Here is a 57,521-nt window from a genome sequence, read left to right as displayed (position 1 = left end):
GACGTGATGACGCCGCCGGCGCGCATGGCTGCGATCCGCAAGCGGCTCGATGTGATGCTCGACGGCGTCAAGTCGGTGCGATCAGCGCTTGAGGATTTCTATGCGACGCTCAATGACGAGCAGAAGGCGCAATTCGAGGCGATCGGTCCGCGTCGGACGTCCTGAGCGCGTCGCAAGCCAAAGGCGTGGCGGGAAAAACCGTCTCGCCGAGCGCGGTCGAGTTCAATATGCTGGGGGGTGTCTGAAGGCCACGGGTAGGGCGATGAAGTGGTTAGCGCGACAAAAGCCCGGAGACATCTGGGACGAGCCGGTTTCGGGCCCGATCGGCGACATTGAGGCCGCCGACCGGATCCGGAATATTTGCCAGTCCGCGACTGCGAGCGCCGAGCTGATCGGCGACTTTGCCGCGCGCCCCGACAATCGTGAAAAATCGGTGCAGAAACAGAGGAAGCACGAGAGCGAACGCTATCAGCGTGCCGCAAGAGCCGCGATGGGAATCGCAATGAAGATGTCTGACGATCTCATGCGCGACGACGCCGTTCGGCGGATCGTGGAGCTCTGCATGAAGGCCAACGATGTCGAGACGGCTCAGATATTGAACCGCGCCGTGCAGACCGCCTGGGTCAGGGAAGCGATCCGCCGGGATTATCCGGCGCTGGGCTAGCGTGCCGAATTCATTGCTTTGCCAGCGCGTGGATGGCTTCGTCGACGCTGTGGAAGACATGCTGCCGTGGCAGGATGTCGAACAGCGCAAAACGCTCGAACGCGTTCTGCGCCCGCACCGATTCCAGCCGCGCCACTGCGACGCTGACGCCCTGTTCGCTGCACGCCCTGAAGATCTCCAGCAGAGCCTGCGCCGCGGTGAAGTCGATCTCGACCATGCCGCTTGCCTCCAGCACCAGGAGTTTTGGCGTCGAGGTCTTCAGCAGGTCCGCAACGTCGTTGCGGAAACCGGGCGCATTGAGGAACGACAGTGGCGCCTGCAATCCGATCACGGCGACGTCGGGAAGGCGTTCGCCCGGGATATGCGGGTGGGTCGGCCACCAGATCGTGGTGCCCGGCACGCGATCGAACTCGACGAGTTTGGCGCGCGTCGTGCTCCAGATGCCGTGCAGCAGCGAGAGCACGATGCCGAGGAACGCACCCTGCTGGATCGGCAGCACGATGATCAGCGCTGCGGTCGCAAGGATCAGCAGGAACTCGCTGAAGGACTGGCGATAGATGGTCGCGATCTGCTTCACGCGAATGATCCGCAGCGCCACGAACAGCAGGATGCCGCCGAGCGCTGCATCCGGCACGTGCTGCAACAGGCCGGTCCCGAACGCGAGCAGCGCCAGCACGATCAGCGCCGCGGCAAGCCCCGACAGTTGCGACCGCCCGCCGGTCTCGACCACGATGCCCGTGCGCGGCGGGCTGGCATTGACCGGAAACGCGCCGAACACGCCCGCAAGAAGGCTGCCGGCGCCGGCGCCGAGGAAATCGCGGTCGACGTCGGCGGGCTTGTCGGGATCGGAGGGAAACGATCGCGTCGTCGCTGCGGTTTGGACCATCACGACGACGGTGACCACGAAGGCCAGCGGAACGAGGCGCACCCACGCCTCGGGGGCAAGCTCCGGCAAGGTCGGCATCGGCAACGTGCCCGGGACTGTGCCGACCACCTTCACGCCTTTGGCTTCGAGCCCGGCCCCGATCACCGCGAGCGTTGCGCCGACGAGTCCGATCAGCGCTCCGGGAATCTTGGGGCTGATCGCCTCGGCGAGGAAGACGACGGCGAGCACGCCGAAGCCGATAAAGATCGTGTAGGGATTGGACCGGCCGAGCTCGCGCGCCAGCGTGCCGATGCGGTCGAGCGTCGGTCCGCCTGGCGCCTCCACGCCGAGCACGCCCGGCAGTTGCGAGACGATGATGTGGACGGAGATGCCGGCGAGGAAGCCCACCATCACCGGCACCGACAACAGATTGGCGATGCCGCCAAGCCGGAAGATACCGCTCGCGACCAGCATCGCGCCGACCATCAGCGCGAGCGCGATCGCAAGCGATTGATATTCCGGCGAGCCGGTCGCGGCGGCCGCGGCAAGGCCGCCGGCGAAGATCGGCGTGATCGTGGAATCGGCGCCGCAGGACAGGAAGCGGTTGCTGCCGAGCAGCGCAAAGCCGAGCGAGCCCGCCATGAAGGCGAAGAAGCCGATCTGCGGCGCGAAGCCGCCGAGCCGCGACGTTGCCATCTGCTCGGGGATGGCGATCGCCGCCAGCGTCAGGCCCGCCATCAGGTCTCCAGGGAGCAGGCCGACCTGGTAGGACGAGAGCGAGCGGAACAACGGCCAGGATGGCTTGGCGTCAGCGTCATGCGGCATCGATACGAATCCCCGGCGACAATGCGGGGAACAGACTAACAGGAATCTGGCGATGTCAGGCGCCCATGAAGATGCCCGCAGACGCTGTATGCATCTGCGGGCGCCTTTTCGATCTCGAGCTCTAATACCTGCGATAATCGCCGTGGTTCATCTCGCCGCCGCGGCCGCCGCCCATGCCCATGCCGAGGCCAATTCCGACGCCGATGCCGATGCCTTCCATGATGGCGCCGGGCGGTGGACCGCGGTCCGGCGGCGGCGGACGGCGATCGACCACGACCTCGTCCGGCGGCGGCTTGCGCTTGGGGGTGTCGACGACCTTCCTCTTCGGCGGCGCGTCGTCGACGCGTTTCTTGATGATCGGCGCGACGATCGGGTTGATCGGCGTCGCCGGTGTCGACGGCGTCGAGCACGGGCAGGTCGGCGCCATCGCGACGGCGACCGGTACTGCGGCGGCCGCAGCCGTCGGCCCGTAGTTGCGGTTCTGCACGCGCAGCAGCAGCCTGCGCGCGGTTGCCGCGAGGTCGCTGCTGCTCCAGTTCGTGAGATACGTCTCGTACGAGGCGCGGGTGTTGATCGCGACCGCCAGCTCCCAGGCCAGCATCTGGCGCCGTCGCTCCAGGATCGTGCGCAGGCGCGGAGTGGCAGGTGCCTGCGCGAACAGCTCGACATAGGCTTGGTACGCGGCGACGGTGTCGTCGGCGATCACGAGATCATAGGCGACCTTGGGCTCCTTGCCCCGCAACTCCTGACGCCAGTCCTCGACGGTGCGGCTCGCGCTGGCCAGTGTCGGCGAACCCGCACCGGGAACGGAAGGCGGCTGACCGCTGCCGTCGCCGAAGAACTTGAAGTCGGCCGTCAGCGACGAGCTTTCCCACGGGATCTGCCGGCCGTCCGTCGACTGGGCGACGGCGACGCGGATGCGCTTGAAGACTTCCTCGATCGGCAGGTTCGGCTGCTTGGTGATCGTCAGCGTCGCCGTGGTGTAGGGACTGTCGACGCCGGAGCCGTCCTCGGCTTCCGCGCCGGGTGAGGTCGAGTAGGAAATGAAGGTGCCTGGCGCGCCGGCCTTGGTGTCGACGATCGCAAGCCCGTGGCCGGCGCCGCTAAGTGCCGGGAAGGGATTGTTGCGACAGGCATCGAGCATGAAGATGCGCGCGCGCGTCGGCAGTGCGCCCAGTGTGTTGAGCAGGTCGTTCAGCCGCACGCCCTGCAAGGGAATGTCGGCCTCGCGCTTCGGATCGAGATCGACCGGCACCAGATAGTTCTCGCCGTCGATCTGCAGGCCGTGGCCGGCATAGAACACCAGCGCGACCGTTTCGGCGCCGCTGGCGCTGACCTTGCCGGCGAAATCGCTGATCGTCTGGCGCATCTCGTTCTGCGCCAGATTGGGCGCGGTGGTGACGTCGAACCCGGCGCTGCCGAGCAGCTCCGTCATGCCCTTGGCGTCGTTGGCGGCGTTGGGCAGTTCGGGCACTGCGCGATAGGCGGACTGACCGATCACGAGCGCGAGCCGCGTTTCGGCGGAGGCGTACGTCAGTGTGATGAGCTGGAAAAGAACGAGAAGGCTGGACGCAAGAAACAAATGGCAAAGGGCGGGACGGCGCATGAAGTCACCTCCATCGGCAATGCGCGCGAGGGTGACAGCTTGTCTAGCCGCGTACCAAGACTGAGTCTGTGCGCTAGCTCACTCTGGGATGTGCGGCAAATTGGGCAGTTCTCTTGCCCAGGGGCGCCCCTCACGTGGTGGCGTCGTCAGAACAGGCCACGATCCCAGGGCGGCTCCGGCGAAAAGCGCGCCGCCAGGAAATCGATGAAGGCGCGGACCTTCGCCGGCGGCCGCCGATCGGGCAGATAGACCGCATGCACCGCCGACGACTGGACCTCCGGCTGGTCGAGCGGCAGCGCCACCAGGGTTCCGGCGCGCAAATCATCGGCGACGATGAAGGTCGGCTGCCGCGCCAGGCCCAGGCCGGCGAGGCTCGCGGCGCGCAGCGCATCGCCATTGTTGGCGCGGAGGTTGCCGCTCACCTGGACGCGGATCTCGCCATCCGCGCCGAACAGCCACTCGGCGGCGCTCGCCTGCTGCGACAGCGTGTAGCCAAGGCAGTTATGGGCAGCGAGGTCGGCGACGGTACGCGGCGTGCCATGTTTGGCGAGGTAAGACGGCGCGGCGCACACGACGAGACGGTTCGGTGCCAAGCGCCGCGCCACCATGCTGGAGTCGCGTAGGCGCCCGATGCGGATCGCGAGGTCCCAGCCTTCCTCGGCGAGATCGACCAGCCGGTCGTTGAGCCCGAGCTCTGCCGTGACCTTGGGATAGCGCTCGGCAAAATCACCGAGCAGCGGCGCGATCTGCCGTGTGCCGAACACCACCGGCACGTTGACGCGGAGCAGGCCGCGCGGCTCGACCCGTTCGGCGGTGACCGCGGCGTCGGCAGTCTCCATGTCGGCCAGGATACGCTCGGAGGATTCGAGATAGCTGCGTCCGGCCTCGGTGATCGACAGTCGCCGCGTGGTGCGATGGAACAGCTTGATGCCGAGGCGGGCTTCAAGCGACGCAACGTGCTTGGTGACCATGGTCTGCGACAGGCCCATCGCGCGCGCGGCGCCGGTGAGGCTGCCGACCGCCGCCACCTTCGCGAAGACTTCCAGGCTGGTCAGGCGGTCAAGCAATGATCTCACTCTCTGGGTGTGAACTATTGTTCCAAAATAGCAGATTATCACCAAATTGAGAATAGATCATAAGGCGGGCCATCAAAGGAGACTGCTATGATCGATTCCCGTACCGCGCCCTATGCGGCGCTGGTGTTGCGCGTGACACTGGGGGCGCTGTTTCTCGCCCATGCCAGCTTGAAGTTTTTCGTCTTTACCCCGGCCGGGACAGCAAAGTTCTTCGGCAGCCTCGGCTTTCCGCCGGAACTCGCCTATCTCGTGATGACGGTTGAGGTGCTGAGCGGCATCGCCCTGATTCTCGGCGTCTGGACCCGCTACGCCGCGCTCGCCGGCATTCCGATCCTGCTCGGCGCCATCTTCACCGTTCACGGCGCCGCCGGCTTCTTCTTCACCAATCCGAAGGGCGGCTGGGAATTCCCGGCCTTCTGGGCCATCGCGCTGTTTGCGCAGGCGCTGCTCGGCGACGGCGCCTATGCGCTTCGCCCCTCGCGCCAGGACGCCGCGCTCGGCGAGTTGAGCGGCGCGCATTCGCGCTGACGCCGTTCGCCAGGACCTATTGCCAGGACTGATTGCCAGGACTGATTGCAAGTACTGATTGAGCGACAAAGGCTGCGGGATGACATCCCGCAGCCTTTTTCGCGTTTCGTTGCGCGAGCAGCGAGAGCCCGATCGCAACCAATATGACTTCTGCATCGATCCATACCCGAATTGGATCGATCGATTATGGGCCTGGCTGAACGCCGTACCGTTCATCGCGCGGCCCGCTGGAAACGGCTGCAAACATAGGCCAATCGCGCGTCGTTCTACCGACGTGCTCACGATTGCCGCGACCCCCGCCGATGGTCCGCTACCCTTGCCTGCTTTGTCGCTTTGGTCCTACAGTCCGACAGACGGCTGCGGCAACGACCGTGGCACGAATAAAAAAGACTTGGGGAGAGAGAGCACCATGACAATTGTGCCAGTGAGCCGTCGCGCGTTCATCAAGTCCTCGACGGCGATAACCGCCGGCCTCGTCTTCTCTCCCGCCATCATCGGCCGAGCCGAAGCCGCGACATTGAAGCTGAAATGCTCCTCGTCGCTGCCCAACGATCCCAAATTTGCCAACGGCCGTGTCTATTACGACAATCTGGTCAAGCAACTGAAGGCCAACGGCCTCGGTGAGCAGGTCGAGGTCGCCTTCTTCCCTGACAACCAGCTGGGCCAGGAAATCGACGTCATCAATTCGGTGAAGCTCGGCGTCATCGACCTGATGGTGTCAGGCTCGTCGATCTCGGCCAATCTGGTGCCGCTCGTCGGCACCTTCGACCTCGGCTATCTCTTTGCGAGCTTCCCGCAGCAGACCAAGGCGTTCGATGCCGGCGCCGCCAAGCCGATCGAGGATGCGCTGCTCAAGGGCGCCAACATCCGCATCATCGCCTGGGCGTATAATTTCGGCTCGCGCAGCGTGCTCGCGAAGAAGCCGGTGAAGACGCCCGAGGATCTCGCGGGCCTGAAGATCAGGACACTGCCCAATCCCGTCATCACGGAATGCCTGCGATTGATGGGCGCAGCGGCGACGCCGCTGGCGTTTGGCGAAATCTACACGGCGCTACAGGCCGGCGTGCTCGACGGGCTCGAGCACGACCCACCGACCATCCTCGCCAGCAAGTTCTTCGAAACGGCAAAGTTTTATGCGTTGACGCAGCACAACTTCTCGCCGCTCGCGATCTACTTCAGTGACATGACCTACAACCGCATGGATCCGAAGCTGCGCGACGGCTTTCTCGATGCTGCGAAGAAGGCCGCGGCCGACACGCGTACGCACGGGCTTGCGGTCGAGAAGGAGGCGCTGGCGGCGCTGACCGAGAAGGGCGTGACGGTGGCCGAATGCGACCGCGAAGCGTTCAGGAAGCGCGTCATGCCGCAGACCGATAACTTCATCAAGGCGCGGCCTGAATCCAAGCCTGTCATCGACATGATCCGCGCGACCCAGGCCTGAGATGACGATGACCGCCGCCGCGTCCCTCTCAGGCGGCCGCCGCGGGAGCATCGCCCTTTTGCTGCGCGTGAGCGACGGGGTCGCGGCCATCCTGCTGGCCGCTGACCTCGTGGTGGTCTGCATCTCGGTGCTGCTGCGCTTCCTCTTCAATGCGCCGGTCGAATGGTCCGACGACGTCGCGCGCGGTCTGATGGTCGGATCGGCCTTCTTCGGCGCGGCGAGCGCGCTCGCGCGCGGTGAGAATGTCGGCGTGTCCTTTTTCCGCGACATGCTGGCTCCGCGGCTTCGGGCGCTGGTCGATGCCGCGAGTGCGCTGCTGATCGTGCTGATCTCGGCCTATGTCGCCTACAATGCGATCAAGCTGGGGACGCTGACCACGGGCCAGACCACGGGATCCGGGCTGCCGCTCGAGCTGACGTTCTATCCGATGGGCGTCGGCGCGCTTTTCATGACCGTGTTCGCGATCGACCAGCTTTGCGCAAGGCCGCTTTCCGAGATCGCCAAGGGTCTCTTTGCGATCGTCATCGTCACCGGCCTCTATCTCGCCTGGGACGCGCTGCTGCCCGCGTCGGTGCCGTCGTCGGGCACGCTGATGCTGATCGGCTTCTTCGTCACGCTGTTCGGCGGCCTGCCGATCGGCTTTGCGCTGGCACTGGCGGCGTTGCTCTTCATCTGGGTGGAGGGCGCGCTGCCCGGCGTCATCTTCGCCCAGCAGATGGCGCGCGGCATCGACAATTTCGTGCTGCTCGCGATCCCCTTCTTCATCCTGGTCGGCTACCTCATGGAAGCCAACGGCATGTCGGTACGCCTGATCGAGCTGTTGCAGCGCGCGGTCGGCCGCATGCGCGGCGGCCTCAACGTCGTGATGGTCACCTCGATGGTGCTGTTCTCCGGCATTTCCGGGTCGAAGATGGCCGATGTCGCCGCGGTCGGCTCGGTGCTGATCCCGGCGGCGCGCCGCTCGCGGCAGAATCCGGGCAGCGCAGTGGCACTGCTCGCGGCCTCCGCCGTGATGGCCGAAACCATTCCGCCCTGCATCAACCTGATCATCCTCGGCTTCGTCGCGAACCTCTCGATCGGCGGCCTGTTCATGGCGGGCCTGCTGCCGGCGGCCCTCATGGCGCTGGTGCTGATCGCCGTGTCCATCATTTTCGGCAAGCCGGCGGCGTCGACTGAGGCCGAGGATCTCGAGCCGCAGATTCCCGTCTCTGGCCTCTGGAGCGGTGCGATCGCATCCTTCGGCCTGATCTTCATGATCTTCACCGGTTTCAAGACCGGCTTTGCCACCGCAACCGAGATCTCCGCCTTCGCCGCGGTGTATGCCGTCCTGGTCGGCAGCCTCGTGTTCCGCGAGCTCACGCTGAAAGCCGCCGCGCACAGTTTCGTGCAGGCGGCGACACGCGCCGGGCTCGTGCTCTTCATCGTCGCTGCCGCTCAGTCGCTCGCCTTCACGCTGACCTTGCAGCAGGTCCCGCACGCGGTCGGCGATTTCATGCTGGGCCTGTCCAAGACCTCCGGCGTCTGGCTGTTCATGCTGCTCGCGATCCTCGTCCTGATCGTGATGGGCTCGGTGCTGGAGGGCGCGGCCGCGCTGATCATCTTCGGGCCGCTGCTCTTGCCGGTCGCGGTCCAGCTCGGCATCGATCCCCTGCATTTCGGCGTCGTGCTGGTGATCGCGATGGGCATCGGCCTGTTCGCGCCGCCGCTCGGGCTCGGTCTTTACGGTGCCTGCCTGATCGGCAATGTGCCGATCGAGCGGACGGTGAAGCCGATCATGGGGTATCTCGGGCTGTTGATGCTCTGCCTGCTCGTGATCGCCTTCGTGCCGTCGATCTCGACCGCGTTGCCGCGCGCATTCGGCTATTAGAGGGAGTTTTCGCAGTGAAGGTTCTGCTGGCTCATACGCCGGAGATGCGCAGGAATTACTACGGCGAGCGCAGCCTGAAAGGCTTGCTGGCGCTCGCCGAGGTGATCATGCACGAGGGCGAGCAGCCGCTCGATGCCGTCGGTCTCGTCCGCGCCGCGGCAGAAGCGGATATCATCGTCGCCGACCGCATGACCGAGGGGCGCGGCGAGATCTTTGCGCAATTGCCGCGCCTCTCCGCCTTCGTCCGCTGCGCCGTCGACATCCGCAATGTCAATGTCGAGGCCGCTTCTGAAGTTGGCGTGCTGGTGACGCGCGCCGGTCCCGGCTTCGTGCAGGCGGTGGCCGAGCTCGCGCTCGGCTTCATGGTTGATCTTTCCCGCGGCGTGTCGCGAACCACGGCGGACTACCAGGCGGGCCGCAAGCCCGAAGCGCGGATGGGGCGTCAGCTCGCCGGCAGCAAGCTCGGCATCATCGGCTTTGGCAGCATCGGGCGCTATCTTGCCGAGGTCGCAAAAGTGCTGCGCATGGAGGTGCTGGTCGCCGATCCCTTCGTGGCGATCGACGATAGCGCGATCAGGCATGTCCTGCTCGACGAACTCCTGGCGGCATCGGATTATGTCGTCTGCCTCGCCATCGCCAACGAACAGACGGAGAATCTGATCGGCGCGGCGGCGTTGGCGCGCATGCAGCAGCACGCCGTCTTCATCAATCTCTCACGGGGCAACCTCGTCGACGAGGCGGCGCTTGCGGCCGCGCTGCGCGAGAGGCGAATCGCCGGCGCCGCGATGGATGTCGGCCGCGCTCCGGACCAGATGCCGACGCCGGAGCTGGCACGGCTTCCCAACGTCATCGCCACACCGCATGTCGGCGGCCTGACGCCGCAGGCGATCGAATATCAGTCGCTGGAAACCGTGCGTCAGGTGGAGGCGATCATCAAGGGCAAGATCCCGCCGGGCGCCGTCAATGCCGAACGCTGGACGCGCCGTCCGTGAAGAGCACTTGAGTCCTGGCGTGTGCTCATAAAGAGGCGGACGCCAACTTCCTGGCGGCCAAGCGCAAATCCTTACGATCAGTCATGGCTTTTGCGCTCATGCCCTGTATTGGGCGCGACCGGCGCCGTGATCATTTCTGCAATTGAACCAACATCAAATCCGGCCACACCAAGACCAAGTAGCGCTCGTGGACGCACCTGGCTTTAACCCTGCCGATTGACGCGCAACACGGCCTGGTCATCAAACCGGTTACTTGATGAGCGGATGTTTGAATGCAGTTCTTTCTTTATGAAATCGTCGCACGCATCGTCGCAATCTATCTTTGCGTCGATTGCTTCCGCACCGTGCGATCTGGCCTTCTCGAGAGAAAGATCACGGCTTACCCGCATAGTACTGGTATTCTGGACTGGATTGTCGACAGTCTTGCAGGATTGTCGAAGCAGGTTGTTCATAGAGACACCGCTCCGGTTCGGTATTGGCTCGAAATGGGTCTGCAGACAGTCAGCCTGGTTGGATGCTCCGTCGTTGCGATATTCGGCTGGTTTCACCCAAACACCTGAGCATCCGCTGATGGCTGAAGAAACTGGGATGCCGCCCCGGACCGGCTGCTCGGGAATGGATCGGCCTGTCTCCCGTGAAGCTCGACGGGGCTCTTGATCGATAGCGGTCCAAGCGGCAAGTCGCCCGGTCTCTGACGTGTGAGTGGCCAACGGACCGTGCCGAAGATCACAATTTGCCTTTCGGCTCATATCATATTCTTATTGAAGCATTGTTCTCCGTAGGAGGCACGGGTGAAAATCCGGTCGTCCCTTTCAGCGCTTCTCTTAAGCCTGCTTCCACTCCTGTTTATGGCGATCACCGACCGGTGCCTTGCCGATACGAGGGTGGCCCTGGTCCTCGGAAACGGGGCCTATCGCAACGTACCGCGCCTGACCAATCCGGCGAACGACGCCGCCGATGTTGCCGCCGCGCTCAAGCTTCTCGGATTCGAAACCATCGTGGCAACAGATCTCGATCGGGCCGGCATGGACGAGGTTGCGATCCGCTTCGCGCGCGCGGCGCGCGGCGCCGATGTCGCACTGCTGTACTACAGTGGTCATGCGCTTCAGTTCGGCGGAGTCAATTATCTGGCGCCGATTGACACGCAACTGACGGATGTCGCGGACCTGCGGCGTCTGGTGCGCCTCGACGACATCATTGCCGACCTACAGCAAGCCAAGAACTTGCGCGTTCTGGTGCTCGATGCCTGTCGCGACAACCCGTTTGCCAACGAACTCCGGCGCTCGCTCGGCGCCAGCCGAGCCGTTCCGCTCCAGCGGGGATTGGCCAAGTTGGACAACGCGCAAGGCATGATCGTCGCCTACGCCACCCAGGCCGGGCAGACCGCGGAGGACGGCGATGGACGCAACAGCCCATACACCACGGCGTTTCTCGCGAACATCAAGGCACCGGAGGAGATTGGGACAATCTTCCGCAGGATCAGCTCGGACGTCTATGAGTCGACCAAGCACAGTCAATTGCCCGAACTTTCCCTGTCGATCATCGGGGAGTTCTACCTGCGTGGAAAGGTGGAGGTCTCGTCGGCGCCTGAGCAGTCCGGCTTGTCCCGAACGTTGCTTGGCACGCAGTTCAATGCCGACGAAGTCCCCTTCCTATGCGATCAATGCCGTGCGCAGATCAAGGCTGCCTTCGCGGGCAAGCCATTGCATTCCGCTCTGGTCGTGGCGATCGACGGGGGATATTACTGGTCGACGGCACGACGCACCGCTCTGGAGGCACGCGCCAACGCGCTGGCTCTATGTTTGAATGCCAACCGGCAAGGCTGCCTCGTCTATGCCATCGATGGCCGGATCAGCTGGGACGAACCGCCGCCGCCCCTTCCGATCGAGCCCTGGTTTTCATCGAGCTCCGGCGTAGCCCGGCCCTTGAACATCCAAGACATCGGCGCGATTCATGCGAGCGATCGGGACAAGGTCGCCCGGCTCTATCGGGAGTTTCACGGCAAGGCTCTCGCCGTCGGGCCGGACTGGCAATGGTCTCTAACTGGCCGGGCCGACTCCGATAACGAAGCTGCTCGTATCGCATTGCAGAGATGTGGCTACATCACCCATTCGCCGTGCCGTGTCGCCGCGATTGCCGATTCGTTAGTCGTCGACCGCAACCTCCTCGATTTTGTGCCCCGCTCGATACCCGCAAGACCCCTGACGCAAAACGTGACGGGACCCGACTACGCGCTGACGGGACCGCAATTCCGGTCAAGCGAAATTCCATTCGTCTGTGATCAGTGCCGCGAGCAGATCGAGCAGCAGTTGAGCGCCAAGCCGGGTCACACCGCGCTCGCCATTTCCTTGTCCGGAGGCTTCTGGCCGACATGGGGGCGGGGCAGCGCAGAGGAGGCTCGGACGCGCGTCCTGGGCGCATGCCTAGGGGCCAGCCAAACAATGTGTTTTGTCTATGCCGTCGACGGAAAGGTGGTGTGGAAGGAAGCTCCGCTGGACGTTCCGCCAGCCCCCTGGTTCAGTCACGCAGGCGAGACACCGCTGGCGGTCGCCGATCCCATCTTCTCGGAAAGGGCACGGACGTACGTCGAGAAGTTCTATTCTCCCGCTTCCGGCCCAAAGGCGATAGCCTACGGCGAAGGTGGCTTTTACGGCTACGGGTATGGCGCGCTACTGAGATCCGAGAACGAGGCAGCGCGCCTGGCGCTTGAACGTTGCGGATTCCTGGTCCAGGCCACATGCCGTGTCATTGCGATCAACGATAGCTTCGTCGTCGACACTGACGCGATTGCGCGCCAGCGCCATTGAACTCCAGCGGCACTGGGCGGCTGGACGGCATGAACGAGCACGGGCTCGCCATCGGCCTGCATCTCGTGAAGGCGCGACCGCGATCGCCCGGCCTCATTTCCAGACGTCGCAACTGAGGCGCCTGAACCGCCGCGTTGCGCACGCGATTGACCGGCTGCCGCCGCTCGAAGGCTGGGCCGCGCGGAAGCTCAGTGCCGAACAGACGTTCACGGCGCTGAACTTCTCCGCCTCACCGGCCTTCCACAACTACGGCAACGCCCAGACGCTGCACACCACCGTTGCCGAGCCGGTCAGGCGACAGCTCTTGATCGGCATCGGCGGCGATGCCGCCGCGCTCGATGAGGATATGCTGGACGTTGATTTCAAATTGTGGGTCGCCGGTGAAGATCTCCCGACAAAGCAGCTCAGGGGGCAGCTCGGCTTGGGTCGGCTATCGCCCGGCGAACGAGAGCGAGGCTATACCGCAAGGTCTGAGCCCCGAAGCGGATGGGTTTACGAGTGCACGCCCTAGTCGATCGACCTGAACATCCCGTTCCTCTGGATCATCGTCAGAAATACTCTTGGTGGCGCGTCGAGCATCCGCACGCCGACCGCGGGGTCGACGAACGGCTTACATTTTCCTTGCCGGCGGCCTATTCTTCTGGCGTCAGACGTCACCATAGCGGCCTCAAAGGGCAACGGGGGGAACGTCCCTTGCGCTATTTCTTCGAACACTACGCGTTCGACACTGACCGGCGCGAGCTGCTGCGCGGATCTGACGTGGTGCCTACGACGCCTCAGGTTTTCGACCTGCTCGATTACCTGATCCGGCACAGCGAGCGCGTCGTCAGCAAGGACGACCTCATCAACGCCATATGGAAAGGACGTGTCGTCTCGGACGCAGCGCTGACGACCCGCCTGAATGTTGCCCGGATCGCAATTGGCGATTCCGGCGGGGAACAGCGCCTCATCAAGACATTGCCGCGGAAGGGCTTCCGCTTCGTCGGACGAGTGCAGGTAGCGCAAGAAAGCAAGGGCGCTGCAGTCACCGACAACGGGATAGAACCGACAACGCCCACGCTCACTCTCCCGGATAAGCCCTCTATCGCCGTGCTGCCGTTCGAGAACCTGAGCGGCGATCCCGAGCAGGAGTATTTCGCGGACGGAATGGCGGAGGAAATTGTCACGGCCCTCTCTCGAAACAAGCAGCTATTCGTCATTGCCCGGAACTCTAGTTTTGCCTTCAAGGACAGATCTGTCGAGATCAAGCAAGTGGCTAGGGATTTGGGGGTTCGATATATTCTCGAAGGGAGCGTCCGGAAATCCGGTAGTCGCGTCAAGATAACCGGTCAGTTGATAGATGCAGCTTCCGGCACGCATCTCTGGGCTGACAGGTACGATGGAGCGCTCGAGGATATCTTTGAGCTGCAGGATCAAGTCGCCGCCAAGGTGGCTGGCGCAATTGCGCCAAGCGTGAACCAAGCTGAAATAGAACGTGCCAAACGAAAGCCCACCAGTAATCTTGATGCGTACGACTACTATCTGCGTGGGGAGGCGGCACATTTCGAATACACGAGGGACGCCACGGATCGAGCCATTGGTCTCTACGAGCGGGCGATTGCGCTGGATCCGCAGTTTGCACTGGCCAACGCTGCACTGGCAGCGACGTTGAGCACCCGCAAATCCTGGGGATGGAGTACCGATCCAGAATCCGACAAATCTCAGGCCATCGCGTACGCCAAGACCGCTTTGCGTCTGGAGAGGCAAGACGCTTTGGTGTTGGCGCGATCGGCACTGGTTCTGACATTCAACAGCAATGAAGTCGAACTGGCCGATAGTCTTCTGGATGAGGCAATTCACCTTGATCCAAACGGAATGTCGGGATGGATGTGGGGTGGATGGACCAAAACCATCTTGGGCGACTCGCGAACCGCGATTGACTACCATCAGCGCGCATTGAGACTAAGCCCGCTGGATGTGCGCATCATCTTCGCACACGAAGGATTAGCTTTCGCCCACTTCTTTCTCGGCAACTATAAGGAGGGGCTTGCGTTCGCAGCCAACATGTTGCGTCATCATTCGACCTACACGCAGGGCCTACGCATGGCAATGGCTTGTCATGCCATGTTGGGCAACATAGAAGCTGCACAAAAGCTCTGGCAGCAAGTTGCCCTTCTCTCTCCGTCTGATTGTTTGTCCGGGAGGCGAGAGCGCGCTCCATGGAGAGATCAGGACGTTGCGAGATTGGAGGAAGCCTATCGCCTTGCTGGAATGCCGGACTGAGCGACCGTTCGTCTGCTATTTGCCCGGCAGGGATCTTTCGTGAGGTCCGCCATAGCGCCGCCATAAGGGGTGCAGCGGACCTCGCACGCGCCCTGACTGCGGTGCGGGGTACAAGCTCTAGTCGATCGGCTTGAACGTCCCGTCCTTCTGGATCATCGTCAAGAACACTTTTGGTGGCGTGTCGATCATGCGGATGCCAACGGTGATGCTGCTTCCGCTGATCTCGAAGCGGCCGACGTCGTTGATGGCGCGCAACAGCCCCGCACGCGTCGGGTTCGGTCCGGCCTTCTCCAGCGCCGCGGCGGCAAGGCGCGCGGAGATATAACCTTCGAGCGACACGAAGTCCGGCGTCAGCGTCGGGTCGAGCGTCGTCTGCGCCGCCTGGTAGTCGGCAACGAGCTCTTGCGATGCGTCCCAGGGAAACGGCACGACCTGCGAGACGATGACGCCTTCGCCCTCGGGCCCGAGCTCCTTGGCCAGCGCGTTGGCGCCGACGAAGGAGATGTTGACGAAGGTCGGATTGAGACCGCTGCGGTGCACGAGCTTGATGAACTCCGCGCACGGGCCGTAGGTCCCGACCATGACGATGGCTTCCGGCTCGGCGCGCCTGAGCATCCGCCAGGCAGACGCAACGGCCTTGGTGTTACGCTCAAAGGTGCCTTCGGCCGCAAGCTCGAGGCCGCGCTTGGCGAGCGCGCGTTTCACGCCCAGGAGACCGTCGCGCCCGAAGGCGTCATCCTGGTAGAAGATGCCGATGCGGCTGAACTTGCGGTCTTCGGTGAGATGCTTGATCCAGGCCTCGGCCTCCGCGCCGTAGGAGGCGCGGATGTTGACGACGTTGCCGAGCTCCAGATCGCGCAGGAATTCCGCGCCGCTGAACGGGCCGATGAAGGGAATGTTCCTGAGGCTGGTGATCGGAATGGTCGCCATCGCGGTCGGCGTGCCCACCGCGCCGATCAGTGCGAACACCTTGTCCTCGTCGATCAGCCGCAGCGTCTGCGCCACCGACCGGTCGGGATCATAACCGTCATCGCGGCTGATGAGTTGCAGCTTGCGGCCATGGACGCCGCCCTTGGCATTGATCTCGGTGAAAGCGGCGACGATGCCTTGCCGCATGCGCAAGCCAAGCGCGGAGGAGGGCCCTTCAAGCGCCGCAGCCTGGCCGAACAGGATCGCGTCGGCGCTGACGCCGGCCTCCTCGCTTCGCGCCGTCGGCGCGGTGAGCGCGACCAGCGCGACGGCCAGAACGATGCATGTCGCGGAACGGACTCGTGTCATGACGAAGTTGATAGGGGATTTGCGGTAATTACGGGAAGACGATAGTTCCGCTGTTCTGAACAGCTCGCTAACCGCGAGGCTGACCGCACTCCGTATTACTCCGGTGAAATCCGTGCAGATTGTTTCCAAGATGCGGCGACTTGCGGGGTAACCGTTAACTAAGCCCCGCAGTCGCGTGTGGTCTCGCAGTGAAATTGTGCACTTCTTAACCGAGCTCCATGTCCCATCGGCGTCCCGACGGCTCAACCAGAAGTTCGATCCGTCACGCCAGAGGGACGGCTGAGAGAGATGGGCGATCGCGATCAGAATGATCAGGATCGGAAGCGCATGATCGGGCGATGGAGCCCTGCGAAGCTAGCCGGGATCTATCGTCCTGCGCTCGTCGCAGCAGGCCTAGGCGTCTTGTTCTCGGTGGTGGGCGCGGCCGCGGTCGGGCGCTGGGAGGACCGCGTCAACAAGGTCGAGTTCGAGAGCGCGGCCGAAACCGAAGCCATCGTCATGCAGAACGGCATGAACGAATATATCAGCCGGCTCGTGGCGCTGCGTACCCTGTTCGAGTCGGCCAACGAGGACGTCACCCGCAGCGAGTTCGAGACTTTCGCCGGCCGACTGTTCGAGCATCACCCCGGCATGCTCCGCGTCGCCTGGCTGCCGCGCATCAACCGCAAGGAGCGCGCCGAATACGAGGCCGCCGCGGTCGCGGACGGCGTGTCCGGCTATCGCATCAAATCGTTTCAGGGCCAAGGAAGCGATCAGGGCTTTGCGACCGCGCCGCAGGGCGAGGAGTATTTCCCGGTCTTCTATTCCACGCAGCCGAAGACCTCGCTCGTCTACGGGATGGACTATGCCAGCATTCCGGATCGCCATGCCGCGATCGAGCGCGCGCGCGACCATGACCGGATCGCAGCGCTGCGCACGCAACTCTACGAGCCGCGGGAAGGCGGCCAGTCGCCCAACGTCCTCGTCGTCGTTCCCGTCTACGCCAAGGGCACCTCGCGCGACACGGTTGCCGATCGCCGCCGCAACCAGGCGGGCGTCATCGTCGCCGTGTTCGATCTGCCGCTGCTGCTGCGCGCCATCCGGACCACGACGGCGGCGAGTCCCGCGATCAGCGTCAACGTCTATCCGCCCTTCACGGCGCAGATCGTCAGCCTCGAGCAGTCGCTGCCGGATTTCTCGTCCTCGGCAACCGCGCCGCAATCGATGAGCGACGTGTCGAAAAGCGTGCACTGGTCGGGTGGCTTGCGGATCGGCGACACCGATTGGCAGGTGCGTGCCGTGCCGACTGCTGGCGGTCCGCTGGAAACCGCCTATGATCGCGCGCTCACGGTGCTGGTTGTGGGCATGCTTCTGACGCTGTCGCTGGCGAGCTATCTCGTGCTCGCAAGCCGCAATTCGCGGCGGCTGTCGCTTGCCAACCGCCGGGTGCTCGAGCTCGCCCAGACCGACATCCTGACCGGCCTGCCGAACCGCGCCTTCTTCCTCGCGCGGCTGGACGAGATCAACCGTCAGATGCGCGAGGACGGGCTGACGTTCTCGATCCTGATGCTCGATCTCGACCGCTTCAAGAACGTCAACGACTCGCTTGGCCATGGCGCCGGCGACCTCTTGCTGCGCCAGGTGGCGCAGCGCCTGAAATCCGCGCTGCGGGCCAGCGACGTGCTGGCGCGGCTCGGCGGCGACGAGTTCGCGATCATCCAGGAAGGTTGCGACGATCAGCGGGTGTGCTCGACCGAGCTCGCAGGCCGGATCGCCAAGCTCGTCACCGAGCCGTTCTTCCTGCCCGGCCACCGCGTGGAGATCGGCACCAGCATCGGCATCGCGATCGCGCCGGAGCACGGCAGCAATCAGGAACAGCTGCTGAAGAAGGCCGATCTCGCGCTCTACCGCTCGAAAGGTGCAGGGCGCAACTGCTTCACGATCTATGATGAGGCGATGTCGGCCGATCTCGAGGCGCGCAACGTGCTCGAGGGCGACCTGCGCGACGCCATCGCGCGCTGTCAGTTCGAGCTGCACTACCAGCCCTTCGTCGACGTCGCCAACGCCGAGCGCCGCGGCTTCGAAGCGCTGGTGCGCTGGCGTCATCCGACGCGCGGGCTGATCCCGCCGGACCAGTTCATTCCGCTCGCGGAGGAGACCGGCCTGATCGTGGCGCTCGGCGAATGGGTGCTGCGGCGCGCCTGCGAGGACGCGGCGTCATGGCCTTCGGACACGCGAGTCGCCGTCAACCTGTCGCCGGTGCAGTTCAAGGAGGCCGAGCTGTTCGACGTGATCTGCGCGGCGCTGCAGGATTCCGGCCTGCCGCCGGAGCGCCTCGAGATCGAGATCACCGAGTCCGTCCTCTTGGAACGCGGTATCGAGAACCACGCCTTCATGGAGCGGCTCAAGAGCATCGGCATCGAGCTGGCGCTCGACGATTTTGGCACCGGCTATTCGTCGCTCAGCTACCTGACGGCGTTTCCGTTCGACAAGATCAAGATCGACAAGTCCTTCATCTGCAATCTCAGCCATCGGCCGCGCAGCTCGGCCATCATCTCCTCGATCGTGACGTTGGCGCGCGGCCTCGACATGTCGGTGACGGCAGAGGGCGTCGAGACCAGCGAACAGTTCGAGCGGCTGAAGGGGCTCGGCGTGAATTTCGCACAAGGCTATCTCCTGGGAAGGCCGCAGCCGATCGAACGGATGGCGCTTGAGGAGCGGGTCTCCGGCTCGCAGCTCGACGCGGCCTGAGACCGACCGCCGCGCAAAGGTCAGTCGTGCGCCACAGCATGATCCGGAAAAGTGTGGAGCGGTTTTCCGAAAAGATCATTGCTCAAACAACAGCCCAAAGCGGGATGACGATTCATCCTGATCTCATCGCGCTTTAGCGTGGGCCGGGCATGCGCGAAAAGCGCTTGACCCGGACATCCCCTTAATGGTCGGAAAGATCGTCCAGGGATGAAACCATCACAATGCGGCTTCCGTTCTTCTATGGCTGGGTCGTAGTCGCGGTGACCTTCGTCACCATGGCCATCGGCGTCAATGCGCGCACCGCCTTTTCACTGTTCTTTCCTCCCATTATCTCCGAGTTCGGCTGGGAGCGCGGCGTCACCGCGGGCGCCTTCTCGTTCGGCTTCGTGGTCTCGGGCGTGGTTAGTCCGCTGATCGGGCGGCTGATGGATCGCGCAGGCCCCCGCGCGGTGATGGAGGTCGGTGTCGCGCTGATGGCGGGCGGCCTCCTGCTCGCGCCGCTCACGAGCCAGCCTTGGCATCTCTATGTCACCATCGGCGTCATGGTCGGCGCCGGCAGCGTCTGCCTGGGCTATTCCGGCCAGTCGCTGTTCCTGCCGAACTGGTTTATCCGCAAGCGCGGCTTCGCCATCGGGATTGCCTTTGCCGGCGTCGGCATCGGTTCGGTGACCCTGCTGCCCTGGGCGCAGCACATGATCGAGCAGAGCGGCTGGCGCAGCGCCTGCACCGCGATGGGACTGTTGCTGTTGATCGCGCTGGCGCCGATCAACCTGCTGCTCCGCAAGCGGCCTGAGGATCTCGGTTTGCGGCCGGACGGCGACGCGGCGCTGTCGCCGAGCGCGGCACGGCCTGTTTCCAACATCGTCGATCCGGTCTGGGCCGGTACCGAATGGACGCTGAAGAGTGCGCTGCGCACGGCGCGGTTCTGGTGGATCGCGCTCGGCTATTTCTGCGGCCTGTACATCTGGTACGCGGTGCAGGTGCACCAGACCAAATTCCTGCTGGATATCGGCTTTAGCCCGAGCGTCGCAGTGTGGGCGCTCGGCGCCGTCAGCCTGCTCGGCATTCCCGGCCAGATCCTGCTCGGCCATGTCTCGGACCGGATCGGCCGGGAATGGGTCTGGGCGACAAGCTGCGCAGGCTTTGCGATCTGCTTTGCTGCGCTGATCGGCCTGAAATTCGAAGCCTCACTCTGGCTCGTCTACCTGATGGTGTTTACGCAAGGTGCGCTCGGCTACGGGCTGACCTCGATCATGGGCGCGGTGGTGTTCGAGATTTTCGGGGGTAGGAATCAGGGCAGCATCTTCGGCATGATCATGCTGGCCGCGCTTGCGGGCGGCGCGGCCGGGCCCTGGGTGACGGGCATCCTCTATGATCTTGCCGGCGACTACACGCTCGCCTTTGCCATCGCGATGGTCGTCAGCGGATTGTCGGCGCTGTCGATCTGGCAGGCGGCGCCGGGCAAGGTGAGGGCGGTCGCCGGCCGGCTGCACAAGCTTCAGCCCGGAACCGGCGCCCGATAAGTCGCCTCCCTTCGCAATTCCGCGGCTCGTCTTTGCGGAATCTTAAGCATGTCTCATCTTGACGAGCCTACGCCAGGTTGAGCCAACTACTTGGACACCATCGGACCGCTAGGCTCGCCGCCCTTGTCGCACCTTGCGACGCGCCCGAGTCCAACAATGTCGGCTGAGGATTGCCCTGCAATCGGAACTCCGGAAGTCCTGCTGGCTGCGCTTGAGCTGGCCGAGGACGGCGTTGTCATCGTCGATGCCGATCGCCGGATCACGCATTTCAACGCGGCTGCGCAGCAGCTCTGGAAGCTCCCGCGGGCGGACGCGCTCGGACGCGACGTCGGCGTCCTCTCGCTCAAATGCTTGCAGGCCGACCCGGTCACGGATGTCCGCGACGAGATCAGCCTCGTGCGTTGCGACGGCACGCGGCTCAGGGCGGCCATCTCGCTTTCGACCATCACTGCCGACGGCGCGACCCACCATGTCGTCTTCGTTCGCGACGTCACCGAGGAGGCCGAACGTCGCGTGCGGATCGGGCTGCTCAACGCGGTCTCCGACCAGACCAATCGCGCGGTGATCATCACCGATACCGAGCTGAATATCCGCTACACCAACGCGGCCTTCGCCGCTGTGTTCGGCTATGCCTCCGACGAGGCCAATGGGCGGCGCGTGAGCGAGCTCGTGGCCGGACGCCACACCAACCGCAGGGCGCTTGCAAGGCTCGGCAAACGGCTGATGGCGGGTGGCCGGGGCGGCGAAGCCGAGGTGATGCTCTACAGCAAGGATGGCGAGGAGATCTGGGTCGCTGCCAGGATCGATGCCTTCCGCGATCGCAGAGGCCGGGTCAAGCATATCTTCGCCCTGATCGAGGACATCACCGAAACCAAGCAGTTGCGATCGCTCCAGCAATTGATCACGTGCGCGCTTGCCGACGAAGTCCCGATCACCGAGATCGCCGACCGGCTGTGCCGGCGCGTCGAGGAGATCGCGCCCGATGTCGTCTGCTCGCTGCTTCATGTCGATGCCGCCGGTTTCGTGCATCCCCTCGGCGGTCCCAGCCTTCCCGAGGACTATTCGCGGGCGCTGGACGGCGTCGCGATCGGACCCGATGTCGGCTCCTGCGGAACGGCGGCCTACTACGGCAAGCCGGTGCTCGCGGTTGATATCGACAGAGATCCGCGCTGGCAGCCATACAAGGCGATGCCGCTGTCGATCGGCTTGCGCGCTTGCTGGTCGACGCCGATCAAGTCCAAGGAAGGAAGGGTCATTGCCACCTTCGCCTTCTACTACAGGGAGCCGCGCGCGCCGAGCCGCTGGCACCGGCGCATCGTCGATGCCTGCGTCAATCTCGGCGCGCTCGCAATCGAGCGCAAGGAAGCACGCGCTGAGATCGCGCGGCTCGCCTATCACGACATCCTCACCGGCCTGCCGAACCGCGTGCAATTGCGCCACCTGATCACGGCCGCGATCGACGATTGTCGACCCGGCAGCCATGTCGCGCTGGCGTTTCTCGATCTCGACCATTTCAAGGACGTCAATGACACGCTCGGCCACGCCGCGGGCGACGAGCTGCTGGTCGAGCTGGCGCATCGCCTGCGCGCGCAGATCGAGCCCAGCGACATGCTCGGCCGGCTCGGCGGCGACGAATTCGTCATCCTGTTGCCGAACCGCGACGCCGAAAGTGCCGCGCGCGTCGCGAGCCGGATCACCCAGTCGCTCGCGGAGCCGCTGCGGCTAGGCGCGCGGCAGATGCAGATGTCCGCCAGCATCGGCATCAGCCTCTATCCTGATCACGCCACCGATATCGACACGCTGATGCAGCAGGCCGATGCGGCGATGTACAACGCCAAGCAGGCGGGACGTTCCACCCATCGCTTCTTCTGCGCCGACATGAACGGGCTGACCGAGCAGCGCCTCGCTCTCACCGCGGCGCTGCGCAGCGCCATCGCCGAGGACAAGCTCAGCCTGCGCTACCAGCCGCAGATTCGCACCGCCGACGGCGCGATCCATGGCGTCGAGGCGCTGGCGCGCTGGCATGACGTTGATCTCGGCGACGTTTCGCCGGCCAAGTTCATTCCGCTCGCCGAGGAATGCGGCTTGATCGAGCAAATCGGGCTGTGGTCGATCCGCGAGGCCTGCCGCCAGATGGCAGGCTGGCGTCGCGCCGGGCTCGACATCCCCAGCGTATCGGTCAACCTCTCTCCGATCAATTTCCGCAACCTCGTGCTGGCAAAGCATGTCGGAAGTGTCCTCGCAGCGCATGATCTGCCGCCGGACGCGTTGATGCTCGAGATCACCGAGGGCGCGTTCATGCAGGAGCGGGCGGTTGCGCTCGAGACCATGAAGGCGATCCGCGAGCTCGGCGTCGGGCTGTCGCTGGACGATTTCGGGACCGGCTATTCCAGCCTGAGCCGGCTGGCGCATTTGCCGATCCGCGAGCTGAAGATCGACCGCAGTTTCATGCGTGATATCGAAGCCGACGCCGGTGCGCTCGCCATCGCGACCGCTGTCGTGCGCGTTGGTCAGGGCCTTGGCATGACCGTGGTTGCCGAAGGCGTCGAGACCGAGGCGCAGCGCAAGGTGCTGGCCGAGCTCGGCTGCGACGTCGTGCAGGGCTTCCTCTACGCCCCGGCGCTGACACCTGTCGCGTTCGAACGCTGGCTGACCGACCATGGCGCCGACAGAGCGAGGGCGATGCGCGACCATCTCGATCGCGCGCAAGCCGATGCCGCGCCAGTCAAGCGCACGGCCTGACGGCAACAATGCCCGGGCCGTGTGCTCATCAAGGCAATGTCGCTTTCTGACGGCCAAGTAGAAAGTAGCCGCTCCGATTGAGCTTTGCCGGTTTTGACCCGAACGGGCAGGCAACGGCCACAGCACGAAGAACATCGCTTCATTGATTCAGATCAAGACCGCGCCTGTCAAAGGCCCACTACGGTCGACCGGATCAATCCCGTGGCGATTTCAGATGCGCGGATTGGAGAATCCATGAGCTAAATCTGTCGATCACAAGGAGGGTGAAATGAGCCGTGGCATGCCATCGATGACTGCGCTCCTTGGAATGCTTGCCCTTGCGGGATATCAGAACCGGGACAAGCTGATGGAAATGTTCAACAACGCGACGGGCGCCTCGTCCAAGCCCGGCGGCGGACAGCCGCAGGCGCAAGGCGATTTGTCGAGTGTCTTCGGCGGTCTGCTGGGCGGCGGAGGCGCCGGAAGTCTTCTTGGTGGCGGGCTCAACGAATTGTTCGATCAATTCACGAAAAACGGACAGGGCGAAGCTGCCGAGTCATGGGTGGGGCCGGGCCAAAACAAGGAAATAGCGCCTCCTGAGCTCAAGCAAGCGATAGGTCAGGATGTTTTGGCGACGCTGGTAAAGCAGACCGGACTGTCGCAGGAAGAACTCCTTGCCCGACTTTCGCGGGAGCTGCCGACAGCCGTCGATAAATATACGCCGGATGGTCGTTTGCCTCCTCGGGACGCCTGATCACCGCATAGGGAAACAACAGGATGAGCATCGTATGGACCATCATTGTTGGATGTCTGGCGGGCGTCGTTGCGAAGATCATCATGCCCGCAAGCACTGAACCCGTTGTCGGAGCGGTCATCCTGCTGGTGATATGCGGATTCTTTGCCGGGAAGCGTCGAGCTGGCTGTTTGATCTGATCGGCCATGGCGCTTCCTCAAACCCCGGATAAACACGGGTTGCTCGACTCTGTCGCCAGCCCATTTGAGCTACTGAAGACCGGGATTCGGCAACTATATGAGGGCGAATCTTCCGTCGGCGTGCGGTTCAGGTACGCCTTGCTCCTGCTCGATGCCGTCACGGTCTTGTTTATCATCGTGACATCGTTCCTGCCTCGCAGCCGAGCCATTGAATCGCTCGACCTGGTGTTCGGTGTCCTGATCCTTGCGGATTTCTCGGCGCGTTTGATTATCAGCCGACATCCGCTGCAGGAGTTCGTCCGTCTGTCGACATGGACGGATATCGTCGTGATCATTTCATTTCTTGCGCCGCTTGCCGGAGAAGCTGGCGGCTTCCTGCGCACGCTTCGAACATTGCGATTGCTCCGCGACGTTCGGATGGTGGCGCGGCTTCGCACCGACAGCTCCTTCTTTCGGCAAAATGAGGAAGTTGTCTTTGCCGTGGCAAAGCTCGCCGTATTTATCTTCGTGATGACGGGCGTTGTCTACGAGACTCAAGAATCTCACAATAAACAGATCGCCAATTACGCCGATGCGCTCTACTTCACGGTCACGGCGCTGACCACGACCGGCTTCGGCGACATCACCCTGCCGGGAACGACTGGTCGCCTGATAACCGTTGTCATAATGATCTTCGGCGTGACGCTTTTCCTGAATCTCGCCAAGGCCCTGTTGGCGCCGGCGAAGGTGCGGTTTCCGTGTCCGGTCTGCGGCCTGCAGCGCCATGATATCGATGCCGTGCATTGCAAGGCGTGTGGCACGGTATTGAACATTCCTGACGAAGGCTCCGACTAGTCACATGCCGCCATGGTTGCAGAAGGCGTCGATGCCAGGGCGCAGCGAGCTGCATGTCTGAGCGGCCGTTGGTGACAATGCCGAGTTTGAAGGCGTTATGCCGAAGATCACGCAAGAGGTCAGCCGCTCCCTGCCGCAGACGACACTGTTTGGGAAATGAGAGCAGATAATCGCTGAGAAGGTTGTCGCAGGCGTGACGTGCTTGCGGAAACTCCTGGCTCAAGGCTTGGTAGACCTGATCCTTCCAGACTCTACCGCGCTCTTCGAGTTGAATGAAACGTTCTGCGAACCGGCAGGCGTCGGCTTCTCGCATAGCCAGGACTCGCCGTGCCTGGGAAAGGATGAAGACTTCAACACTGGCTGTACGATCATGGAGCGTGCCCTCCAGATCGAAGAAGACTGCACACTGCATTGCAACTCGATACAATAATGTATTGAGTTGCGGGATCTAGATGGTCACGCCGCACGTTTTCCGGCCCCGCGGCGTGTTCGATGTCATGCGGCGAACGATTTGAGGTCACCATGAACGAGCATGCGCAGCCGGCAGCAACCGATCCGCTGTTCAATCCACTGGCCCCCGACTTCATCAGGGATCCCTATCCCCATTACGAGCGGCTGCGCGCGGTCGATCCGATGCATCTGACCCCATTCGGCTCGTTCGTCGCCAGCCGTCATGCCGAGGTGAGCCTCGTGCTGCGCGACAAGCGCTTCGGGAAGGATTTCGCTGAGCGCTCGAGGCGCCGCTACGGTCCTGAGATCATGGAGGAGCCGGTCTTCCGGAATTTGGGTCACACGATGCTCCAGGCCGATCCGCCGGATCACACCCGGTTGCGCGGTCTCGTGGTCAAGGCCTTCACCGCGCGGCGCGTGGAAGACATGCGGCCGCGTATCCAGGAAATCGTCGATCAGACGCTCGATGCGATGATCGATCGCGGTCAGATGGACCTGATCGGGGATTTCGCCTTCCGTCTGCCGGTCACGATCATCTGCGACATGCTTGGCATCCCGGAAGAGCACCGCGAGGGGTTCCACAAGGGTTCGAGCGATGGTGTGCGAATCCTGGATCCTGTTCCCATGACGCCGGACGAGATCAAGCAGGGCAACGCACGCAACCTGATGGCGCAGATGTATTTCCACCAATTGTTCGAGCTGCGTCGCCGCAATCCGGGAGACGACCTCACGACCCAGCTGGTGCTGGCCGAGGAAGACGGCAACAAGCTCACCAACGAGGAATTGACCGCGAACATCATGTTGCTGTTCGTGGCCGGTCACGAGACCACCGTCAATCTCATCGGCAACGGCTTGTTGGCCCTGCACCGCAATCCGGACCAGCTCGCACTGCTGAGATCGCGGCCGGAGCTGATCACCAACGCGATCGAGGAGTTCCTGCGCTATGATTCCTCGGTGCAGATGACCGGGCGCGTCACGCTGGGGGATATCCACGATCTCGGCGGCAAGCGAATCCCCAAGGGCGAGAGCGTGCTGTGCCTCCTGGGCTCGGCCAACCGCGATCCGGCTGTCTATCCCGATAGCCCCGAACGCCTCGACATCCTCAGAGACAACGTCAAGCCGGTGTCGTTCGGTGGCGGCATCCATTTCTGCCTGGGCGCCCAATTGGCGCGCATCGAGGCCGAGATCGCCATCAACACCCTGCTCAGGCGGCTGCCGGACTTGCGGATCGACGATGTCCAAAACCCCGAATGGCGGCCGACCTTCGTCCTGCGCGGTCTGAAGCGGCTGCCGGCGAGCTGGTGATAGCCCTCACTGCTGTTTCTGGGAGCCCCCTCCTCATCCTGAGGAGCCCGCCTAAGGCGGGCGTCTCGAAGGATGGCCGCGGGCGGGAGCGGGGCCTCTACGGTTCGAGATGGCGCTTAGCGCGCCTCCTCACCATGAGGGTCTGATTGAGCACCAGCGTTAACCTCCGCGCGCAACAGTCGCTGTGACATTGCCACACTTGCCCCTATATAAGGGGCAGTTCCGGCGCGGCTTAGGCTTCGATTTGGCTTAGACGTAGGCTTGGGTTTGGCCCGGGTGCCGGTTTTGGCCGAGGGGAGACCCGTGCAGACGACGCTGCTCGGATTGGCGATTGCCTTCATCATTGCGCTGCTGGCCGCGCTGATCGGGCCTTACTTCATCGACTGGAACCAGTTCCGGCCCCAGTTCGAGGCGGAGGCGAGCCGGATCATCGGTGTCCCGGTGCGGGTGGCCGGCCAGCTCGATGCGCGGCTGTTGCCGGCGCCGACGCTGCGGCTGCGCTCGGTCACCTTCGGCGGCAACAACGACCTCGGCAAGCTGCGCGCCGACAAGCTCGACGTCGAGTTCAGCCTCTCTTCGCTGATGCGCGGCGAGTGGCGGGCCACCGAGCTCACGGTCAACGGCATGGCGGCCGACCTCGGCCTCGATGCCAAGGGCCGGGTCGACCTGCCGTCCACGGCGAGCGGCACCTTCAACTTCGCCTCGCTGGCGATCGAGCGGCTGAATCTCACGGGCCGCATCGCGCTTCATGATGCCGCCAGCCGCTCGACGCTGGAGCTCAGCGACATCGCGTTCGCCGGCGACGTCCGCTCGCTTGCGGGCTCGGTGCGGGGCGATGGCAACGTCACCCTGTCCGGCACGCGCTACCCGTTCCGAATCTCCTCCGGGCCGAGCCCCGACGGCACCGCCACCCGTCTCCACATCAATATCGATCCCGGCGAGCGCGCGATCCTGGCCGATCTCGAAGGCGTGCTGGCCTTTGACGGCCGGCTGCCGAAATTCGACGGCGCGCTCACGCTGGCCGTGCCTCCGCCCAAGGAAACGTCGAAGGAAACGTCGAAGGACAGGCCGGCAGCCCCCGCGCCGACGCCGTGGAAGCTCACGACGAGGCTCAAGGCCGATCCGTCGCTCGCAAAGTTCGACCAGATCGATGCGAGCTTTGGCCCCGAAGACACCGCCCTCAAGGTTGCCGGCGTCGGCGACCTCAAATTCGGCGCCGCACCCCTGCTGCGCGCGAATTTGTCGGCGCGGCAGCTCGATGCCGACAAGCTCGCGGCCAAGGACAATACCGAGCCGCTACGCATCCTGCCGGCGCTGCGCGCAGGGCTCGCCGCGATTCCGCAGGCGCCAATCCCGGCGCAGATCTCGTTCAGTTCCGAGCAGATCATGCTCGGCGGCCGGCCGCTGCAAAACATCGCCGCGGAGTTGCAGACCGACGGCAGGTCCTGGACCTTCCAGCGGCTCGATCTGCGCGCGCCGGGCATGACCCAGGTCGCGCTCAACGGCGCAACGCCAGGATCGGACAGCTTCAGCGGCCGGCTCAGCATCGAATCCTCCGATCCTGATACGCTTGTGGCCTGGCTTCAGGGCCGCAGCGAGATCAATCGCCGCAGCACGAAGCCGTTGCGCCTGAGCGGCGACGTCACGGTCGCCGCCAACCATCTCGCGATCGACAAGCTGAACGCCGAGATCGAGGGTGGCGCGGTCGAGGGCCGCATCGCCTTCGCGCAGACCGCTGCCAACAAAGGCTCGCGGTTTGATGCCGAGCTGAAGGCCGACCGGCTCGACCTCGACGCCGCCGCAAGTTTCGTGCGCGGCCTTGCCGGGCCGCAAGGCGAATGGCCGGACGAAGCCAAACTGTCACTCGACGTCGGCCGTGCGATCTCGGCTGGGCAGGAACTGCGGCCGTTCGCCGCCAAATTCGGTTACAGCCCGGCCACGCTGGCGCTAGAGCAGTTGCAGTTCGGCCAGGCGAGCGGCGTGACGACGGAAGCGAGCGGCAGCTTCGATCGTGCGCATGCGACCGGCAGGCTGACGCTGAAGTCGGCGGCCAATTCCCTTTCTCAGCTCACGGCCCTGATCAACCCGATCGCGCCGGCGATTGGCGCGCGCTTTGAGCGCCTCGACGCGCTGCCCGGGCCGGCGCGCCTCAAGCTCGACCTGAACCTGGACAAGAACGCCGAGCATGCCGACCGCACCAATGCGCGCGCCGCGCTCGATCTCGAAGCGCCGCAATTGAAGGGAACGGCGACGCTGTCAGCGCAGACGTTGGTGGCGGCGATCAACGGGCTCGACCTCGACAGGCTGCGCAACAGCGACTTCACGCTGGAATCAAAACTCTCCGCGCCGCAGGCGAGCTCGCTGTTGACGCTGTTCGGCCTCGACCGCGTGGTCGCGGCGGGCGAGGGGGCTTCGCAGGCAGAAGGCAAGGTGAGCGGCGTCTGGGGCCGGCCGCTTCAGCTCAACGCGAAGATCGCGGGAGGCGGACTGGATGCGGACGCGCAGGGCAGCGTCGAATTGTCCTTGCCCGATCCGAAGGCCAGCGTGAACTTGCGCGTGCGCAACGCCAACCTCGCGCCGCTGTTCGGGATCGGTGCGGGCGAGAAGTCAGCACAAAACGTCAATCTGTCCTCGCGCGTGACCTTGTCCGGCAACAGGCTGATCTTCGATGATCTCGACAGCGCCGCCTCGGGCTCGCACTTGCGGGGTCGTCTCGCGATGACGCTGGACCCGGAGAAAACCATCGATGGCGAGGTCGGGCTCGATACGCTCGATCTCGTGCCGGCCCTGGCGGTGGCCATCGGGGCGACCGGGCGCGACGCAGACCAGCCGCTCGCGGCGGGGCTTCTCAACGGCTGGCGCGGCCGCATTGTCTTCCAGGCCCTGCGCGGCGGTCTGCCCGGTGGCGTCGAGATGCGGCCCTTCAGCGGCGCGATCCGCAATGACGGCCAGTCGCTGGCACTGGATTCCCTGAAAGGCGGCATCGGCGGCGGCGAGATGACCGCAAGCATCGATGCACGTGACAGTCCCAACGGGCTGTCGCTGAACGCGCGCATCCAGCTTGCCAATGTCGATGCGACGGTGCTGCGCTATCGCAATCTCACGATGCCGAAGGGCCGCGCCTCGGTGCAGATGGCGCTGTCGGCCCAGGGCCGCAGCATTGCGGCGCTGACCGGCGCGCTCGCCGGCAACGGCACCGTGACGCTGGAGTCGGCCGAGCTTGCCGGGCTCGATCCGCGCGCCTTCGAGCTCGCGATCCGCGCCAGCGATGGCGGCCAGGTCGCCGACGACTCAAGGCTCAGGCAGCTCGTCGAGTCTGCGCTGTCGGCAGGCCCGCTGAGGATCGGCTCGGCGCAGATCCCGTTCACGATCCGCGACGGCCGCCTGCGCGTCGGCGCGACCACGCTAGAGGCAAAGAACGCCCGCGCCATCGTCTCCGGCGGCTATGACATTCCCGCCGACCAGGCCGACATCCGCGCCAGCCTGACGCCGATCATGACCGGCCTCTCCGGCGCGCCTCCGGAAATCCAAGTGTTCGCGGCGGGCCCGCCGGACAAGCTCAACCGTACCGTCGATCTCACGCCGCTGTCCTCGTGGCTGGCGGTGCGGACGATCGACCGCGAGACGCGGCGCCTCGACGCGATCGAGCGCGGCGAGCCGCCGCCGGCGACCGCGGCACTGCCGCGACTCGTGTCACCTGACGCAGCGCCCGAGCCGCCGCCGGTCGACGTGCCGATGCCCGGCCGCGATCCTCGACGCGCCCAGCCCAAGGCTAAAGTCGAGCCCAAGGCCGCGCCGACACCGCGCTCGTCACTGGCTGCACCGGGTCCTTCGGGCCCTTCGATTTCAAGCCCGCCGATCGCGAGCCAGCAGGTGGCGCCGCTGCCGCCGCCGATCGAGGTCAGGCCCGCGCCCGGTCCTCCGCCGCCAAGGCCCAAGCCGAAGCCGCCGCTGGTCCTGGTGCCGCAGTCCAATCCGTAAAACTCGCATGCTGGCGCAGGCGTGGGGCGTTGCGCGGGCGTAAAGCCATTCGCGTAAACTTTAGCGAATTTTGCTCGGAAAAACTGATTTGCCGATTTTACCGAATTCTCGCGTTTGACCGCTAGCGTGGTTCCCAGAGGAATTCGGCGTCCTGCCAAAGCGGACAGGACGGCCCGCCAAGAACTGGGGACATTCGCCATGAACGAAGCGAAATCGCTTCTGCAGGATCTGGACGACGCGATCGCGCGCGGCACCGACGAAAGCCGTGCACGTGCATTGTGGCATGCGACCGACCTGTTGATGACCGGCCGCTACAGTGCCGACGAGATCAGCATGTTCGGCGAGGTGATCGGCAAGCTCGCGGACGAGATCGAGGTGGCGGCGCGGGCGCAGCTCTCCGACCTGATGGTCGCCTGCGACCACGCCCCGCTCAACGTGCTGCATCAGCTCGCCTTCGACGACGAGATCGCGGTCGCCGGCCCCGTGCTGCGCGAGTCCGACCGGCTCGACGAGAAAACGCTGATCGAGAATGCCCTGAGCAAGGGGCAGGATCACCTTCTGGCGATCTCTCAGCGCAAGTCGATCGGCGAGGCCGTGACCGACGTGCTGGTCAAGCGTGGCAACCAGGAGGTCGTGACCTCGGTCGCCAGGAATGAGGGCGCACGCTTCTCGGGCTCCAGCCTGCTGCACATGGTGAGGCGCGCCGACGGCGATTCGATCCTCGCCGAGCAGCTCGGCCTGCGCAAGGACGTGCCGCGGCACATCTTCCAGCAGCTCATTGCGAAAGCGTCGGAGGACGTCCGCCGCCGGCTCGCGAGCGAGCGGCCGGAGATGATGTCTCAGATCCAGAGCTCGGTGACCGACGTCACCGGCGACCTGCAATCGAAATTCGGGCCGTCGTCGCGGACCTATTTCGTCGCCAAGCGCGTGGTGACGACGCAGCACCGCCAGGGCAACCTCAACCAGGATTCGATCTCGAACTATGCGCGCCAGCACCGTTTCGACGAGGTGCAGATCGGCCTGTCGCTGCTCTCGGCGCTGCCGGTCGACGTGATCGAGCGGGCGCTGATGGACCGCAATCGCGAGATGCTGCTCGTGCTGTGCAAGGCGCTGAATTTCTCGTGGGACACGACGATGTCGCTGTTGTTCCTCGGCGCCAAGGATCATCTGATCACTGCGCGCGATCTCAAGGACAACGAGCGCGAGTTCGGCCGCCTCAAGATCGAGACGTCACGCAGCATCCTGAAATTCTACCAGTCGCGCAAGAACAGCACCGCCGCCGATCCGACGGCAGGCCGCGCCGAACTCCAGATGCACTGAGCGCCATCGGGAAATCGAGAGGGGAGTATTTGCCATGTTGCCTCAATTCGGCACCGCAGCTCGCAAGAAACTCAACAAGTCGCTGAGCACCGACGCCGGCGGCGCGAAGCCCGACAAGGCCTCGGTCGACGCAGCGTGGCTCGTGCTCGAGGCCGCCAACGATCTCGGCGACCATGCCGCGGTGGAAGCCTGCCGCCGGGTGATCGACGCCGACCTCAACGGCACCGCCGCCGGCCGCTCCGACCTCGACCTCGTGCTGGATTATTTTCGGTAGGTCGAGAGAGCAGTCCAGAAGCCCGGATGGAGCGCAGCGCAATCCGGGACGGTCTGATCCGCCGGCACAAGATCCCGGATTTCGCTACGCTCCACCGGGCTACGCGCCCTTCTCGATAATCAGGGATTGTGGATGGAGCGAAACCCATCATCTCTCCCCCGATCAAGCACGCCACTGTCATCGTCCCTGGCTCCGGCTGGCGATCCCGGAGAGGCGGCGTTGATCTTGATCAATGGTTTGGGCTGAGAACCACATGCAATGACTGCTTCCGTCCGCGGACAGTTGGATCATGGCGATTTCCGGCCTCGTCTCGGTGCCTCACAGACTGCTTCCGATGCTCGATTGGATACCGGGCTATCGGCGCGAATGGCTGGTGCCGGACGCGCTTGCAGGTGTCGCGCTCTGGGCAGTGATGGTGCCCGAAGGAATGGCTTACGCCGGGATCGTCGGCGTACCGCCGATCATGGGGCTCTATACGATCGTACCGGCGTTGCTCGCCTATGCGCTGTTTGGCACGTCGCGCCAGCTCGTTGTCGGACCGGATACCGCGACCGGCCTGATCTCTGCATTGACGGTCGGCGCCGTCGCGGCGCACGGCACGACCGAGTTCAATTCCCTTACGTCCACCCTGGCCGTCATGATCGGGGTCCTCTTCCTGTTCTTCGGCATCGCGCGCATGGGATGGGTCGCGAGCTTTATCCCTACGCCTGTCATGCGCGGCTTCATCGAAGGCCTGGTCTACGTGACCATCATCGGCCAGGTGCCTCATCTGCTCGGGATCAGCGGCGTGTCCGGCAATTTCTTCGAAAAGCTCTGGCACGTCCTGCAGCATCTCGCGGAAGTTTCGCTCGCGCCGGCCCTGACCGGACTGTTGTGCCTCGCGGCGATGTTGTTGCTCCGTCATTGGGCGCCGAGCATTCCGGCGGCGCTCGTGGTCATGTCCTTGGCAACGATCCTGGTCGGACTGCTCGGAGGAGAGGCCGTTGGCGTACACGTCGCCGGCCATATCCCCTCCGGCCTGCCAGGGTTCACAATGCCAAACCTGGACGGTCCGGTCCTGCGCGAACTCGCGCCGGGCGCGCTTGCGATCGTCCTGGTTGGCTATGCCGAGGCTTTGGGCGCCGCGAAAGCGGCGGCCCTGCAGGATGGAAACGATATCGATCCGAACCAGGAGCTGATCGCTCATGGGCCTGCAAACATCCTGACCGGCCTGTTCGGAGGATTTCTCGTTGTCGGCAGCCTTTCGAAGACGTCGGTGGCCATGGCGGCTGGCGCGCGCAGCCAGATCGCCAACCTGATCGCCGCGGTATTCTGCTTCCTGACCCTGATCCTGCTGACACCGTTATTCCGAAACATGCCCGAGCCGGCGCTGGCAGCCATTGTCATTGCGGCGATGCTGCACCTCACAAAGCCGACCTACCTGCATGACGTGTTGGTCCGCAGCCGCTGGTCGTTTGCGGTCGCGCTTATCGTCATCACGGGCGAACTGACGTTGGGCGTGTTGCAGGGCATCGCGATCGGAGTCGTGCTGTCGCTCCTGAGGTTGATCTATCTGGCCAGCCGTCCCAAGGGCGCCGCGCTGGGACAACTGCCAGGCACGGAAGCCTACCGTGATGTCCGGGTTCATCCGGAAGCAATCACGTTTCCAGGGCTCCTGATCTGGCGCGTCGGCGGCGACCTCTTCTTCGCGAGCGTTGGTCACATCGGCGCCGGGCTGCGCGCCTCGATCGCGGCGCCGCCGCCGGTAAAACGCGTGCTCTTCGATCTCGCCTCGGTGGATTTCATGGATATCACCGGAGGTGATGAGCTGCTGCGGCTGGTCCGGGAGCTGCAGAAGAAGGGGATCGGCGTGGCATTCGTCCGCGTTCGTGATCCCATTCGCGAGGACATGCGGCGCGCCGGCATAGAAGCGGCCGTAGGGCCGGACGGATTCTATGAGCGCATCACGGACGGCGTGCGCGCCTGGCACCAGCGCGCCGGTGATTTCCCCTGCAGCGGTCGCAGCTCCGGGAGCCAATCATGAGAGTGGCCAATCTGCAGCCGCCGTCCACATTCTACCGCATGATCGAGGCGCATGGCGATCGTGCCCTGATCGACAGCTTCCTGCTGAAGCGGCCGTCCGTCAGAGAGCGCCTGGCGGCGGGCAAGGCGTTGCGAAAACAGGTTCCCCGCTCGGCGCAGGCTAACTTCGAGCCAGCAGCGAGGCGCGCGGATCCCGTCGACATTCTGGCGCAGCAGGATGCCGGCCGGGTCAAGGAGCTCCTGCCGATCAAATACGGCCGCATGCTCGAAAATCCCTTTGCATTCTTTCGCGGAGCTGCGGCCATCATGGCGAGCGATCTGGCGGGCCTGCCGATCTCAGGCACTGCCGTGGTTGGATGCGGTGACGCGCACGTCAAGAACTTCGGCGTCTATGCTTCGGCCGAACGTAATCTCATCTTTGCAATCAACGACTACGATGAAGTCTATGTGGCTCCGTGGGAATGGGACCTCAAGCGGCTGGCAGCGAGCGCGGCGGTGGCGGCGCAATGCCTCGGCGGTGACAGAGTGAAATGCGAACAGGCCGCCCGCGAATGTGTCGCCATTTATCGTGAGCGCATCTTTCGCTACGCTGAAATGGGCTATCTGGAAGTCTGGTATGATCGGATCGACGAGCGCGCCATTCTTGACGGCCTGCCGTCCAGGATGCGCCGTATAGCCCTCGACGTCATCGACAAGGTGCGACACATCCGGCCGCTCGAAAAGCTGACCGAGCAAGTGAACGGCAAGCACCGCTTCATCGAGCACATTCCCCTGATCGAGCGCACGACGCGGAGCTCATCCGGTACGCCCGCGCGGGTGTTCCTGGACCGTCTTCTCCAGGCCTACATCGATTCCATGACTTACGATCGGAGGCTGCTGCTGTCGCGTTACCAACTGGTCGATTTCGCGCGCAAGGTGGTCGGGATCGGAAGCGTCGGCACGCGGTGCTGGGTACTTTTGCTTCAGGGTGTCGACGAGAGCGACCCGCTCTTTCTCCAGATCAAGGAAGCACAACGCTCCGTGCTTGCGTCCCATGTCGGGATCAAGCTGCCCTTCGAGCACCAGGGGCGCAGGGTGGTGGTCGGCCAGCGACTGATGCAGGGATCGCCCGACATCTTCCTCGGCTGGGGACGGGCCGATGGACGGGATTTCTACGTTCGGCAGCTTTCGGAACTGAAGGGTGGGGCCGCACTCGAGGATCTGGAGTCGCTGCCCGACTATTGCGGCATGTGCGGCTGGGCCCTGGCACTGGCGCACGCCAAGTCAGGCGATGCCGCGACGATCGCAGGTTATTGCGGCAAGAGCGATGCACTAGATGACGCGATCGGCAAATTTGCGATCGGCTATGCCGGGCAGACCGAACGGGACTTCGAGTTGTTTGCCAAATCGAGGAGAACAGGCCGGATCAAGGTCGCATCGGTTCTTGCGTGACGTCTCCTCGCAGCAAGTGCCGGCCATATCGTGCCACCGGGATTTCGCGTCATCTTCGCCGGCCATCTGAGGGAGTTCTGCTATGCGCGATTCCGCTGACAGGGCAGGCGTGATGCACGCCCATTTGCGAACCCCGAGAGCCGCCGCGATCGCCGGTGTCGTGTTCTCGATCCTGCTCTTTGCAGTGTTTGTGCTGATGCGGCATTCGGTGCCGCGAGATCCCCTGGAAACGGGCGCCTGGCTGCATACCGGAGCTACCAACGTTTTGATCGCGTTGAATCTGGTGCCCTTTGCTGGAATAGCCTTTCTCTGGTTCGTCGGTGCGCTCCGTGACAAGCTTGGGGAGCGCGAGGACCAGTTCTTCGCAACCGTATTTCTTGGCAGCGGCCTTCTGCTCCTGGCGATGCTGTTTGCAGCAGCGGCCGTCGTGGGGGCGATCATCCTCGCGTTTCACGCCGCCCCCGAGGTCCTGGTCAATTCGGCGACGTTCCATTTCGGACGCGCGCTGGCCTACGGCATGATCAACATCTACGTGGTGAAGACAGCATCCGTTTTCATGATCACGACGTCGACGATCGGCGTCTACACCGGTTTCACGCCGCGCTGGCTGGCGCTTGGCGGATACGTGATCGCGGCGATCCTTCTGATCGGCAGCTACTATTTCGACTGGAGCATCGTGGTGTTCCCGGTCTGGGTTCTCTTGATCAGCATCAGCATTCTGACCGACAAGAATGCCGCGGCGACCGGGCAGGTCCGATGACGGGCTAGACCTGCTGGGCCCGGTAAATCACGACGTCCTCGCCGCGATAGATCGTGTGCCGCTCCAGGCTGAAGCTGGATTTCTCCAGCACGCGACGGGATGCGTGGTTCTCGACGAAAACCAGGCCGATAAGGGACGGCAGCTCGAGCCGTGCCAGTCCGATGCTCGTCAGCGCGCTCGCGATCTCGCTCGCCAATCCCTGGCCCCAAAGACTGCGCTTGAACGTGTAGGCGATCTCGGTCTCGTCGACGTCATCCACGAGAATATGCCGAATTCCTGCCCGCCCGGCGAACTCCCCCGTCGGCATTCTCAGCGCCCAGAGCCCAAAGCCGTGGCGGTCCCAATGGGCCATGTTGACTGCGAGATAGGCCTTCGTCGCCTCGGGAGAGCGCACTCCGCCGAGATAGCGGGACACCTCGGGGTCGAGGTGCAGTGCGACCAGGTCGGCGAGGTGACCTTCATGCAGCCGCTCGGCGGTCAATCTCTCGGTGCTGAAGGATTGCATGGAAGCAGACCGCCGCGCGCCGTCCATTCAAACGCGCGCGACGAGATGCGCACGCGACGGCGCTGGCTCGAACCGGTCGGCGAAATATTGCGTCTCGTGCGCCACCAGTCCTTCGCGGAACTCCATGATGCTCACTGCATAGGACGGGATATCATCATAGCTGAGCGTGAATTCAGTCACCCAGAGATCGCCGCTTCCAACGATTCGCCGGACCGCAAAGCGCTTCTTGTTCGGCTGCACGAACCGGCTCTCCCTGATGTTATGCCGGCCACGGATTCGCTCGCCGGATTGCGGATAATCAAGCACGGCATCCTCGCGGTAGATGTCATGCTCGACGTCGAAATCGCCGGCATCCGACGCATTCCAGTGACGCTCCAGCGCAAGCCGCTTGGTTCGGTCATCCATATGAACCTCCTGCATGGTGGCGCCGAGCAAAGCACGGAAAAATGCGCCCGGCTAGCGAGCGTGCCGAACGCGCGGTTTCAAGTCTATCAGGCCCCGATCCACGAGCGTGCGGTGGAATCGGCGTTTCCGTTCGGAGGCCGATGCAAAGTAGGATGCTCCGCAATCGTCAAGCAAGCTTGCACGCGTAGCGAATATTGGGTCAAGCGGGAGACCCGCACGTCGTAAGGCGACAGTTCCAAGAAACGCGATATCGAGGTCCGCGCCCCGTCCAGGCTCAAAGTGAGGGATGTTCAAAGCCTCGATCGCGTAAAATGTACGAAACGGACTCCGGCCGTCTCCCGGGCCTTCCAGGTGCCGATCGATCCGTCTCGTTAGCACGGGTTGATGGTCCCCATAGTGCACCACGAGAACAGGGCGCCCCGGAAAACTGCTTGCCAGCTTCTCCCTGAGCTTTTGCCAGGTCGAGGCGGTCTCCACGAGTCGCGCGTAATATTCAGCGTATCCGGCGTCGGGAAGGCTCGCCAATGCAAAGGCGCGCTCCCGCTCAAGCTGTCCGGGCGGCACAAGCCGCCGATTATGCGGACCGTGATTGAAGTTGGTCAGCACATAAAGAAATTGAGGTGACTGGTCGTTGGTAACCCTTTTGGTATGAGCGTCGATCACCGCCTGTAGAAATGTTGCATCGGAATTCGTCGCCTCGAAACGCCTGATGTCAAAGGGCAGCGGAAAGTCGTCGATGAAAATGCGTTCGTCGATGCCGATCGAGCTGTAAAATTCATCATAGTCGAGAAAGTTGCGGCGACAGCTCGATGTGAGTGTCGTCTTGTAACCGAGCGAGGCCAACGAGCGCGGCAGGCTGCTGTGGAACCGGCCGGCGCCTTTCCTGAAGAGGTAGTAGGCGCCCGAACCGAAACTGGCACTTGAAAGACCGGTCAGCAGGCTGAATTCGGACTGCCACGAGCCGCCACCGTAGATGTCCACGTTGAGGCACCCGGACTCCCCTTCTGCAGGAGACAGGAACGCTTCGAGGACCGGCTCGATCGGCAGCCCGAACATGCGCGGGTCGAAGACCGACTCGTGCTGGATGACGATAATGTCTGGACGGTCGCTGGAGCGCGCAGGCACCGCTTCCTTCAGCGGCAGCGGTTCGTTTGCGATATCGCTCAGAGCCAGCCCATTGAACTGTCGCCAGGACGCGGGGTCGACGAGCGAGGCCATGAAGGTGGAATAAAAGCACCGGCCTTGCGTCAGCGTCAGCCGCAAGGACGTGGCTCCCTTGATGGCGGAGACCTTCGCGAAGCCGATGAGCGCAAGGCAGAACAAGGGGATTCGAAAAGCGACGGAAATCGGAGATCCGGCGGCGTAGACCAGGATCGCGACGGAAGCGAAAGCGAGCAGGAATCCCGCGGCGAGAACACCCAACATCATGCGTGGGTATTGCAACACGAAGAACGGGACCGTGCCTGCAAACGCGAGCGGCACATCGGAAACGATCAGTTTGAGTGCGCTGTGTTTGAACTTCACGATCGATACACCGGCGATTGCGACTGCCAGCGTACCGGACAGCAGGATCGCTCTCTCGAAATCGGCAACGAAAACCAGCAGCAGAGCCGCGTTGAGGAAGAGCGCCGCGATCGCAAACAGCAGGTGTTCAACGCTGCGTTCCGTTAGCGCAACGACGCAGATGGTCGTCACAAGTGCCAAGGTCAAAGCCATGGGAGCAGAATGCCCTGAGCCTTCGATTTCTTCAATTCGGCTCTCAGGCTCTGATCGCCGCCCAGATCCTCCGCGGTCGGACCTCGGCGCTGATGCCGGGAACCGGCCGGGCATTGATCTAGCTCAATGGCTCGTGAGGGCGCTCATCGGAGAGGTGGCGTCGGCAGATATTACCGAATAGCATTGTGCGTCCCAAGGAGGGCGCGATGGACAGGATGGACCGGTATATCGCCCAGGCCAACATCGACCACTATCTCAGCCTCCTGAACAGCGCTGATCTCAGCGAGAAAAATCGCGATACGATCATGAAGCTGCTCATCGCCACCGAGGACGCGCTGAGCTACGATCTCGAGCAGCTTGAATTCGCCGAGCGCAGAGCGGCCACGGGCCGAAGTCGCGTGAGCTATCTTACAAATCTGCGAAACCACTTTGTCGTGGGGTCAGCGGATCGCGAACGAGCCGACAGGCTGCTTGCGAACTTCGAAATTCTCCAGCGTCAGCTGGAAGAGCTGTGTCACAGGATGCGTGAGAGAGTGAATTCGCATCACGCCTGACGGGCATCAGCCAGTTCGTGTGGCGCGGTCATGGTCGAGAGGTTGTTTGGGCGGCCCAGGGGCGGCGTACGTGCGCAAGAAGGCGTACGCCGCACGCCGGCCGGTACAATGGGGAAGAAACGACGCGGCTCGTCGCGGACAAGCGACGAGGCTCGCGCAAGCTCAATAGCAGGGCGGATAGGGATAGTAGCCACAAGCCCGGCGATAGCCATAGGCACCATAGGCTGCAGCTCCCGCCGCCGCCGCACCGTAATAGGCGCGCCGATGCACTCGGCGGTTGACGCCTGCAACGCTCATGGGCGTCAGCGGCCGCCCAACGCGCGCTTCGGCGCGATCAATGGACACGGATAGCGTCTCCGTGGGTGAATAGCGGAACGACAGAGGGGCTGCCGTCAGGAGCGCGGCACTCACGATCAGTCCAAGAAGTCTGGCATGTCCAGTCATTTGCTTTCTCCTTGCAGGACAATGAGAAGACCTGACATGCGACCGGGTCCCACCATTGATCGAAATCAATGCGGAACCAGTTTCTGTCCGGGTTGACGAGCCTTGATCTTGCAAGCCGGGCGCGACCCAGTGCCTTGCATGCAAGCCGGATGATGCATGCTGTAGCGGCTTGGAGTCGCGTTTGGCGCGATCGCGACGCTCGCATGATCGGGAACAGTGTGGAGCGGTTTTCCCTCGCGACCCAAGGCGGAACGCGTTTGCGCGGAGATCATGCTCAGACAACACCATAAGGGCCGATCGAAATTCAGCCCAATCTCATCGCGCTTTAGTCAGTTCAAGCGCGATCTAGTTCTCGGAGGATTTGATCGCGGTGCGCGAGAAATTGCATCTGCGTGCAGAGGAATGTTTCCAGGAGTGCGCGGGCCAGAGTTGTATCATGCCCATGATGTTTGAGGTCTTCGATACGCTGCTCTTGGTCCGAAACGCTCTGCTCGCCACGCAATAGGTGGCGCTCAGCTTGTTCGAGATGTTGAAGTTGCCGGGACCGATCCATCTTGCTCTCCTCGCCATAGGCGGAAGCGAAGTGGTCTCTCAGCCACTCGACGCCTATGGGCAGAGCCTTAGCCGGTGATAAGCAAAGGTTTAGCGCCGATTGCGGACTGGTCACAAGGGCGGAAAGTCGGAAGGCGATAGCATGGCGACTTCATATCGCCTGTGAACGAGTCCAAGGTTCAACTTGATGTCTGTTTCCCAGTTTGAGCGTCGCCGGTTCCAACATCCGCAAAATCGGCCTTCGTTCCAGTGACCCATCGGTTGACGCGAAACATTTTCTCACCCTGTAACTTGAGTTAATCGTGGGGCCGATCAAAGAAGTCGCGTTATGGAACCGATCAGCCGAATATCGGACCGCATCGACCATAAGACTGCCCGGTCGATCTGTGACGAGGTGGGCGACAGGTTGCAACAGGACCTATCTCGCGAAATGTCGCCCCTGCCGCCCTATCTCGAGCGTCTCGTCGATGAGCTGCGCAAACACGAGCGTCATCCAAATGATGGCGTCGAAAGCTGGCGCGCCTCGCGCGCCCGTTGACCGGAGCATGATCCGGGAACGTGTGGAGCGGTTCTCCTCGCGATAAACGCGAGACGCGTCCACGCGGAGGTCATGCGCAGACAACAACCTAGAGCGCGATGACGATTCAATCTCGTCGCGCTTTAGTTCATCTTCCTGCGGAGCCTCTCCGCGATCTGACGCTGCAATTCGGCGTATTCTTCCGCGACTTTGCGCGCGTCTTCGGTACGGTCCGTACGCTCTCGTTCCCGTGGCGGCTTCTGGTCTTCATCCTGATCCATCGGCTCTCCTCCGCGCCGCCCAACGGCAGAGGAAGGAGGTGGTTCCTATTGGCGACAGGTCTCCCCGCGATGAATGTTCCCCAAGTTGTGCGTCCGGCCGGTACGGTTCCGGCCGATCGTCGATCAATACGCCGACGGGGTTTCTGTGTTCCCCGCGTCGCGGCAGCTGCCAAGCCCCCCAGGATGGCATCGTGCCGGTGATTTGCCCGACGTGTCAACGGATTTTCCGAATCAAAAGGAGGGCGTCGGCCGCCGCCGGCTTACTTTGCATGGGGTTGTTTTCGAGATTTTTGGTTTTGGGGATGAAGGCTCTGCGAATGCGAGCCCGTTGAGCACGAAGAGCTACCCCGCGCCCAGCGCCATCGCGATGTTGTAGGTCGCAAGGCTCGCCGCATAAGCGAGCGCCAGCATGTAGGCGAAGGTGGTCGCCATCCATTTCCAGCTTCCGGTCTCGCGCCGGATCACCGCCAGCGTCGAGGCGCATTGCGGGGCGAAGATGTACCAGGCGAGCAGCGACAGGGCGGTCGCCAGCGACCATTTCGTCGCCAGCACCTGGCCGATCTGCTCGGCCGCTTCCTTGCCACCCTCGATGGCATAGACGGTGCCGAGGGCTGCCACCGCGACCTCGCGCGCCGCCATGCCCGGGATCAGCGCCACCGCGATCTGCCAGTTGAAGCCGACGGGCGCGAGCAGCGGCGCGATCGCCTTGCCGAGGATCGCAGCGAGGCTGTAGTTGATGGCGGGGTCCGCTGCGCCAGCCGGCGGCTGTGGGAACGAAGCCAGGAACCAGATCAGCACCATCATCGAGAAGATCGTGGTGCCGGCGCGTTGCAAGAACATCTTGGCGCGCGTGAAGATGCCGATCGCGATCGATTTCGGCCGCGGCATCTTGTAGTCGGGCAGCTCCAGCATGAACGGTGCCGGCGCATAGTCGCGCAGCATGAAGAACTTGATCAGGAACGAGACGAAAAGCGCGCTGATGATGCCTGCGGCGTAGAGGCCGAACATCACGAAGCCCTGGAGGTTGACGAAGCCCCAGAGCTGTTTTGCCGGAATGAAGGCGGAGATGATCAGCGTATAGACGGGAATGCGCGCCGAGCAGGTCATCAGCGGCGCGATCAGGATCGTGGTCAGCCGGTCGCGCCGGTTGTCGATCACCCGTGTCGCCATGATGCCGGGAATGGCGCAGGCAAAGCTCGACAGCAGCGGAATGAAGGCGCGCCCGTGTAGCCCGGCGCCGCCCATGATGCGGTCCATCAGGAAGGCCGCGCGCGCCATGTAGCCGAAATCTTCCAGCAGCAGGATGAACAGGAAGATGATGATGATCTGCGGCAGGAACACGATGACGCTGCCGACGCCGGAGATCACGCCGTTCTGCAGGAAGCTCTGCAACAGGCCGGCGGGCAGGGTGTCGTGCACGAACTGCCCGAGCGCGTCGAAGGAGGAGGACAAGAGCTCCATCAGCGGCTGCGCCCAGGCGAACACCGCCTGGAACATCACGAACAGGATCAGGGCGAGCACGATGAGGCCGCCGACGGGATGCAGCACCACGGCGTCGATCCGCGCGGTCCAGGTGTCGGGGCTAGCAGGCAGGCTGACGGTGGAAGCGATGATCCGGTCGGCCTCGCGCTGCGTGGCGCGCAGTTCGGCGACGCCGAGCGGCCGCCAGTTGTTCTCCTGGGGCTGCGGCTTCACCTGCGCGGAGATCTCGTCGGTCAGCTTGAGCAGATCGGCGGTGCCGCCTTTGCGCACCGCGATCGAGGTGACCACGGGTACGCCGAGCGCGTCGGCCATCCGCGCCACGTCCACCGTGATGCCGCGGCGGGTCGCGATGTCGAACATGTTGAGCACCAGCACGATCGGTCGTCCGGTGCGCTTGAGCTCGAGCAGGAGGCGGATGGTCAGGCGCAGATTGGTGGAGTCGGCCACGCACAGCACGAGATCGGGCTTCGTCTCGCCCGAGGCCTTGCCGAGCACGATGTCGCGGGTGATCTCCTCATCCGGGCTGCGGCCGCGCAGCGAATAGGTGCCGGGCAGGTCGACAACCGAGACCTGGCGTCCCAAGGGAGTGACGAAAAAGCCTTCCTTGCGCTCGACGGTGACGCCGGGATAGTTCGCGACCTTCTGCCGGCTGCCGGTCAACGCATTGAACAGCGAGGTCTTGCCGCTGTTCGGCGTGCCCACCAGGGCCAGATGCAGCAGGGGAGCTTCCATGGGATTAAAGGCCTGGGTCAGCGGTCCGGTCGCTCGTTACGCGACGATGATGGCCATGGCTTCGCGACGGCGCACCGCGATGGTGACGTTGTCGACGCGAACCGCAATCGGGTCACGGCCGACGATGCCCTCGTGCAGGATCTCGACTTTGGCACCCTCGACGAAGCCGAGCTCGATCAGGCGGCTTTCCAGCTCGACGTCCGACAGGGCCGAGCCCGCACCGTTGGCGGAAAGATGCTGGATGACGCCCGAATAGCCGCGTTCGGCCAGCCCCAGAGGCGAACCCGAGGGCAGGTGCGTGGATGTCTGCGGGAGCGTGATGTTGTCGTCGGTCATGCCCTGTATTTTCAACGGCAGCGAGACAGGTCAAGCGCGCTCACGCAGCCGGGACCGCACCTTAGAGTGATTATAAAGTGCGGCCTCGCGGATGCTTTACCTGACGGCTCCGGCCTATTGGGCCGGCACTTTTTGCTCGGGCAGGACCGCTGCAGCGCGGTTCTTGAAGTAATCGAGCACGAACAGCCGGATCGCGGACGACAGGTTGCCCTGCTGGCGATTGCCGTCGATCTCTCCGACCAGCTCCGACAGCGTCATGTTGCGCAGGCCGGAGATCTCCTTCATGCCATTCCAGAAGGCCTCTTCCAGGCTGACACTTGTCTTGTGGCCGGCGACGACGATCGATCGCTTGACGACGGGCGATTTCATGGCTGTTCCTCGCGCTCGATCCGATGCTGATCCAGGCGCTCCTTCGCTTGGGCCTCGCGCTTCTCCTCCGCCGATCGCTCGGCCTTGCTGCGGCCGAACTTCGTCCGGTTGGCCTCCGCCTGCTTCGCCGAGGCTTCCCGCTCGGCGCGCTTCCGGAAGCGGTTCAGGTTGATGACGTTCCCCATGCCGCGTCTCCATCACTCGATCCTCGGCGGGCGGGGTGAAACATGCGGAAATAAGGCGTTGCGCCGCGCTCCATGACACTTGATCGCCATTTGATCCTCGTCAATCGGCCTCTGGTACCATCAAACAATCAATTTCGCCCGGTCAGGGGCAAACACTCGCCTAGCATGCGCCAAGGCCAGAACATTGACGGTAATCAAATCCCCTTGCCCGGACCCCATATTTCATGCCGTTTTTTCCTCCGTATCTTTACGGAGGCCTATCGAAATTCGGAAATCAGCCGGGATGGGTCATCTTTTCGGGCTGGACCAGCCGCTCGAACTCGTCCGCCGACACCAAGCCGAGCCGGAGCGCCTCTTCCTTGAGCGTGGTGCCGTTGGCATGCGCCGTTTTCGCCACCTTGGCCGCGTTGTCGTAGCCGATCTTCGGCGCCAGCGCCGTCACCAGCATCAAGGAGCGCTCCATCAGCTCGCGGATCCGCTTCTCGTCGGCGCGGATGCCCGATACGCAATGCTCGGTAAAGGAGCGCGCGGCATCGGCCATCAGCCGGATCGAATGCAGCATGTTGTAGGCGAGCACGGGCTTGAAGACGTTGAGCTCGAAATGCCCCTGGCTGCCGGCGACCGTGATCGCGGTGTGATTGCCGAACACCTGGCAGCACACCATGGTCATCGCCTCGCACTGGGTCGGGTTGACCTTGCCGGGCATGATCGAGGATCCCGGCTCGTTCTCGGGAAGGATCAGTTCGCCCAGCCCCGAGCGCGGGCCTGATCCCAGCAGGCGGATGTCATTGGCGATCTTGAACAGCCCCGTCGCTACTGAATTGATGGCGCCATGCACGAGCACATAGGCGTCGTTCGACGCCAGCGCCTCGAACTTGTTGGCGGCGCTGGTGAAGGGGAGTTTCGTGATGCCGGCGACCTGCTTGGCGAACAGCCTTGCAAAGCGCGGCTTTGAGTTGAGACCGGTGCCGACCGCGGTACCGCCTTGCGCCAGCGGATAGAGATCCTTTACCGCGACCTTCAATCGCGCGATGCCGCTTTCGACCTGTGCGGCATAGCCGGAAAACTCCTGGCCGAGCGTCAGCGGCGTCGCATCCTGGGTGTGCGTGCGGCCGATCTTGACGATCCCAGCGAACGCCTTCTCCTTCTTGTGCAGCGCGACGAGCAGCTCGGAGAGTGCAGGAATGAGATCGGCCGTGATCCGGCCGGCGGCCGCGATGTGCATCGCGGTCGGAAAAGAGTCGTTCGACGACTGGCTCATGTTGACGTGGTCGTTGGGATGCACCGGCTTCTTGGCGCCGAGCTCGCCGCCCAAGAGCTCGTTGGCGCGGTTGGCGATCACCTCGTTGAGGTTCATGTTGCTCTGGGTGCCCGAGCCGGTCTGCCACACCACCAGCGGAAAGTGGTCGTCGAGCTTGCCCTCGACCACCTCGCGCGCGGCGCGGATGATCGCGTTCGCCCGGCGCTGGTCGAGAAGGCCGAGTTCGCGATTGGTCTGGGCTGCGGCCAGCTTGACGATGCCGAGCGCATGCACGAGCGAGATCGGCATGCGGTCTTCCCCGATGCGGAAATTCTGCCGGGAGCGTTCAGTCTGCGCGCCCCAGTAACGGTCGGCAGGGACCTCGATCGGACCAAAACTGTCGGTCTCGATTCGGGTGGCAGAGCGGCGCGAGGGCCGGGTCGTCTTGTCCATGAGCGCATCCATTCTGCCGCGCGGAATGCGCGCGGCTTCTCGAGCTCATCTATATAGGTGGTTTGGCTGCGCTTGGGCGCTCGTGCCCAGCGAACTCGATCATTTCTTGCGGAAGCGATCCAGTCGGACGACCTCGGCGCCGCCTTGGTTGGGCGCGGTGGGTTCGTCCTCGGCTTCCGCCTTCTCGGCAGCCGGCGCGGGGACCGCGACAGCCGAGGGGGCAGGCGCCGCGGGGAGTGCCGCGGGCGGCACTTCCGCGACATCGGAGGTGTCGAACTGGAGGCCGAATTTCACCGACGGATCGAGGAAGCTCTTGATCGCACTGAACGGCACCACCAGCCGCTCCGGGATGCCGCCAAAGGACAGGCCGACCTCGAAACGGTCCTCGAGCACGGTCAGATCCCAGAACTGGTGCTGCAGGATGATGGTCATCTCGTCGGGGTATTGCGCGAGCAGCCGCGGCGACAGCTTTGCGCCCTCCGCCTTCGATACGAAGGTGATGAAGAAGTGATGCTCGCCCGGCAATCCGTGCGCTGCGGCATCGCTCAGCACCTTCCGCAGCACGCCGCGCAATGCGTCGCGTGCCAGCACGTCGTATCGGATATGATCGGTCGCCATTATGGATCCTGACTATCGGTCCTGTCGTATTTCCCGAGCCGGTGCCGCGCCGACTCGCCAGGCCGCAATGGTACCGCGCCCGACCGGCCAGAAGGAGTCCCCGCCCACGAGAAAAAAGGCGGGAGAAAAATGGAAGTGGAGGCTTCTGTTGCCAGGTGCCTCCGAACCCCGCCTAGCGGAGCTTAACCCGCTAGGACTTTAAAGTGGTCTTTCAAACTGCGTTACGCAGCCTGAGCAACCGGAGCAAAGTTGTCGTTGGCAACTATTGCAGTAGCCCGATAACGGCGGAACAATACCGGGAAAAAGCACGCCCTTTACGCCCTCGTCGATCCTATTTCGCCCCCGCCAAAGCCCGCTCTCGGGTAGCCCGCTGGTGGGCTTTGGTGGAGGCGCCGGGTACCGCCCCCGGGTCCGAATGGTTTATTGCGACGACCGTTTATTTCCATAGCCGGCAAGCCGGCACCCCCAATATAGGCGGCAAAGATCGGGAAAGACAGGGGTTTGGCGAGAGTTCCTTTGGATAGGTGCTGGCCGCCCGGATGGCCAGCCTTGGCGCGGGGATAGCGGCCCCCTTAAGCTGCCACGATGTCCTCGGATTCCGCACCGGCCGTTCAAGAGCCGGATATCCCCGTCAAGACCGACCCACCGGGCCTCTTCGCCCTGTTCATGGCCTTTGCCCGGATGTCGCTGGCCGGGTTCGGCGGCGTCCTGGTGTTCGCGCGGCGGGCGATCGTGGACGACCACCGCTGGATGACGGCGGACGAGTTCAACGAGACCTTCGCCCTCTGCCACTTCCTCCCCGGTCCGAACATCGTCAACCTGTCGATGGTGTTCGGCTCGCGCCTGCGCGGGCTTGCCGGCGGCGTCGCCGCCTTCGCCGGGCTGTTGGTGCCGCCGACGCTGATCATGACGGCTCTCGCCGTACTCTACGCCCATTTCGGCGAGCTCGAGGTTTTGCGCCGCACTCTTGCCGGGGTATCTTGCGCGGCCGTCGGGCTGCTGATCGCGGTGGTCTTTCGTATGATGACACCGCTGTTGAAGCGCGCCGATGCCATCGCCCTCGTCCTGATGGCCGCCGTGTTCGTCGCGATCGGCGTGCTGCGGCTGCCGCTGCAAGCCGTGTTGCTGGTCGCGATCCCTGCCAGCATCGCCATCACGGTTGTCCTGCGACGGAAGGTAGCAGCATGAACAGCGAGAATCCGATCTGGGCGCTGATCTCGACTTTCGGCCTGATGTCGCTGTTCGCGGTCGGCGGTGCGGCCGCGGCGGTGCCCGAGATGCACCGCATCGCCGTGGACGTGCATCACTGGATGACCGACAAGCAGTTCGCGGATGCCTTTGCGATCTCGCAGCTCTCGCCCGGACCGAACGTCCTGATTGTCACGCTGATCGGCTATGCGGTCGCCGGCATTCCCGGCGCGCTCGCGGCAACGCTCGCGATGTGCCTTCCGACCGCCCTGCTTGCCTACTATGTGAGCCGCCTCCTCAACCGTCCCAGCCAATCGCGCTGGCCCGCCATGATCCAGGCTGCGCTGGTTCCGCTGTCGATCGGCCTGATGGCGGCAAGCGCTCTGATCCTGGCCCAATCCACCACGCACACCGTGATTGCCGCGCTGCTGATGGCGGGCGTTGCGGTGCTCGCCTCGGTGTCGCGCGTCAATCCGCTCTGGCTGTTGCTTGCCGGGGGCGTCTTGGGTTTTGCTGGCGTTGTCTAATGAAAATCGCTAGGCAATGATGCTGGTGGGGATCCAATTCCATCCAATAGAACAACAGGGCTCGTGACTTACGGGGTCGCGGAGGAGACATGCATGGCCGACATAATGGGCCACTCGGCGACAACGACGCGAAACACATCGGTCGCCATCGGCATCGTCCTGCTGGCGCTCGCGCCGCAGATATTCGAATTCATCTGGTCGATTGGCACGATCTTCGGATGGGGGAGCGGGCGCGGCCCGGCGACCGTCCTGATCAGCCATGCGACCGCGCTTTTGGCTGGGGCGCCCGGCGCGGTCCTCGGGACGTTCGGCGCTGATGCCAAGAAGGCGCTGTCCTCGGACGTTCTGCTGGCGCTGATCTACTCCTATCCGCTGTTTGCGGTCGCAATCCTCACGCTCTTCATGACCATCCGCGCGCCGCAGGATTATATCGGCGGCATCGTGCTGATGGCGGTCGCGCTGTTCGCGTTGTGGGCGTCGAGTGACTTGCAGGGCATGCGCGGCTTCTCCTTCGGAGCCGGCACGGCGCCGCGCATGTTCGGCGGGCTCTTGGTCGTGCTGTCTGCGGCCATCGCGCTGACGGGACTGCTGACCGAGGGAGCGGGGCTCTCCCATTATTCGTGGCGCGGGCCGTTGTTCGTGATGGCGGCGATTGTCTTCTTCGCTCTGGCGATCCGCCCGCTCGGCCTCGTAGTCACGGCGTTCCTAAGCTTTTTGATCGCGGCGACCGGCTCGCACGAGACACGCTGGATCGAAGCCGCCATCGTCGGCGCCTGCCTGACGCTCGGCTGTGCGCTGCTATTCCCCTACGTCCTGGGATTGCCGATGCCGATGTTCCCGCGATTCCTGGTCCAGTGAGGGCGTGATGGTCGATCTCTTTGCCAACCTCGCTCACGGTTTTGCCGTCGCGTTTTCGCCGATCAACCTCCTGATGTGCCTGATTGGTGCGCTCGTCGGTACGCTGGTGGGCGTGCTGCCGGGCATCGGCACCATCGCAACCGTCGCGATGCTGTTGCCGATCACGTTCGGATTGCCACCGGTCGGCGCGCTGATCATGCTCGCCGGCATCTATTATGGTGCGCAATATGGCGGCTCGACCACCTCGATCCTTGTCAACATTCCCGGTGAAGCGACTTCGGTCGTCACGGCGATCGACGGCCATCAGATGGCCAGGCAGGGTCGCGCCGGTCCGGCGCTGGCGATTGCGGCGATCGGCTCGTTCTTCGCCGGCTGCGTTGCGACGGTCCTGATCGCCGTTCTCGGCGCGCCCCTGACCAAGCTCGCGCTGGCCTTCGGTCCGGCCGAATACTTCTCGCTGATGGTGCTCGGCCTGATCTTCGCGGTGGTGCTAGCCAAGGGTTCGGTGCTGAAAGCGATCGCGATGATCGTGTTCGGACTGCTGCTCTCGATGGTCGGCTCCGACATCGAGACCGGCGCCTCGCGCATGGCCTTCAACATTCCGGAGCTTGCGGACGGTCTCGGCTTCGCGACGGTGGCGATGGGCGTGTTCGGCTTTGCCGAGATCATCCGCAACCTCGATGCCGGCGCTGAGATGAACCGCGATCTCGTGCAGCAGAAGATCACGGGGTTGATGCCGACAAGGAAAGACCTGGTCGACTCGGCGCCCGCGATCGTGCGCGGCACCGTTCTTGGATCGATCCTCGGCATCCTCCCCGGCGGCGGCGCGGTCATCGCCTCCTTTGCCGCCTATACGCTGGAGAAGAAGATCGCGAAGAATCCGTCGCGGTTCGGCCGCGGCGCGATCGAAGGCGTCGCTTCGCCGGAGAGCGCCAACAACGCAGCGGCGCAGACCTCCTTCATCCCGCTGCTGACGCTCGGCATCCCGCCGAACGCGGTGATGGCGCTGATGGTCGGCGCCATGACCATTCACGGCATCGTGCCGGGCCCGCAGGTGATGCAGAAGCAGCCGGACCTCGTCTGGGGCATGATCGCCTCGATGTGGATCGGCAACCTCATGCTGATCATCATCAACCTGCCGCTGGTCGGCATCTGGGTGCGCCTGTTGCGCGTGCCCTATCGGCTGATGTTCCCCTCGATCGTGATCTTCTGCGCGATCGGCATCTACTCGGTGAACAACGCACCGGTCGACGTCATTCTCGCGGGCGTGTTCGGCCTCGTCGGCTACTGGCTGATCAAGCACGATTTCGAACCGGCACCGCTGCTGCTCGGGATGGTGCTCGGACCGCTGATGGAAGAGAATCTGCGTCGCGCGCTGCTGATCTCGCGCGGCGACTGGAGCGTGTTCGTGACGCGTCCGCTCTCCGCCGTGCTGCTCGCGATCGCAGCCGCCCTCCTGGTGCTCACGGTTCTGCCGGTGTTGCGCGCCAAGCGCGACGAGGTCTTTACGGAATCGGAGAACTGAGGCCGGCGTTACCAACTTGCCAGTATTATCAACAGGGTAGGGCAGGGGCGGGGTGCAAGTTCCGCCCCTTGTCGTTTGCCGGCGGAACGCTCACTTTTCCGGGTATAATCTGTGCGAGGCAGCGAATCGCTGCTGTCGCAGCACGGGGCCGGCCGCTAAGTTCGCCGGCCTCCCAGAAGGCCCATAGCGCACGCACATGCACCAGTATCAGGACCTGCTCGAGCGGATTCTTTCAGACGGCGCCGAGAAGCGCGATCGGACCGGCACCGGCACGCTGTCGGTGTTCGGCCATCAGATGCGCTTCAACCTTGCGGCCGGCTTTCCGATGCTGACCACCAAGCGGTTGCCGCTGAAGGCGATCGTGCATGAGCTGTTGTGGTTCCTGAAGGGCGACACCAACATCAAATATCTGCGCGACAACGGCGTCACCATCTGGGACGAATGGGCCGATGCCAACGGCGATCTAGGGCCGGTCTACGGCCATCAATGGCGCTCCTGGCCCACGGCCGACGGGCGCAGCATCGACCAGATCGCCAATGTCATCGACATGATCAGGAAGAACCCGGACTCGCGCCGGCTGATCGTCACCGCCTGGAACCCAGCCGACGTTGAGAAGATGTCGCTGCCGCCCTGCCACCTGCTGTTCCAGTTCTATGTCGCGAACGGCAAATTGTCGTGCCAGCTCTATCAGCGCTCGGCCGACGTCTTCCTCGGCGTACCCTTCAACATTGCTTCCTACGCGCTGCTCACGATGATGGTCGCGCAGGTCACGGGCCTGAAGCCCGGCGACTTCGTGCACTCGCTCGGCGACACGCATCTCTATTCCAATCATCTGGAGCAGGCGCGGCTGCAATTGACGCGGACGCCGCGTCCGCTGCCGGTGATGCGGATCAATCCGGACGTGAAGGACATCTTCTCCTTCCGCTTTGAGGATTTCGAACTCGTCGGCTACGATCCGCATCCGCACATCAAGGCGGAAGTCGCCGTTTAGCGCATGATCCGGAAAAGTGTGCCGCGGTTTTCCGAACAGATCATGCGCGAAAAAGAAAGCGCGATGATGATTCAACCCGAAACCGTTGCGCTTTAGCCAATGTCGCTCAACATCCGCCGCGCGCGACCCGGCGAGGCCGGGCTCGTTCTCTCCTTCATCCGCGAGCTTGCCGAGTACGAGAAGCTCACGCATGAGGTCGAAGCGACCGAGGCCATGATTGCGGAAGCGCTGTTCGGTGCGAACCCGCGACTTTTCTGCGCGATCACCGAATGGAGCGGCGAAGCGGTCGGCTTCGCGGTATGGTTCGTGAATTTCTCCACCTTCAGCGGCCGGCACGGAATCTATCTCGAGGACCTCTATGTGCGGCCGTCGCATCGCGGCAAGGGCATCGGCAAGGCGCTGCTTAATTATCTCGGGAAGGAATGCGTCGAGAATGGTTGGTCGCGCCTACAATGGACGGTGCTGGACTGGAACGCGCCGTCGATCGCATTCTACAAGTCGCTCGGCGCCGTCATGATGGATGACTGGACGCTGTGCCGCGTCACCGGTGATGCCTTGACGCGGCTTGCAGGGAAGGCTCCCTGATGGAGATCATCTTCGTCGTTGCCATCGCCGAGAACGGCGTCATCGGCGCCGGCAACGCGATTCCGTGGCGGCTGAAATCCGACATGCAGCGTTTCAAGGCGCTGACCATCGGCAAGCCCGTGGTGATGGGCCGCAAGACCTTCGAGTCGCTGCCCCGGCCGCTGCCGGGTCGCACCAACATCGTCATCACCCGCGATGCGAGCTTCCGTGCGGCTGGCGCCGTCGTGACCACATCCGCGGCGGATGCCCATGCAATCGCGCGCGGCGACGCCCAGCGGCGCTCTGTCTCCGAGATTGCCGTGATCGGCGGCGCCGAGATCTACCGGCAATGGCTCGACCGCGCCGACCGCCTCGAAGTCACGGAAGTGCATGCGCAGCCGGAGGGCGACACTGTTTTCGAGATCAACAAGGCAGACTGGGAGGAGGTCGCGCGCGTCCGGCATTCGGCGGCAGGCGACGACAGCGCCGATTTCTCGTATGTGACATATCGTCGGCGGCCGCAACATTAACCGCTTTTACCAATGTTTACATTGACATTTCCCCAGCGCGGCATAGCTCGGAGGCGGTCAGGCGTGCGTTGTAAGGGGGCAAAGCGTCCCCTATAAAGCCGAACCGGACAAAGCGGGTGGGGGCAATTCCAGACCCTGCCGAGGAGACTGTCGAATGCCGTGGAAGAATCAGGGCGGTGGCCCGTGGGGCTCGGGCTCGAAAGGGCCATGGGGCACAGGTCCGCAACCGGTCGGGCCGAGGCCGCCGGATCTGGAAGACCTTCTGCGACGCGGCCAGGACCGGCTCCAGCAGCTTTTGCCTGGCGGTTATTTCAGCGGCATCGGCATCACCGTCATCGTGCTGTTCATCGTCGCGATCTGGCTCGCCTCGGGCTTCTTCCGCGTGCAGTCGGAAGAGCTCGGCGTCGTCCTGCGCTTCGGCAAGCACGTGCGCACCGTGCAGCCGGGCCTGAACTACCATCTGCCGTATCCAATCGAGACGGTGCTGCTGCCGAAAGCGCTGCGTGTCTCGACCATTTCTATCGGCATGACGCTGATCGACGATCCCTCCCGCCGCGGCCGTACCATCCGCGACGTGCCGGAAGAGAGCCTGATGCTGACCGGCGACGAGAACATCGTCGACGTCGACTTCACCGTGCTGTGGCGTATCAAGCCCGACGGCGTCGGCGACTTCCTGTTCAACATCCAGAATCCCGAGGGCACCGTGAAGGCGGTCGCCGAAAGCGCGATGCGCGAGGTGATCGGCCGCTCGCAGATCCAGCCGATCCTGACCGGCGCCCGCAACACCACCGAGCAGGGCGTGCAGGAATTGATGCAGAGGACACTCGACGGCTACGGCTCCGGCATCCTGATCACCCAGGTGCAGATGCAGAAGGTCGACCCGCCGGCGCAGGTCATCGACGCCTTCCGCGACGTGCAGGCGGCGCGCGCCGACCTCGAGCGGTTGCAGAACGAGGCCCAGACCTATGCCAACCGTGTCGTGCCGGAAGCGCGCGGTCGCGCCGCGCAGATCCTCCAGGCCGCCGAGGGCTATAGGGAACAAGTGATCGCCGAGGCCAAGGGCCAGAGCGCGCGCTTTTTGAAAGTGTACGAAGAATATAAGAAGGCGCCGGACGTGACGCGTGAACGGATCTATCTGGAGACGATGGAGCGCGTGCTCGGCGGCTCGGAAAAGCTCGTCTATGACGGTGCCGCGACCGGCCAAGGCGGCGTGGTGCCCTTTCTTCCGCTCAATGAGCTGACGCCGAAGCGGCCGCCGGCCACCTCTGGCCAGCAGGGCGGAGGTACCCGATGAGGTCTCCGGTCACTGGCATCGTCTCGCTGATCGTCCTCTTGCTCATCCTGATCGTGGCCTACAGCTCCGTCTTTACGGTGCAGCAGACCGAGCAGGCGCTCGTGGTCCGTCTCGGCGAACCCGTCAAGGTCGTCACCGAGCCCGGGCTGAACTTCAAGGCGCCGTTCGTCGACAGCGTGATCAGCATCGACAAGCGCATCCTCGATCTGGAAAACCCGTCGCAGGAAGTGATCGCCTCCGACCAGAAGCGGCTCGTGGTCGACGCCTTCGCGCGCTACCGCATCAAGAATGCGCTGCGCTTCTATCAGAGCGTCGGCTCGATCCAGGCGGCCAACCTCCAACTCACGACGCTGCTCAACGCGGCGCTGCGCCGCGTGCTCGGCGAGGTCACCTTCATCACGGTAGTGCGCGACGAGCGCGAGAAGCTGATGGGCCGCATCCGCGAGCAGCTCGACCGCGAAGCCGACGGCTACGGTATCTCGGTCGTCGACGTCCGCATTCGGCGCGCCGATCTGCCCGAGCAGAACAGCCAGGCCGTCTACGATCGGATGAAGACCGAGCGCCAGCGCGAAGCGGCCGAGTTCCGCGCACAGGGCGGCCAGAAGGCACAGGAAATCCGCTCCAAGGCCGACCGCGAGGCGACCGTGATCATCGCTGAAGCCAACTCGCAGGCCGAGCAGACCCGCGGCGCAGGCGATGCGGAACGCACCCGGTTGTTCGCGGACGCCTACGGCAAGGACCAGGACTTCTTCGCCTTCTTCCGTTCGATGTCGGCCTATGAGACCGGCCTGCGCTCGAGCGACACCCGCTATCTGCTGCGGCCGAACTCGGATTTCTTCCGGTACTTCGGTAGCCCAAGCGGCAAGGCGGGTGCCGAAGCGCAGGCGGCGCCGAAACAGTAAGACGAAACAGGGGCGGCGCCGGTGCCGCCCCTACGCGGAACAAGAACGGCACAAGGGGAGGTTCCAGTCCGATGAGGTCAATAGCGTTTGCCGACTTCCTCATCGGCTTGGGCATTCTGTTTGTGCTGGAAGGCTTGATGTTCGCGGCAAGTCCCGCGTGGATGCGCAAGGCGATGAAGAGCGCGCTTGCAACTCCCGATCATATCCTGCGTGCCGTGGGCATCGGCTCGGCCGTGGCCGGCCTGATCCTGATCTGGTGGATCCGGCACCACTGAGCCCGGCACTTCCGACGCGAACGCTAAAGTGAAGCAAAGTCGCCGGTTTTTCGCCGTATTATCCGGGTCTTGAGGCCCGTTAACCTCCGTGCTTGCGCCGCCACCCCGTTCGAGCGCAGTCTGGACAACGAATCCTTAATTCTCTTTCGGAGATCACAATGACCGCTGCCATCATTGCCACGACCCGTCTGCGCCATTGCATGCGACTCGGGCTGGCTGCGATCGCCATCAGCGCGTTCAGCGCGTTCGGCTCGCCGGCTTACGCGCGCGGACCGGAGGGCATCGCCGACGTCGCCGAGAAGGTGATCGACGCGGTCGTCAACATCTCGACCTCGCAGACTGTCGAAGCCAAGGGCGGCGGCACCAACACCATGCCGCAACTGCCGCCCGGCTCGCCCTTCGAGGAATTCTTCGACGACTTCTTCAAGAACCGTCGTGGTCCCGGCGGCGGCAGCAAGGGTGGCGACAGGGGTGACAACGGTCCGCCTCGCAAGACCAACTCGCTCGGCTCCGGTTTCATCATCGACACCTCCGGCATCGTCGTCACCAACAATCACGTGATCGCGGATGCCGACGAGATCAACGTCATTCTCAACGACGGCACCAAGATCAAGGCCGAGCTCGTCGGCGTCGACAAGAAGACCGACCTCGCTGTCTTGAAGTTCAAGCCGCCAAAGCAGTTGGTCTCAGTGAAGTTCGGCGACTCCGACAAGCTGCGTCTCGGCGACTGGGTGGTCGCGATCGGCAACCCCTTCAGCCTAGGGGGCACGGTGACGGCCGGCATCGTCTCGGCCAAGAACCGCGACATCTCGTCGGGCCCGTATGACAGCTACATCCAGACCGACGCCGCCATCAACCGCGGCAATTCCGGCGGCCCGTTGTTCAACCTCGAAGGCGAGGTCATCGGCGTCAACACGCTGATCATCTCGCCCTCCGGCGGCTCGATCGGCATCGGGTTCGCCGTGCCGTCGAAGACGGTGGCTGGCGTCGTCGACCAGCTTCGCCAGTTCGGCGAACTGCGCCGCGGATGGCTCGGCGTGCGCATCCAGTCGGTCACCGACGAGATCGCCGAAAGCCTCAACATCAAGCCGCCGCGTGGTGCGCTGGTTGCCGGCGTCGACGAGAAGGGCCCGGCAAAGCCCGCCGGCATCGAGCCCGGCGACGTCGTCGTCAAGTTCGACGGCAAGGACATCAAGGACCCGAAGGATCTCTCCCGCGTCGTCGCCGACACCGCGGTCGACAAGGAGGTCGACGTCGTCGTTATCCGCAAGGGCCAGGAGGAGACCAAGCGCGTCAAGCTCGGCCGCTTGCAGGATCCGGAAAAGGTCCAGGCCGCAGTGAAGACCGACGAGCCGGCGCCGGAGAAGCCGGTGACGCAGAAGGCGCTCGGCCTTGATCTGGCGACGCTGAACAAGGACCTGCGCGCCCGCTACAAGATCAAGGACAGCGTCAAGGGCGTGGTCGTCACCAATGTCGATGCCAGTTCCGACGCGGCCGAGAAGCGGCTCTCCGCCGGCGACGTCATCGTCGAGGTGGCGCAGGAGGCCGTCTCCAGCGGCGCCGACGTCCAGAAGCGCATCGACCAGCTCAAGAAGGACGGCAAGAAGTCAGTGCTGCTGCTCGTCTCCAACGGTGACGGCGAGCTGCGCTTCGTGGCGCTGAGCGTGCAGTAAGGCACGCTCTCGGCCCCACACTCACAGTCCCGTAGGGTGGGCAAAGCGAAGCGTGCCCACCGCCACCGTCTTTCCACCATCGCAACGGAAGGGGTGGGCACGGCGCAAGCGCGCCTTTGCCCACCCTACGGCTGCTGAGCGTGCAGTAAGGCACTCTTTCAGCCGACACTCACTGTCATGCTCTGCGAAGGCGGGGCAGCCAATACGCCTCGGCCTCTCCGTGGCCAGGCGCAGTCTCTGGAATACTTGTATGGGCTTGGTCAAGGATGAGTCGTTGTTAGATCATTTCAGATCATCTCCTTGTTCGAAG

General features: G+C 63.7%; 51 protein-coding genes, 1 other RNA gene and 1 pseudogene (1 of these 53 running past the window's edge). 36 read left to right on the top strand and 17 right to left on the bottom strand.

The window, feature by feature from the left end; all coding sequences use genetic code 11:
* A protein-coding gene (locus tag SO140_RS17955) for a Spy/CpxP family protein refolding chaperone (protein WP_449379271.1) crosses the window boundary here: on the top strand, positions 1-165 show its 3' portion. It extends 882 nt beyond the left edge of the window; 165 of the gene's 1,047 nt are visible here — the last part of the coding sequence; its start codon lies beyond the left edge, outside the window; it ends in the stop codon at positions 163-165.
* Between the two features lie 97 nt (positions 166-262).
* Positions 263-664, top strand: a complete 402-nt coding sequence (locus SO140_RS17950) for a hypothetical protein (protein ID WP_449379270.1) — start codon at positions 263-265, stop codon at positions 662-664.
* Between the two features lie 10 nt (positions 665-674).
* Here SO140_RS17950 and SO140_RS17945 read toward each other — a convergent pair whose 3' ends face one another.
* The 3 genes from SO140_RS17945 to SO140_RS17935 form a co-directional block, all read right to left on the bottom strand.
* Complete coding sequence (locus tag SO140_RS17945; protein ID WP_449379269.1) at positions 675-2,354, bottom strand: SulP family inorganic anion transporter; 1,680 nt, start codon at positions 2,352-2,354, stop codon at positions 675-677.
* A gap of 121 nt (positions 2,355-2,475) precedes the next feature.
* Entirely contained in the window at positions 2,476-3,960 is a 1,485-nt protein-coding gene (locus SO140_RS17940) for a caspase family protein (RefSeq protein ID WP_449379268.1), read from the bottom strand.
* Positions 3,961-4,106: 146 nt separating this feature from the next.
* Positions 4,107-5,027 (bottom strand): LysR family transcriptional regulator, encoded by a 921-nt coding sequence (locus tag SO140_RS17935; RefSeq protein WP_449379267.1) that lies wholly within the window; start codon positions 5,025-5,027, stop codon positions 4,107-4,109.
* 96 nt (positions 5,028-5,123) lie between these two features.
* Here SO140_RS17935 and SO140_RS17930 point away from each other — a divergent pair, with 96 nt between their 5' ends.
* The 8 genes from SO140_RS17930 to SO140_RS17895 all read left to right on the top strand — a co-directional run bounded on the left by SO140_RS17930 (position 5,124) and on the right by SO140_RS17895 (position 14,933).
* Entirely contained in the window at positions 5,124-5,564 is a 441-nt protein-coding gene (locus tag SO140_RS17930) for a DoxX family protein (RefSeq protein ID WP_449379266.1), read from the top strand.
* 409 nt (positions 5,565-5,973) lie between these two features.
* The gene (locus SO140_RS17925; RefSeq protein WP_449379265.1) at positions 5,974-7,005 is read left to right on the top strand and encodes a TRAP transporter substrate-binding protein; all 1,032 of its coding nucleotides are present in this window, start codon (positions 5,974-5,976) and stop codon (positions 7,003-7,005) included.
* Between the two features lie 7 nt (positions 7,006-7,012).
* Positions 7,013-8,872 (top strand): TRAP transporter large permease, encoded by a 1,860-nt coding sequence (locus tag SO140_RS17920; RefSeq protein WP_449379264.1) that lies wholly within the window; start codon positions 7,013-7,015, stop codon positions 8,870-8,872.
* A 14-nt stretch (positions 8,873-8,886) separates the two neighbouring features.
* Positions 8,887-9,864, top strand: coding sequence for a hydroxyacid dehydrogenase (locus SO140_RS17915; RefSeq protein WP_449379263.1), 978 nt, complete (start codon positions 8,887-8,889; stop codon positions 9,862-9,864).
* A gap of 272 nt (positions 9,865-10,136) precedes the next feature.
* A complete protein-coding gene (locus SO140_RS17910; protein ID WP_449379262.1) occupies positions 10,137-10,424 on the top strand; it encodes a hypothetical protein in 288 nt (95 codons plus the stop codon).
* A gap of 231 nt (positions 10,425-10,655) precedes the next feature.
* Positions 10,656-12,671, top strand: coding sequence for a caspase family protein (locus SO140_RS17905; RefSeq protein WP_449379261.1), 2,016 nt, complete (start codon positions 10,656-10,658; stop codon positions 12,669-12,671).
* A 29-nt stretch (positions 12,672-12,700) separates the two neighbouring features.
* A complete protein-coding gene (locus SO140_RS17900) occupies positions 12,701-12,787 on the top strand; it encodes a hypothetical protein (RefSeq protein WP_449379324.1) in 87 nt (28 codons plus the stop codon).
* A 577-nt stretch (positions 12,788-13,364) separates the two neighbouring features.
* Positions 13,365-14,933 (top strand): winged helix-turn-helix domain-containing protein, encoded by a 1,569-nt coding sequence (locus tag SO140_RS17895; RefSeq protein ID WP_474799403.1) that lies wholly within the window; start codon positions 13,365-13,367, stop codon positions 14,931-14,933.
* A gap of 117 nt (positions 14,934-15,050) precedes the next feature.
* On the opposite strand, the gene SO140_RS17890 is transcribed toward SO140_RS17895, so the two are convergent.
* Entirely contained in the window at positions 15,051-16,211 is a 1,161-nt protein-coding gene (locus tag SO140_RS17890) for an ABC transporter substrate-binding protein (protein WP_449379259.1), read from the bottom strand.
* A gap of 327 nt (positions 16,212-16,538) precedes the next feature.
* On the opposite strand from SO140_RS17890, the gene SO140_RS17885 reads away from it, so the two are divergent.
* The 6 genes from SO140_RS17885 (at position 16,539) to SO140_RS17860 (ending at position 24,952) form a co-directional block, all read left to right on the top strand.
* Complete coding sequence (locus tag SO140_RS17885; RefSeq protein ID WP_449379258.1) at positions 16,539-18,941, top strand: bifunctional diguanylate cyclase/phosphodiesterase; 2,403 nt, start codon at positions 16,539-16,541, stop codon at positions 18,939-18,941.
* 221 nt (positions 18,942-19,162) lie between these two features.
* Positions 19,163-20,464, top strand: coding sequence for an MFS transporter (locus tag SO140_RS17880; protein WP_449379257.1), 1,302 nt, complete (start codon positions 19,163-19,165; stop codon positions 20,462-20,464).
* Between the two features lie 156 nt (positions 20,465-20,620).
* Positions 20,621-23,206, top strand: a complete 2,586-nt coding sequence (locus SO140_RS17875) for an EAL domain-containing protein (RefSeq protein ID WP_474799406.1) — start codon at positions 20,621-20,623, stop codon at positions 23,204-23,206.
* Between the two features lie 268 nt (positions 23,207-23,474).
* Positions 23,475-23,939 (top strand): YidB family protein, encoded by a 465-nt coding sequence (locus SO140_RS17870; protein ID WP_449379255.1) that lies wholly within the window; start codon positions 23,475-23,477, stop codon positions 23,937-23,939.
* A gap of 23 nt (positions 23,940-23,962) precedes the next feature.
* A complete protein-coding gene (locus SO140_RS17865; RefSeq protein WP_449379254.1) occupies positions 23,963-24,118 on the top strand; it encodes a hypothetical protein in 156 nt (51 codons plus the stop codon).
* A 6-nt stretch (positions 24,119-24,124) separates the two neighbouring features.
* Complete coding sequence (locus tag SO140_RS17860; RefSeq protein ID WP_449379253.1) at positions 24,125-24,952, top strand: potassium channel family protein; 828 nt, start codon at positions 24,125-24,127, stop codon at positions 24,950-24,952.
* Positions 24,953-25,013: 61 nt separating this feature from the next.
* Here the strand turns inward: SO140_RS17860 and SO140_RS17855 are convergent.
* A pseudogene (locus tag SO140_RS17855) lies at positions 25,014-25,364 on the bottom strand (HAD family hydrolase); the annotation flags it as partial.
* A gap of 110 nt (positions 25,365-25,474) precedes the next feature.
* Here SO140_RS17855 and SO140_RS17850 point away from each other — a divergent pair.
* From SO140_RS17850 to SO140_RS17820, 7 genes are all read left to right on the top strand, one after another.
* A complete protein-coding gene (locus tag SO140_RS17850; protein WP_449379252.1) occupies positions 25,475-26,707 on the top strand; it encodes a cytochrome P450 in 1,233 nt (410 codons plus the stop codon).
* Positions 26,708-27,010: 303 nt separating this feature from the next.
* Entirely contained in the window at positions 27,011-30,688 is a 3,678-nt protein-coding gene (locus tag SO140_RS17845) for an AsmA family protein (RefSeq protein WP_449379251.1), read from the top strand.
* A gap of 198 nt (positions 30,689-30,886) precedes the next feature.
* Positions 30,887-32,008 (top strand): DUF2336 domain-containing protein, encoded by a 1,122-nt coding sequence (locus SO140_RS17840; RefSeq protein WP_449379250.1) that lies wholly within the window; start codon positions 30,887-30,889, stop codon positions 32,006-32,008.
* Between the two features lie 34 nt (positions 32,009-32,042).
* Entirely contained in the window at positions 32,043-32,282 is a 240-nt protein-coding gene (locus tag SO140_RS17835; RefSeq protein ID WP_449379249.1) for a hypothetical protein, read from the top strand.
* 289 nt (positions 32,283-32,571) lie between these two features.
* Positions 32,572-34,305 (top strand): SulP family inorganic anion transporter, encoded by a 1,734-nt coding sequence (locus SO140_RS17830; RefSeq protein WP_449379248.1) that lies wholly within the window; start codon positions 32,572-32,574, stop codon positions 34,303-34,305.
* Complete coding sequence (locus SO140_RS17825) at positions 34,302-35,735, top strand: DUF2252 domain-containing protein (RefSeq protein ID WP_449379247.1); 1,434 nt, start codon at positions 34,302-34,304, stop codon at positions 35,733-35,735. Before SO140_RS17830 ends, SO140_RS17825 begins: the two co-directional genes overlap by 4 nt.
* An 82-nt stretch (positions 35,736-35,817) precedes the next feature.
* Positions 35,818-36,495, top strand: coding sequence for a hypothetical protein (locus SO140_RS17820; protein WP_449379246.1), 678 nt, complete (start codon positions 35,818-35,820; stop codon positions 36,493-36,495).
* A 4-nt stretch (positions 36,496-36,499) separates the two neighbouring features.
* Here the strand turns inward: SO140_RS17820 and SO140_RS17815 are convergent, their stop codons facing one another.
* The 3 genes from SO140_RS17815 to SO140_RS17805 are packed head-to-tail and all read right to left on the bottom strand — an operon-like array spanning position 36,500 to position 39,121.
* On the bottom strand, positions 36,500-37,000 hold the full coding sequence (locus tag SO140_RS17815; RefSeq protein ID WP_449379245.1) for a GNAT family N-acetyltransferase: 501 nt from the start codon (positions 36,998-37,000) through the stop codon (positions 36,500-36,502).
* Between the two features lie 27 nt (positions 37,001-37,027).
* Positions 37,028-37,405 (bottom strand): nuclear transport factor 2 family protein, encoded by a 378-nt coding sequence (locus SO140_RS17810; protein ID WP_449379244.1) that lies wholly within the window; start codon positions 37,403-37,405, stop codon positions 37,028-37,030.
* 51 nt (positions 37,406-37,456) lie between these two features.
* Positions 37,457-39,121 carry a sulfatase-like hydrolase/transferase gene (locus SO140_RS17805; protein WP_449379243.1) on the bottom strand — a complete coding sequence of 555 codons (1,665 nt, stop codon included), beginning with the start codon at positions 39,119-39,121 and terminating at the stop codon, positions 37,457-37,459.
* A 206-nt stretch (positions 39,122-39,327) separates the two neighbouring features.
* Between SO140_RS17805 and SO140_RS17800 the strand changes: the two genes are divergently transcribed.
* Positions 39,328-39,675, top strand: coding sequence for a hypothetical protein (locus SO140_RS17800; RefSeq protein ID WP_449379242.1), 348 nt, complete (start codon positions 39,328-39,330; stop codon positions 39,673-39,675).
* A 162-nt stretch (positions 39,676-39,837) separates the two neighbouring features.
* On the opposite strand, the gene SO140_RS17795 is transcribed toward SO140_RS17800, so the two are convergent.
* Both SO140_RS17795 and SO140_RS17790 read right to left on the bottom strand, forming a co-directional pair.
* On the bottom strand, positions 39,838-40,119 hold the full coding sequence (locus SO140_RS17795) for a hypothetical protein (protein ID WP_449379241.1): 282 nt from the start codon (positions 40,117-40,119) through the stop codon (positions 39,838-39,840).
* Positions 40,120-40,453: 334 nt separating this feature from the next.
* Complete coding sequence (locus SO140_RS17790; RefSeq protein WP_449379240.1) at positions 40,454-40,672, bottom strand: hypothetical protein; 219 nt, start codon at positions 40,670-40,672, stop codon at positions 40,454-40,456.
* Between the two features lie 327 nt (positions 40,673-40,999).
* Between SO140_RS17790 and SO140_RS17785 the strand changes: the two genes are divergently transcribed.
* Positions 41,000-41,209 (top strand): hypothetical protein, encoded by a 210-nt coding sequence (locus SO140_RS17785; protein WP_449379239.1) that lies wholly within the window; start codon positions 41,000-41,002, stop codon positions 41,207-41,209.
* Between the two features lie 602 nt (positions 41,210-41,811).
* Here SO140_RS17785 and feoB read toward each other — a convergent pair.
* From feoB to ssrA, 7 genes are all read right to left on the bottom strand, one after another.
* Positions 41,812-43,683 (bottom strand): ferrous iron transporter B, encoded by a 1,872-nt coding sequence (gene feoB, locus SO140_RS17780; protein WP_449379238.1) that lies wholly within the window; start codon positions 43,681-43,683, stop codon positions 41,812-41,814.
* Between the two features lie 36 nt (positions 43,684-43,719).
* Positions 43,720-44,019 carry a FeoA family protein gene (locus tag SO140_RS17775; RefSeq protein WP_449379237.1) on the bottom strand — a complete coding sequence of 100 codons (300 nt, stop codon included), beginning with the start codon at positions 44,017-44,019 and terminating at the stop codon, positions 43,720-43,722.
* A 114-nt stretch (positions 44,020-44,133) separates the two neighbouring features.
* Positions 44,134-44,388, bottom strand: a complete 255-nt coding sequence (locus SO140_RS17770) for a ribbon-helix-helix domain-containing protein (RefSeq protein WP_254103758.1) — start codon at positions 44,386-44,388, stop codon at positions 44,134-44,136.
* On the bottom strand, positions 44,385-44,573 hold the full coding sequence (locus SO140_RS17765; protein WP_449379236.1) for a DUF4169 family protein: 189 nt from the start codon (positions 44,571-44,573) through the stop codon (positions 44,385-44,387). The genes SO140_RS17770 and SO140_RS17765 overlap by 4 nt, the downstream gene beginning before the upstream one ends.
* Positions 44,574-44,847: 274 nt before the next feature.
* Positions 44,848-46,278, bottom strand: a complete 1,431-nt coding sequence (gene fumC / locus SO140_RS17760; RefSeq protein WP_449379235.1) for a class II fumarate hydratase — start codon at positions 46,276-46,278, stop codon at positions 44,848-44,850.
* Positions 46,279-46,365: 87 nt separating this feature from the next.
* Positions 46,366-46,884, bottom strand: a complete 519-nt coding sequence (locus SO140_RS17755; RefSeq protein WP_449379234.1) for an SspB family protein — start codon at positions 46,882-46,884, stop codon at positions 46,366-46,368.
* Between the two features lie 134 nt (positions 46,885-47,018).
* Positions 47,019-47,384, bottom strand: a transfer-messenger RNA (tmRNA) gene (gene ssrA, locus SO140_RS17750).
* An 85-nt stretch (positions 47,385-47,469) separates the two neighbouring features.
* Between ssrA and SO140_RS17745 the strand changes: the two genes are divergently transcribed.
* The 11 genes from SO140_RS17745 (at position 47,470) to SO140_RS17695 (ending at position 57,211) form a co-directional block, all read left to right on the top strand.
* A complete protein-coding gene (locus tag SO140_RS17745; RefSeq protein ID WP_449379233.1) occupies positions 47,470-48,072 on the top strand; it encodes a chromate transporter in 603 nt (200 codons plus the stop codon).
* Positions 48,069-48,599: a chromate transporter gene (locus tag SO140_RS17740; protein WP_284266397.1), complete on the top strand. Its 531-nt coding sequence runs from the start codon at positions 48,069-48,071 to the stop codon at positions 48,597-48,599. Before SO140_RS17745 ends, SO140_RS17740 begins: the two co-directional genes overlap by 4 nt.
* 93 nt (positions 48,600-48,692) lie before the next feature.
* Positions 48,693-49,457 carry a tripartite tricarboxylate transporter TctB family protein gene (locus SO140_RS17735; protein WP_449379232.1) on the top strand — a complete coding sequence of 255 codons (765 nt, stop codon included), beginning with the start codon at positions 48,693-48,695 and terminating at the stop codon, positions 49,455-49,457.
* Between the two features lie 7 nt (positions 49,458-49,464).
* Positions 49,465-50,982, top strand: coding sequence for a tripartite tricarboxylate transporter permease (locus SO140_RS17730; protein WP_449379231.1), 1,518 nt, complete (start codon positions 49,465-49,467; stop codon positions 50,980-50,982).
* A 196-nt stretch (positions 50,983-51,178) separates the two neighbouring features.
* A complete protein-coding gene (locus SO140_RS17725) occupies positions 51,179-51,973 on the top strand; it encodes a thymidylate synthase (RefSeq protein ID WP_449379230.1) in 795 nt (264 codons plus the stop codon).
* Between the two features lie 99 nt (positions 51,974-52,072).
* Positions 52,073-52,558: a GNAT family N-acetyltransferase gene (locus SO140_RS17720; protein ID WP_449379229.1), complete on the top strand. Its 486-nt coding sequence runs from the start codon at positions 52,073-52,075 to the stop codon at positions 52,556-52,558.
* Entirely contained in the window at positions 52,558-53,067 is a 510-nt protein-coding gene (locus tag SO140_RS17715) for a dihydrofolate reductase (protein WP_449379228.1), read from the top strand. Before SO140_RS17720 ends, SO140_RS17715 begins: the two co-directional genes overlap by 1 nt.
* Positions 53,068-53,221: 154 nt before the next feature.
* Entirely contained in the window at positions 53,222-54,361 is a 1,140-nt protein-coding gene (hflK, locus tag SO140_RS17710) for an FtsH protease activity modulator HflK (protein WP_449379227.1), read from the top strand.
* Positions 54,358-55,263 carry a protease modulator HflC gene (hflC, locus tag SO140_RS17705; protein WP_449379226.1) on the top strand — a complete coding sequence of 302 codons (906 nt, stop codon included), beginning with the start codon at positions 54,358-54,360 and terminating at the stop codon, positions 55,261-55,263. Before hflK ends, hflC begins: the two co-directional genes overlap by 4 nt.
* A 71-nt stretch (positions 55,264-55,334) precedes the next feature.
* Positions 55,335-55,538: a DUF2065 domain-containing protein gene (locus SO140_RS17700; protein WP_449379225.1), complete on the top strand. Its 204-nt coding sequence runs from the start codon at positions 55,335-55,337 to the stop codon at positions 55,536-55,538.
* A 158-nt stretch (positions 55,539-55,696) separates the two neighbouring features.
* Positions 55,697-57,211 (top strand): Do family serine endopeptidase, encoded by a 1,515-nt coding sequence (locus SO140_RS17695; RefSeq protein ID WP_449379224.1) that lies wholly within the window; start codon positions 55,697-55,699, stop codon positions 57,209-57,211.
* Positions 57,212-57,521: the final 310 nt, after the last annotated feature.

It is taken from the genome of Bradyrhizobium sp. UFLA05-108 (assembly GCF_059803455.1).
This window is presented reverse-complemented; position numbering and strand designations above follow the sequence as displayed.

Bases quoted from the DNA above. Each gene is read 5' to 3' on its own strand.
- SO140_RS17950 (WP_449379270.1), top strand. From the start codon at position 263: ATGAAGTGGTTAGCGCGACAAAAGCCCGGAGACATCTGGGACGAGCCG.
- SO140_RS17945 (WP_449379269.1), bottom strand. From the start codon at position 2,354: ATGCCGCATGACGCTGACGCCAAGCCATCCTGGCCGTTGTTCCGCTCG.
- SO140_RS17940 (WP_449379268.1), bottom strand. From the start codon at position 3,960: ATGCGCCGTCCCGCCCTTTGCCATTTGTTTCTTGCGTCCAGCCTTCTC.
- SO140_RS17930 (WP_449379266.1), top strand. From the start codon at position 5,124: ATGATCGATTCCCGTACCGCGCCCTATGCGGCGCTGGTGTTGCGCGTG.
- SO140_RS17925 (WP_449379265.1), top strand. From the start codon at position 5,974: ATGACAATTGTGCCAGTGAGCCGTCGCGCGTTCATCAAGTCCTCGACG.
- SO140_RS17920 (WP_449379264.1), top strand. From the start codon at position 7,013: ATGACCGCCGCCGCGTCCCTCTCAGGCGGCCGCCGCGGGAGCATCGCC.
- SO140_RS17910 (WP_449379262.1), top strand. From the start codon at position 10,137: ATGCAGTTCTTTCTTTATGAAATCGTCGCACGCATCGTCGCAATCTAT.
- SO140_RS17900 (WP_449379324.1), top strand. From the start codon at position 12,701: ATGAACGAGCACGGGCTCGCCATCGGCCTGCATCTCGTGAAGGCGCGA.
- SO140_RS17890 (WP_449379259.1), bottom strand. From the start codon at position 16,211: ATGACACGAGTCCGTTCCGCGACATGCATCGTTCTGGCCGTCGCGCTG.
- SO140_RS17885 (WP_449379258.1), top strand. From the start codon at position 16,539: ATGATCGGGCGATGGAGCCCTGCGAAGCTAGCCGGGATCTATCGTCCT.
- SO140_RS17880 (WP_449379257.1), top strand. From the start codon at position 19,163: ATGCGGCTTCCGTTCTTCTATGGCTGGGTCGTAGTCGCGGTGACCTTC.
- SO140_RS17875 (WP_474799406.1), top strand. From the start codon at position 20,621: ATGTCGGCTGAGGATTGCCCTGCAATCGGAACTCCGGAAGTCCTGCTG.
- SO140_RS17870 (WP_449379255.1), top strand. From the start codon at position 23,475: ATGAGCCGTGGCATGCCATCGATGACTGCGCTCCTTGGAATGCTTGCC.
- SO140_RS17865 (WP_449379254.1), top strand. From the start codon at position 23,963: ATGAGCATCGTATGGACCATCATTGTTGGATGTCTGGCGGGCGTCGTT.
- SO140_RS17860 (WP_449379253.1), top strand. From the start codon at position 24,125: ATGGCGCTTCCTCAAACCCCGGATAAACACGGGTTGCTCGACTCTGTC.
- SO140_RS17850 (WP_449379252.1), top strand. From the start codon at position 25,475: ATGAACGAGCATGCGCAGCCGGCAGCAACCGATCCGCTGTTCAATCCA.
- SO140_RS17840 (WP_449379250.1), top strand. From the start codon at position 30,887: ATGAACGAAGCGAAATCGCTTCTGCAGGATCTGGACGACGCGATCGCG.
- SO140_RS17835 (WP_449379249.1), top strand. From the start codon at position 32,043: ATGTTGCCTCAATTCGGCACCGCAGCTCGCAAGAAACTCAACAAGTCG.
- SO140_RS17830 (WP_449379248.1), top strand. From the start codon at position 32,572: ATGGCGATTTCCGGCCTCGTCTCGGTGCCTCACAGACTGCTTCCGATG.
- SO140_RS17825 (WP_449379247.1), top strand. From the start codon at position 34,302: ATGAGAGTGGCCAATCTGCAGCCGCCGTCCACATTCTACCGCATGATC.
- SO140_RS17820 (WP_449379246.1), top strand. From the start codon at position 35,818: ATGCGCGATTCCGCTGACAGGGCAGGCGTGATGCACGCCCATTTGCGA.
- SO140_RS17815 (WP_449379245.1), bottom strand. From the start codon at position 37,000: ATGCAATCCTTCAGCACCGAGAGATTGACCGCCGAGCGGCTGCATGAA.
- SO140_RS17810 (WP_449379244.1), bottom strand. From the start codon at position 37,405: ATGGATGACCGAACCAAGCGGCTTGCGCTGGAGCGTCACTGGAATGCG.
- SO140_RS17805 (WP_449379243.1), bottom strand. From the start codon at position 39,121: ATGGCTTTGACCTTGGCACTTGTGACGACCATCTGCGTCGTTGCGCTA.
- SO140_RS17800 (WP_449379242.1), top strand. From the start codon at position 39,328: ATGGACAGGATGGACCGGTATATCGCCCAGGCCAACATCGACCACTAT.
- SO140_RS17795 (WP_449379241.1), bottom strand. From the start codon at position 40,119: ATGACTGGACATGCCAGACTTCTTGGACTGATCGTGAGTGCCGCGCTC.
- SO140_RS17790 (WP_449379240.1), bottom strand. From the start codon at position 40,672: ATGGATCGGTCCCGGCAACTTCAACATCTCGAACAAGCTGAGCGCCAC.
- SO140_RS17785 (WP_449379239.1), top strand. From the start codon at position 41,000: ATGGAACCGATCAGCCGAATATCGGACCGCATCGACCATAAGACTGCC.
- feoB (WP_449379238.1), bottom strand. From the start codon at position 43,683: ATGGAAGCTCCCCTGCTGCATCTGGCCCTGGTGGGCACGCCGAACAGC.
- SO140_RS17775 (WP_449379237.1), bottom strand. From the start codon at position 44,019: ATGACCGACGACAACATCACGCTCCCGCAGACATCCACGCACCTGCCC.
- SO140_RS17770 (WP_254103758.1), bottom strand. From the start codon at position 44,388: ATGAAATCGCCCGTCGTCAAGCGATCGATCGTCGTCGCCGGCCACAAG.
- SO140_RS17765 (WP_449379236.1), bottom strand. From the start codon at position 44,573: ATGGGGAACGTCATCAACCTGAACCGCTTCCGGAAGCGCGCCGAGCGG.
- fumC (WP_449379235.1), bottom strand. From the start codon at position 46,278: ATGGATGCGCTCATGGACAAGACGACCCGGCCCTCGCGCCGCTCTGCC.
- SO140_RS17755 (WP_449379234.1), bottom strand. From the start codon at position 46,884: ATGGCGACCGATCATATCCGATACGACGTGCTGGCACGCGACGCATTG.
- SO140_RS17745 (WP_449379233.1), top strand. From the start codon at position 47,470: ATGTCCTCGGATTCCGCACCGGCCGTTCAAGAGCCGGATATCCCCGTC.
- SO140_RS17740 (WP_284266397.1), top strand. From the start codon at position 48,069: ATGAACAGCGAGAATCCGATCTGGGCGCTGATCTCGACTTTCGGCCTG.
- SO140_RS17735 (WP_449379232.1), top strand. From the start codon at position 48,693: ATGGCCGACATAATGGGCCACTCGGCGACAACGACGCGAAACACATCG.
- SO140_RS17730 (WP_449379231.1), top strand. From the start codon at position 49,465: ATGGTCGATCTCTTTGCCAACCTCGCTCACGGTTTTGCCGTCGCGTTT.
- SO140_RS17725 (WP_449379230.1), top strand. From the start codon at position 51,179: ATGCACCAGTATCAGGACCTGCTCGAGCGGATTCTTTCAGACGGCGCC.
- SO140_RS17720 (WP_449379229.1), top strand. From the start codon at position 52,073: ATGTCGCTCAACATCCGCCGCGCGCGACCCGGCGAGGCCGGGCTCGTT.
- SO140_RS17715 (WP_449379228.1), top strand. From the start codon at position 52,558: ATGGAGATCATCTTCGTCGTTGCCATCGCCGAGAACGGCGTCATCGGC.
- hflK (WP_449379227.1), top strand. From the start codon at position 53,222: ATGCCGTGGAAGAATCAGGGCGGTGGCCCGTGGGGCTCGGGCTCGAAA.
- hflC (WP_449379226.1), top strand. From the start codon at position 54,358: ATGAGGTCTCCGGTCACTGGCATCGTCTCGCTGATCGTCCTCTTGCTC.
- SO140_RS17700 (WP_449379225.1), top strand. From the start codon at position 55,335: ATGAGGTCAATAGCGTTTGCCGACTTCCTCATCGGCTTGGGCATTCTG.
- SO140_RS17695 (WP_449379224.1), top strand. From the start codon at position 55,697: ATGACCGCTGCCATCATTGCCACGACCCGTCTGCGCCATTGCATGCGA.